The 57,671-nt window shown below is 49.4% G+C and carries 49 protein-coding genes; 32 read left to right on the top strand and 17 right to left on the bottom strand.

Annotated elements, in window-relative coordinates:
- Positions 1–26 precede the first annotated feature (26 nt).
- The 3 genes from DXD65_RS18160 (at position 27) to DXD65_RS18150 (ending at position 3,504) form a co-directional block, all read left to right on the top strand.
- Entirely contained in the window at positions 27–2,072 is a 2,046-nt protein-coding gene (locus DXD65_RS18160; RefSeq protein ID WP_098031894.1) for a helix-hairpin-helix domain-containing protein, read from the top strand.
- 138 nt (positions 2,073–2,210) lie between these two features.
- Positions 2,211–2,984: a radical SAM protein gene (locus DXD65_RS18155; RefSeq protein ID WP_008662280.1), complete on the top strand. Its 774-nt coding sequence runs from the start codon at positions 2,211–2,213 to the stop codon at positions 2,982–2,984.
- A 10-nt stretch (positions 2,985–2,994) separates the two neighbouring features.
- Positions 2,995–3,504, top strand: coding sequence for a flavin reductase family protein (locus tag DXD65_RS18150; protein ID WP_009037517.1), 510 nt, complete (start codon positions 2,995–2,997; stop codon positions 3,502–3,504).
- Between the two features lie 5 nt (positions 3,505–3,509).
- Here DXD65_RS18150 and DXD65_RS18145 read toward each other — a convergent pair whose 3' ends face one another.
- Both DXD65_RS18145 and DXD65_RS18140 read right to left on the bottom strand, forming a co-directional pair.
- Entirely contained in the window at positions 3,510–4,349 is an 840-nt protein-coding gene (locus DXD65_RS18145) for a DNA/RNA non-specific endonuclease (protein ID WP_057256734.1), read from the bottom strand.
- Between the two features lie 7 nt (positions 4,350–4,356).
- The gene (locus DXD65_RS18140) at positions 4,357–6,039 is read right to left on the bottom strand and encodes a SulP family inorganic anion transporter (protein ID WP_005825218.1); all 1,683 of its coding nucleotides are present in this window, start codon (positions 6,037–6,039) and stop codon (positions 4,357–4,359) included.
- Between the two features lie 321 nt (positions 6,040–6,360).
- Here DXD65_RS18140 and rbr point away from each other — a divergent pair, with 321 nt between their 5' ends.
- A complete protein-coding gene (gene rbr / locus DXD65_RS18135) occupies positions 6,361–6,939 on the top strand; it encodes a rubrerythrin (protein ID WP_005825226.1) in 579 nt (192 codons plus the stop codon).
- Between the two features lie 293 nt (positions 6,940–7,232).
- On the opposite strand, the gene DXD65_RS18130 is transcribed toward rbr, so the two are convergent.
- The 4 genes from DXD65_RS18130 to DXD65_RS18115 all read right to left on the bottom strand — a co-directional run bounded on the left by DXD65_RS18130 (position 7,233) and on the right by DXD65_RS18115 (position 14,781).
- On the bottom strand, positions 7,233–9,416 hold the full coding sequence (locus tag DXD65_RS18130) for a DUF3857 domain-containing protein (protein ID WP_057281507.1): 2,184 nt from the start codon (positions 9,414–9,416) through the stop codon (positions 7,233–7,235).
- A 30-nt stretch (positions 9,417–9,446) separates the two neighbouring features.
- Positions 9,447–11,195, bottom strand: a complete 1,749-nt coding sequence (locus tag DXD65_RS18125) for a transglutaminase domain-containing protein (protein ID WP_057089628.1) — start codon at positions 11,193–11,195, stop codon at positions 9,447–9,449.
- A gap of 18 nt (positions 11,196–11,213) precedes the next feature.
- The gene (gene nadB, locus DXD65_RS18120; RefSeq protein ID WP_005825234.1) at positions 11,214–12,785 is read right to left on the bottom strand and encodes an L-aspartate oxidase; all 1,572 of its coding nucleotides are present in this window, start codon (positions 12,783–12,785) and stop codon (positions 11,214–11,216) included.
- A 76-nt stretch (positions 12,786–12,861) separates the two neighbouring features.
- Positions 12,862–14,781, bottom strand: coding sequence for a tetratricopeptide repeat protein (locus tag DXD65_RS18115; protein ID WP_005825236.1), 1,920 nt, complete (start codon positions 14,779–14,781; stop codon positions 12,862–12,864).
- 220 nt (positions 14,782–15,001) lie between these two features.
- Between DXD65_RS18115 and DXD65_RS18110 the strand changes: the two genes are divergently transcribed.
- The gene (locus tag DXD65_RS18110; RefSeq protein ID WP_005833976.1) at positions 15,002–15,376 is read left to right on the top strand and encodes a helix-turn-helix transcriptional regulator; all 375 of its coding nucleotides are present in this window, start codon (positions 15,002–15,004) and stop codon (positions 15,374–15,376) included.
- A gap of 33 nt (positions 15,377–15,409) precedes the next feature.
- On the top strand, positions 15,410–15,802 hold the full coding sequence (locus tag DXD65_RS18105) for a PH domain-containing protein (protein WP_005825240.1): 393 nt from the start codon (positions 15,410–15,412) through the stop codon (positions 15,800–15,802).
- Positions 15,803–15,835: 33 nt separating this feature from the next.
- On the opposite strand, the gene DXD65_RS18100 is transcribed toward DXD65_RS18105, so the two are convergent.
- Positions 15,836–16,441, bottom strand: coding sequence for a hypothetical protein (locus tag DXD65_RS18100; protein WP_005833978.1), 606 nt, complete (start codon positions 16,439–16,441; stop codon positions 15,836–15,838).
- Between the two features lie 202 nt (positions 16,442–16,643).
- On the opposite strand from DXD65_RS18100, the gene DXD65_RS18095 reads away from it, so the two are divergent.
- Complete coding sequence (locus DXD65_RS18095) at positions 16,644–17,390, top strand: LytR/AlgR family response regulator transcription factor (RefSeq protein ID WP_057089632.1); 747 nt, start codon at positions 16,644–16,646, stop codon at positions 17,388–17,390.
- Positions 17,391–17,543: 153 nt separating this feature from the next.
- On the opposite strand, the gene DXD65_RS18090 is transcribed toward DXD65_RS18095, so the two are convergent.
- Both DXD65_RS18090 and DXD65_RS18085 read right to left on the bottom strand, forming a co-directional pair.
- Complete coding sequence (locus tag DXD65_RS18090; protein WP_117887849.1) at positions 17,544–18,755, bottom strand: hypothetical protein; 1,212 nt, start codon at positions 18,753–18,755, stop codon at positions 17,544–17,546.
- Positions 18,752–20,068 carry a DUF4270 family protein gene (locus DXD65_RS18085; RefSeq protein ID WP_117887848.1) on the bottom strand — a complete coding sequence of 439 codons (1,317 nt, stop codon included), beginning with the start codon at positions 20,066–20,068 and terminating at the stop codon, positions 18,752–18,754. The genes DXD65_RS18090 and DXD65_RS18085 overlap by 4 nt, the downstream gene beginning before the upstream one ends.
- Before the next feature lie 242 nt (positions 20,069–20,310).
- Between DXD65_RS18085 and DXD65_RS18080 the strand changes: the two genes are divergently transcribed.
- Complete coding sequence (locus DXD65_RS18080) at positions 20,311–21,390, top strand: Kelch repeat-containing protein (protein WP_005825248.1); 1,080 nt, start codon at positions 20,311–20,313, stop codon at positions 21,388–21,390.
- 25 nt (positions 21,391–21,415) lie between these two features.
- The gene (locus DXD65_RS18075) at positions 21,416–21,748 is read left to right on the top strand and encodes a DUF4907 domain-containing protein (protein ID WP_005825250.1); all 333 of its coding nucleotides are present in this window, start codon (positions 21,416–21,418) and stop codon (positions 21,746–21,748) included.
- On the opposite strand, the gene DXD65_RS18070 is transcribed toward DXD65_RS18075, so the two are convergent.
- Positions 21,745–22,692 carry a hypothetical protein gene (locus DXD65_RS18070; protein WP_061412812.1) on the bottom strand — a complete coding sequence of 316 codons (948 nt, stop codon included), beginning with the start codon at positions 22,690–22,692 and terminating at the stop codon, positions 21,745–21,747. The genes DXD65_RS18075 and DXD65_RS18070 overlap by 4 nt on opposite strands.
- Before the next feature lie 188 nt (positions 22,693–22,880).
- Between DXD65_RS18070 and lpdA the strand changes: the two genes are divergently transcribed.
- A complete protein-coding gene (gene lpdA / locus DXD65_RS18065) occupies positions 22,881–24,239 on the top strand; it encodes a dihydrolipoyl dehydrogenase (protein WP_057256728.1) in 1,359 nt (452 codons plus the stop codon).
- A 34-nt stretch (positions 24,240–24,273) separates the two neighbouring features.
- Positions 24,274–24,696, top strand: coding sequence for a DUF2007 domain-containing protein (locus tag DXD65_RS18060; protein WP_061412806.1), 423 nt, complete (start codon positions 24,274–24,276; stop codon positions 24,694–24,696).
- Between the two features lie 8 nt (positions 24,697–24,704).
- On the opposite strand, the gene DXD65_RS18055 is transcribed toward DXD65_RS18060, so the two are convergent.
- Positions 24,705–25,976 (bottom strand): M1 family aminopeptidase, encoded by a 1,272-nt coding sequence (locus DXD65_RS18055; RefSeq protein WP_057281501.1) that lies wholly within the window; start codon positions 25,974–25,976, stop codon positions 24,705–24,707.
- 177 nt (positions 25,977–26,153) lie between these two features.
- Between DXD65_RS18055 and dacB the strand changes: the two genes are divergently transcribed.
- Positions 26,154–27,593 (top strand): D-alanyl-D-alanine carboxypeptidase/D-alanyl-D-alanine-endopeptidase, encoded by a 1,440-nt coding sequence (gene dacB / locus DXD65_RS18050; protein ID WP_008662297.1) that lies wholly within the window; start codon positions 26,154–26,156, stop codon positions 27,591–27,593.
- Positions 27,594–27,690: 97 nt separating this feature from the next.
- Here dacB and DXD65_RS18045 read toward each other — a convergent pair whose 3' ends face one another.
- Positions 27,691–28,602, bottom strand: a complete 912-nt coding sequence (locus tag DXD65_RS18045) for a helix-turn-helix domain-containing protein (RefSeq protein ID WP_022400615.1) — start codon at positions 28,600–28,602, stop codon at positions 27,691–27,693.
- A gap of 222 nt (positions 28,603–28,824) precedes the next feature.
- Here DXD65_RS18045 and DXD65_RS18035 point away from each other — a divergent pair, with 222 nt between their 5' ends.
- From DXD65_RS18035 to DXD65_RS18025, 3 genes are read left to right on the top strand one after another with little or no spacing between them, the layout of a single operon-like run.
- Positions 28,825–29,931: an efflux RND transporter periplasmic adaptor subunit gene (locus DXD65_RS18035; protein WP_034523281.1), complete on the top strand. Its 1,107-nt coding sequence runs from the start codon at positions 28,825–28,827 to the stop codon at positions 29,929–29,931.
- A 37-nt stretch (positions 29,932–29,968) separates the two neighbouring features.
- A complete protein-coding gene (locus DXD65_RS18030; protein WP_057281500.1) occupies positions 29,969–33,148 on the top strand; it encodes an efflux RND transporter permease subunit in 3,180 nt (1,059 codons plus the stop codon).
- 41 nt (positions 33,149–33,189) lie between these two features.
- Positions 33,190–34,596: an efflux transporter outer membrane subunit gene (locus tag DXD65_RS18025; RefSeq protein ID WP_117887847.1), complete on the top strand. Its 1,407-nt coding sequence runs from the start codon at positions 33,190–33,192 to the stop codon at positions 34,594–34,596.
- A 432-nt stretch (positions 34,597–35,028) separates the two neighbouring features.
- On the opposite strand, the gene DXD65_RS18020 is transcribed toward DXD65_RS18025, so the two are convergent.
- Positions 35,029–36,525 carry an acetyl-CoA hydrolase/transferase family protein gene (locus tag DXD65_RS18020; RefSeq protein ID WP_117588941.1) on the bottom strand — a complete coding sequence of 499 codons (1,497 nt, stop codon included), beginning with the start codon at positions 36,523–36,525 and terminating at the stop codon, positions 35,029–35,031.
- A 73-nt stretch (positions 36,526–36,598) separates the two neighbouring features.
- Entirely contained in the window at positions 36,599–36,979 is a 381-nt protein-coding gene (locus tag DXD65_RS18015; RefSeq protein ID WP_005825277.1) for a hypothetical protein, read from the bottom strand.
- 394 nt (positions 36,980–37,373) lie between these two features.
- Here DXD65_RS18015 and miaB point away from each other — a divergent pair, with 394 nt between their 5' ends.
- Positions 37,374–38,747 carry a tRNA (N6-isopentenyl adenosine(37)-C2)-methylthiotransferase MiaB gene (miaB, locus tag DXD65_RS18010; RefSeq protein ID WP_008662310.1) on the top strand — a complete coding sequence of 458 codons (1,374 nt, stop codon included), beginning with the start codon at positions 37,374–37,376 and terminating at the stop codon, positions 38,745–38,747.
- 102 nt (positions 38,748–38,849) lie between these two features.
- On the opposite strand, the gene DXD65_RS18005 is transcribed toward miaB, so the two are convergent.
- Positions 38,850–39,353 (bottom strand): DUF3836 domain-containing protein, encoded by a 504-nt coding sequence (locus DXD65_RS18005; protein ID WP_005825281.1) that lies wholly within the window; start codon positions 39,351–39,353, stop codon positions 38,850–38,852.
- A 372-nt stretch (positions 39,354–39,725) separates the two neighbouring features.
- Between DXD65_RS18005 and DXD65_RS18000 the strand changes: the two genes are divergently transcribed.
- The 8 genes from DXD65_RS18000 (at position 39,726) to metK (ending at position 46,932) form a co-directional block, all read left to right on the top strand.
- The gene (locus tag DXD65_RS18000; RefSeq protein WP_005833996.1) at positions 39,726–40,625 is read left to right on the top strand and encodes a class I SAM-dependent methyltransferase; all 900 of its coding nucleotides are present in this window, start codon (positions 39,726–39,728) and stop codon (positions 40,623–40,625) included.
- Positions 40,626–40,707: 82 nt separating this feature from the next.
- The gene (locus tag DXD65_RS17995) at positions 40,708–41,583 is read left to right on the top strand and encodes a cell division protein FtsX (RefSeq protein ID WP_005825286.1); all 876 of its coding nucleotides are present in this window, start codon (positions 40,708–40,710) and stop codon (positions 41,581–41,583) included.
- An 83-nt stretch (positions 41,584–41,666) separates the two neighbouring features.
- Positions 41,667–41,906: a DUF3098 domain-containing protein gene (locus DXD65_RS17990; protein WP_005825288.1), complete on the top strand. Its 240-nt coding sequence runs from the start codon at positions 41,667–41,669 to the stop codon at positions 41,904–41,906.
- A gap of 156 nt (positions 41,907–42,062) precedes the next feature.
- On the top strand, positions 42,063–42,854 hold the full coding sequence (locus DXD65_RS17985) for an undecaprenyl-diphosphate phosphatase (RefSeq protein WP_005825291.1): 792 nt from the start codon (positions 42,063–42,065) through the stop codon (positions 42,852–42,854).
- A 115-nt stretch (positions 42,855–42,969) separates the two neighbouring features.
- A complete protein-coding gene (gene truB / locus DXD65_RS17980; protein ID WP_005825294.1) occupies positions 42,970–43,677 on the top strand; it encodes a tRNA pseudouridine(55) synthase TruB in 708 nt (235 codons plus the stop codon).
- Between the two features lie 123 nt (positions 43,678–43,800).
- Positions 43,801–44,859 carry a tRNA preQ1(34) S-adenosylmethionine ribosyltransferase-isomerase QueA gene (gene queA, locus DXD65_RS17975; RefSeq protein WP_005825296.1) on the top strand — a complete coding sequence of 353 codons (1,059 nt, stop codon included), beginning with the start codon at positions 43,801–43,803 and terminating at the stop codon, positions 44,857–44,859.
- A 2-nt stretch (positions 44,860–44,861) separates the two neighbouring features.
- Positions 44,862–45,338, top strand: a complete 477-nt coding sequence (gene folK, locus DXD65_RS17970) for a 2-amino-4-hydroxy-6-hydroxymethyldihydropteridine diphosphokinase (RefSeq protein ID WP_035447415.1) — start codon at positions 44,862–44,864, stop codon at positions 45,336–45,338.
- 301 nt (positions 45,339–45,639) lie between these two features.
- Positions 45,640–46,932: a methionine adenosyltransferase gene (gene metK / locus DXD65_RS17965; RefSeq protein WP_005825299.1), complete on the top strand. Its 1,293-nt coding sequence runs from the start codon at positions 45,640–45,642 to the stop codon at positions 46,930–46,932.
- A 104-nt stretch (positions 46,933–47,036) separates the two neighbouring features.
- Here metK and DXD65_RS17960 read toward each other — a convergent pair whose 3' ends face one another.
- Together DXD65_RS17960 and DXD65_RS17955 are read right to left on the bottom strand one after the other, a co-directional pair.
- A complete protein-coding gene (locus tag DXD65_RS17960) occupies positions 47,037–48,983 on the bottom strand; it encodes an ATP-binding protein (protein WP_034525440.1) in 1,947 nt (648 codons plus the stop codon).
- 155 nt (positions 48,984–49,138) lie between these two features.
- Positions 49,139–49,861, bottom strand: a complete 723-nt coding sequence (locus tag DXD65_RS17955) for a helix-turn-helix domain-containing protein (RefSeq protein ID WP_005825301.1) — start codon at positions 49,859–49,861, stop codon at positions 49,139–49,141.
- 180 nt (positions 49,862–50,041) lie between these two features.
- Between DXD65_RS17955 and DXD65_RS17950 the strand changes: the two genes are divergently transcribed.
- The 8 genes from DXD65_RS17950 to DXD65_RS17920 all read left to right on the top strand — a co-directional run.
- The gene (locus DXD65_RS17950; protein WP_225982629.1) at positions 50,042–50,185 is read left to right on the top strand and encodes a hypothetical protein; all 144 of its coding nucleotides are present in this window, start codon (positions 50,042–50,044) and stop codon (positions 50,183–50,185) included.
- Between the two features lie 100 nt (positions 50,186–50,285).
- Complete coding sequence (locus DXD65_RS17945; RefSeq protein WP_008662326.1) at positions 50,286–50,600, top strand: hypothetical protein; 315 nt, start codon at positions 50,286–50,288, stop codon at positions 50,598–50,600.
- 47 nt (positions 50,601–50,647) lie between these two features.
- Positions 50,648–51,511: a DUF4373 domain-containing protein gene (locus tag DXD65_RS17940; protein WP_005834029.1), complete on the top strand. Its 864-nt coding sequence runs from the start codon at positions 50,648–50,650 to the stop codon at positions 51,509–51,511.
- Positions 51,512–51,697: 186 nt separating this feature from the next.
- On the top strand, positions 51,698–52,186 hold the full coding sequence (locus DXD65_RS17935; protein WP_005825310.1) for an HU family DNA-binding protein: 489 nt from the start codon (positions 51,698–51,700) through the stop codon (positions 52,184–52,186).
- A gap of 158 nt (positions 52,187–52,344) precedes the next feature.
- Complete coding sequence (locus tag DXD65_RS17930) at positions 52,345–52,785, top strand: N-acetylmuramoyl-L-alanine amidase (RefSeq protein WP_005834031.1); 441 nt, start codon at positions 52,345–52,347, stop codon at positions 52,783–52,785.
- Between the two features lie 26 nt (positions 52,786–52,811).
- Positions 52,812–52,913: a smalltalk protein gene (locus tag DXD65_RS21030; protein WP_005825315.1), complete on the top strand. Its 102-nt coding sequence runs from the start codon at positions 52,812–52,814 to the stop codon at positions 52,911–52,913.
- Positions 52,914–53,019: 106 nt separating this feature from the next.
- A complete protein-coding gene (locus tag DXD65_RS17925) occupies positions 53,020–56,280 on the top strand; it encodes a hypothetical protein (protein ID WP_117887846.1) in 3,261 nt (1,086 codons plus the stop codon).
- Positions 56,281–56,294: 14 nt separating this feature from the next.
- On the top strand, positions 56,295–57,671 hold a 1,377-nt coding region (locus DXD65_RS17920; protein WP_233556159.1), incomplete at its 3' end, for a DUF6443 domain-containing protein.

Here is a 57,671-nt window from a genome sequence, read left to right as displayed (position 1 = left end):
CAAAACATGAAAGTGACCTACTATTAATGGAATTACTCAAGATAGGAGTTTTTGTAAGTATGCTGTCAATGACTCCTATGCTTGAAGCTCAAAATATATCCGGCCTTCAGAAAGAACAGCCTTTACTTCTTTTGGAAGAAAATTTGGAACAACTTTCCATCGGGAATGAGGAAGAATACGGTTGGGAAGATGAATTGGAGGAGTTGTCCCGACGTCTGCAAGAGCCTGTCAACCTCAATGCCGCCACTAAACGGCAATTGGAGCAGTTTCCTTTTCTTACGGATATACAGATAGAGAATCTTCTGGCTTATGTCTATATACACGGACAGATGCAGACCATTTATGAATTGCAACTGGTGGAGGAGATGGATAAACGTACCATCGACCTACTGCTGCCCTTTGTCTGTGTGCGGGCAGTGAAAGCGGGTAGGGGGTATCCTGCTTTAAAATCTATACTGAAATACGGGAAACACGAAACATTGGCACGTTTGGATGTACCGTTCTATATCCGTAAAGGATATGAGAAGAATTACCTGGGACCTTCCCTTTACCATTCTTTGCGCTATAATTTTCATTATGGAGATTATTTCCAAATAGGCGTGACAGGAGAGAAGGATGCCGGAGAACCCTTCTTTGCCCTGCACAACAGAAAAGGCTATGATTACTATTCTTTCTATTTTCTGATAAAGAATCTGGGGCGGCTGAAGGCTTTGGCATTGGGCAATTACCGTCTGAGCTTCGGGCAGGGACTGGTACTTAGTACGGATTTTCGTTTAGGAAAAACATTCTCTATGTCTACAACAGAATATCGTACCGGAGGCATCCGTAAGCATAGTTCTACCGATGAGTACAATTATTTCCGGGGAGTGGCGGCAACGGTGGGAGTATTGCCTTACTTGGATATTTCGGCTTTCTATTCGCATCGCTCCATGGACGGTGTGGTGGAGGATGGCGAGATAACTTCCATTTACAAGACAGGGTTGCATCGCACGCAGAAGGAGGCAGATAAAATGAATGCCTTTGCCTTGCAGGTGATAGGTGGAAACATGACCTATGAAAAGAACTCTCTGAAGGTGGGAGTGACGGGGATTTACTATTTTTTCGACCGTCCTTACAAGCCTCGGTTGAACAAGTATGCAAAGTACAATCTTCATGGAAGTGATTTCTATAACGTGGGCATGGATTATAGGTATCGTCTGGGCCGTTTTGTCTGGGTGGGGGAAGCGGCAACCGGCAGTAAAGGCTATGCCTTGCTGAACCGGCTGAAGTATAATCTTTCTTCCGATTATCATCTGCTACTTGTTCACCGGTATTATTCATATGATTATTGGACTTTGTTTGGGCGTTCCTTTGGCGAAAGCAGTATGCCGCAGAATGAGAACGGATGGTATCTGGCAGCAGAGGCCACACCTTTCGCCCATTGGAAGTTTTTCGCTTCACTGGATGTGTTTTCTTTTCCTTGGTGGAAATACCGTATAAGTAAGCCCTCAAAGGGAGTGGATGCCATGTTTCAGGTTACTTATACTCCTCGAAAGAGCCTTTCGATGTATTTTAATTATCGGTACAAACAGAAAGAAAGAGACGTGACGGGTACAAGCGGTGCAGTTATCGAACCTATCTATCACCATAAACTCCGTTATCGGCTGACCTATATGCCGGGAAGATATATCTTTCGTACTACAATAGATTATAACCACTTCCGTCAGCAGGATGGGGAAGGGTATCGCTTTGATAGACGGCAAGGTTATCAGTGTACTCAATTTTGCTCGTACACTTTCCCCTTCCCTCTGTCAGTTTCCGTGCAGGGAACCTGGTTTCATACGGACGATTACGATTCGCGTGTTTACGCCTCCGAGCGTGGATTGTTATATACTTTCTATACCCCTTCCTTCTATGGCAAAGGGTTCCGTTACTCCGCTCATCTGCGATATGATTTGAGTAAGAACTTCATGTTTCTTGCCAAATTCGGACAGACGGTTTATCAGGATAGGGAGACGATTGGTTCGGGCAATGATGAGATACCGGGAAATAGGAAAGCGGACTTGCAGATGCAACTGCGTATCAAGTTTTAGAGGAATGATTGATAGCTTTTTTATTTCTTTCTTTATCTTTGTCCGTATGATAATCCAAGGATGAACTCTGGAGTGCTAAGATTAATAGATACTCGGAGCATTAAATAGTAAATAGTAAATCGTCAAATCGTAAATAGTATGACTGTCATTTATCCGTCTCCCATATTCGGTCCCGTTCATTCTCGCCGTCTGGGAGTATCTTTGGGAATAAATTTATTGCCGGCAGACGGCAAAGTATGCACTTTCGACTGCATTTACTGTGAATGTGGTTTCAATGCCGACCATCGTCCCAAACAGCCGCTGCCCACACGCGAAAAAGTCCGTTCGGCCCTTGAAGCCCGCCTGCGGGACATGCAGCAAAACGGACCTACACCGGATGTTCTGACTTTTGCCGGTAATGGAGAACCGACGGCACATCCCCGTTTCCCCGAAATCATAGAAGATACACTTGCCTTGCGCGACAAGTATTTTCCGAATGCAAAGGTGAGCGTACTGAGCAATTCTACCTTTATTCATCGTCCTGCCGTATTCGAGGCTTTGAACAAGATTGACAACAACATCCTTAAACTGGATACGGTGGATGAAGAGTATATCCGTGTACTTGACCGTCCTACCGGACATTACTCCATCCGGGAGATTATAGAAGGGATGAAAGCGTTCAAAGGGAACTGCATTATCCAGACCATGTTTCTCAAAGGAAGTTATAAAGGACAAGATATGGATAATACATCCGATAAATTTGTTCTTCCCTGGCTGGAAGCTGTCAAGGAGATTGCTCCCCGCCAAGTGATGATTTATACCATCGACCGCGAAACGCCCGACCATGATTTGCAGAAGGCCACTCATGAGGAACTGGATCGCATTGCGGAACGGATACGTGAAACGGGTATACCGGTAAGTGTTTCTTATTAATAATATACTTATGAAATCAATAGCAATTAAAGATTTAAGTGAGAACTTCTTCGAAGTGATAGGCAAAGAGTGGATGCTGGTTACGGCAGGCAGTAAAGAACATTTCAACACCATGACTGCCAGTTGGGGAGGTATTGGCTGGCTTTGGAACAAGCCGGTGGTGTTTGTCTTTATACGTTCCGAGCGCTATACGTATGAGTTTATGGAGGAGAACGAATATTTCACCCTTTCTTTTTTAGGAAAGGAAAATCGGAGCATTTACAATCTTTGTGGCAGTAAATCGGGTAGGGAAGTGGATAAGGTAAAGGAAACTGGGCTGAATCCTATTGTTACCGAACGGGGAAACATTCTCTTTGAGCAGGACCGCCTGGGATTGGAGTGCCGCAAGCTTTTCATTACCGATATGAAAGAAGAACTCTTCCTCGACCATTCCGTCTACGAACGTTGGTATGGCGGTGACCACGGTGGATTGCACCGGGTTTATGTAGCCGAGATTGTAGATGCCTGGGTAAAGGAATAGCTCCTTTACCACAGCTTCAAGTCATATTCGGCTTCCACCTTCTCTTCTATTTCATCCGGAAGGGCGGGGAAAAAGTCGATACCTGTAATACGTTCCACTTCGTCCACTGTATTGACGTAGCTGTCCAACGGATGATTGCCTGATGTATTCTTATAAATGAAGCCGATGGCTTTGGGGGGATTGCTGTCTGCACACAGAACGACCTTGAAGAATGCTTCGGGCACTGTAATTTTGTGCTTCTTACCAATGGTGCGGTGACGTTGGTCATAGAGAATAGGACCGCATACAATGTATATCTTGCCTTCTTCTTGTGCCCAACGGCGGCATGACTCTTCCAGTTCTTTCCAGTCGCCACGGTTTAGATTGTGGTTCTGCGGGCAAATGTTTGTCATGTAGAAGCTCTCTTGCATGGCTTTCCAGTGCCAGCGGTTGTCACCGGCCGGACACATATGTCCGCGGTCCATGCCGGCTCCTTTGTAGTCATCGGTGGTTACTGCCTCGTGCTCAGGCAGGTCGGGGTCGGGCAGGAACTTGTCTGTACGGCTTTCACGCTCCACCAGTTTTTCGGGAGTGAGTTCCCAGGCTACCCAGTTGGGTATCTTTAAATCTTTGTTGTAGGATACTGTGTAGCCTTTCCGCTGGAGAATCTGTTCGGAGACGTTCTTCAGCTTTGCCGGTATTTCAAGGCGTGTGCCTGCCGTGAGTTCTATCTTGGCAGGCGTAGAACTCTTTTGCCTGGCATCCGAAAGTATCTTTGCAACGGGTTCATAGGCAAGGCAGACCGCACATATAAACAATATAAGATAATAGACGCCTTGCGATTGTTTCTTTTTTTTTCGTGCCATGCCGGGATTAGTGTTGGATAATCATTTTGGCCCTTTCCAGTGCCACATTTATGTTCGGACAGATATTTTCTTCGCCCAACAGCTCATAGAAGCCCGATTTTTCCAGTACCTTATGTACCTTTTCATTGACACCGGAGAGCACAATGGTTATTTTTTCCTTTTGGGACATCTCACAAAGGCTTGTCAAGTTGTGGATACCGGTAGAATCGATGAACGGAACTTTACGCATGCGGATGATGCGCACTTTGGGGCGGTCGCCCAGCCGCGCCATGATTTCTTCGAATTTGGTGGCGATGCCGAAGAAGTAAGGACCGTTTATTTCATATACTTCCACATCCTCGGGGATTATCAGATGCTCGTCATTGCTTGCAATGTCCGATTCTGCATTCGGGTCTATTTCATCTTTGATGACGGATATTTCGGTAGTCTCCATGACGCGGCGCATAAACAGCACGCAGGCAATCACCAGACCTACTTCAATGGCAATAGTCAGGTCGAAGATGACGGTCAGGAAGAAAGTAATCAGCAGTACCGTGACATCCGATTTAGGATTCTTCAATAATGCCTTGAACGTACGCCAACCACTCATGTTATAGGATACTATGACCAGTACACCCGCCAGGCAAGCCATTGGGATATACTGTGCCAGCGGCATGAGGAACAGTAGGATAAGCAGCAATACCACTGCATGCACCATGCCTGCTACGGGAGTTTTTCCTCCGTTGTTGATATTTGCCATGGTACGCGCGATGGCTCCGGTGGCAGGGATACCGCCAAACAGCGGGGTAGCCATGTTGGCAACACCTTGTGCTATCAGTTCCGTGTTGGAATCGTGTTTGTCGCCTATCACACCATCGGCCACGGTGGCAGACAGCAAAGATTCGATGGCACCCAGTACAGCGATTGTAATGGCTACGGGGAACAAGTTCTTTATCGCTTCCCAATCCAGGGCAGGCATCACGGCATCCGGCAGTTCGGCACGGATGCTGAAACGGTCGCCGATGGTATCGATACAATCAATGCCTCCATATACTTTCATCAGCCAGACTGCCACTGTCACCACGATGATGGCAATAAGTGACCCCGGTATCTTCTTCGAGAACCGCGGTGTAATGGCAATGATGAAGATACTGACAATACTTACAATCGTGTTCCACCAGTTAACGGTATCGAAATGTCGGAAATAAATCATCCATTTTCCTACAAAGTCTCCCGGAACTTTCTCTCCTCCGAACGTCAGCCCGAAAATGTCGGCAATCTGCGTAGTGAAGATGGTGACGGCAATACCGCTTGTAAAACCTACGATGATGGGATAGGGGATAAACTTAATGACAGCTCCCAGCTTGAAAACTCCCAGCAGGATAAGCAGTACGCCTGCCATCAGTGTGGCGACAATAAGCCCCGATTCACCGTATTGCTGGATGATGCCATAGATAATGACGATGAACGCACCGGTCGGTCCTCCAATCTGTACCTTGCTCCCACCCATCAGGGAGATGATGAAACCAGCTATGATAGCCGTAATGATACCTTTCTCCGGTGATACGCCGGAGGCGATACCGAATGCAATGGCAAGCGGGAGGGCAACGATACCTACAATGATACCTGCCATCAGGTCTGCCATGAACAGTTCTTTAGAGTAATTTTTTAAAGCCGTGTATAGCTTTGGTCTGAATCCGAACGCTTTCATTATAATCTACTTTTTTATACGTTTTTTTATACAGAATGTAATGTATATATTGCAAATTGCCTGCAAAAGTAGATAAAATAATGGATATTAGTGAACACAACTGTGATGTATTTTGTTTTCCTTATCAGATATGTGCTATTAATTATGTCTGAAATGCCTCTTCGGGTTATCGGTGAAGATAGATTCTTTCTATAAGACGATAAATAAATCCGATGGGGCAGAGGTGTGATTATTCCAAACTAAATTCGTAATTTTGTGTTGTTTATAAACAGTACGAACGACATTTATACGTAATTATATTAACTAATAAAAAAAGAGACTATGGCTAAAAGTGTTAAAGGAACTCAGACTGAGAAGAATCTGCTGACTTCATTCGCTGGTGAATCACAAGCAAGAATGCGTTACACTTATTTTGCAAGTGTAGCCAAGAAAGAAGGTTACGAACAAATCGCCGCTATTTTCACAGAAACGGCTGACCAGGAAAAGGAACACGCTAAACGTATGTTCAAGTGGCTGGAAGGCGGTATGGTGGAAATCACCGCTTCTTATCCTGCAGGTGTTATCGGCACTACCCTGGAAAATCTTCAGGAAGCTGCTGCCGGCGAACACGAAGAATGGTCATTGGATTATCCTAAGTTTGCTGATATTGCAGACGAAGAAGGTTTCCCCGAAATCGCTCTTATGTACCGTAACATCGCCATTGCCGAAAAGGGACACGAAGAACGTTATCGCGCTTTTATCCAGAATATAGAGACTGCCAGCGTATTTGCCAAGGAAGGCGAAGTGGTATGGCAGTGCCGCAACTGTGGTTTCATCTACACCGGTAAGGAAGCTCCTCAGGTATGCCCGGCTTGCTTGCATCCGCAGGCTTACTTCGAAGTAAAGAAGTCAAACTATTGATGATAATTTCCTCATAGAGAGAACAAAGTCCCGCAGAGCGAAAGCAAGCTCTGCGGGGCTTTTTGTTTGCTGTGACAGTCATATAGCTTGTAATTGCTGCACATTTGCTGCAGCGTCACTGCAAACAAATTGCAGTGCGACTGCAAAACTGTTGCAGTGCTGTTGCAAATCAATTGCAGTGCTGCTGCAAACCGGTATGCAGTGACGCTGCAAAAAGTATGCAGTCGTTTTGCAGTGGCTGTACAGTACGACAGCAAGCTGTGTATGGCGATGCTGCAGCGGGCAGAGAAGGATTAATAGCCGGTTGTTGGAGATGTAGGGGGATTAATGGTTGCTTGGAACACTATTGAAAGTGCTTCATAACTGTTGGCAGCATCGGTTATTTCAAGCAGTTTCTCCCAGTTGGCTACCGGTTCCGTCTTGTGGTTGATGCGTTTTTCGGCTTTTATTCTTAATGTTCCGTCTTCAGTGGTGGCTTGGACAATGAAAGCGCCGCAGTCGTTTTCTACTTTTACGTTCAGTCTTTCCAGGCCTTCGGGAGAAATTCGATAACCTTCCGGCAGATTGACTGTGATGTCCCATTGGTAACAACGGGGCATCTCCCAATAAATGTCCTCCTTGCGCAGGCGTTGTTCGCCTTTCAGCTCTGGCTGTGACCCTATCAACCGACCTACGGAGAGAACAAAGTTTGTACCCGCTTTCTTTACGTATCCGTCCAGTACATAGTCCACTTGATAGGCAAGTGCCGCACTGTCTGCCCGGTTTCCGATGCTGAAAAGCTGGTAGCCGAGGAGTGTTTCCAGTCCTTCTTCCGAGCCATGATAACCGATGATTTCATTACGGTAACGCTCTTTCTCCTGCTCCCGTTCACGGCGGTAACTTTCGCGCAGGTCGGCATGGAATTTTTCTTTGGTTTCGTCGTAGATGGTGGCTGTAATACCCAGTTGGCGACGAACGGAGTTGTAAAGGTCCTCGTCCATAATGAGGTAGGGTTGGAAGTGTTCTTTCAGTGCACCGCTCATCTCTTCCCGGCGGCTGATGTGGAGAGTGGTGCCGCTTATAGAAGCGTTTATGGTAGCCATATCCCGGTTGTCTTGGGGGGTGGTGGAGGGAAGGGTAAGGCATGTGTTGTCTTCCAGTATGGCTTCTTCGCCTTGCAGGCTGGCAGACACTTCACCGGGAACAGCATAGCAGGCCGGTGGAGTATAGCATTTTCCGTTGGATTCCAGATAGATAAACCAAGTGGTATTGCTGTAGTTGATGAGCTGGTCCAGAGGCTCCCGGGTATCTTTGGTCGTGATTCCTGTCCGGTGGGGAATACCTGCTTTTTCCAGAAGTTCGTGCATCAGCAGGATGAAACTGGCGGGAGTATAGTCTGCACCGTTTTCCATATACCGGTAATAGCAGTATTGGTAGAGATAGTCCATCAGTTTCTTATCGCTCCATCCTTCGGCTTGACGGGCTTTGAGGGCTTTGGATATTTCGCCTTTCCGTCCGCTGCGCAGACCGGACCAGTTGGTGCCGGGAGCCTTCATGGAGGCACGTGTGTCATCTGTCATCAGTTTTGGATTGGGGTTGGCATATAGTCCCGGCTTGCGGGCGCTGGGTGGCATCCAGGCATAGGGTGTCTTGCTGTTGTAGATGTACATCAGAATCATGGGCGTTTGCCGGGCACTGTTGTACCAGAAGTCGGGAATGACACGTCCGGAGTCTCCGGTATGCAAGTCGAGGATATGGTTTCCTTCGGTATCGGTGCTATGGTCGAAGTCCCTTGCTCCGTTCAGGCAACGGTAGAAAGTGCTCAGCTTGGGGTCTATCTCGCAATGGACGGAATAGGCAAGCAGAGGATAGCTGTCCATAAAGTAAAAACCGAAAGGTTCGGGGTTCTGGTTGTTCAGTATGGTGTATCGTACGAAGAACAAGTCGATGATGTCTCCGATTTCCAGTCCGGGTACGGCCAGCTTGTTCCATTTCTCTTGGATGTTGTGGCTACGTGGGTGGCCGCCTTCATCGGTTTCCATGTACTCCTGCGGGGCTGTTTCCTGAATTGTTCCGTCCGGTTTGATGATGCGCACACCCAGTATACGCTGTTGTTCATTGCGGGTGTAGCGTTCTTTTTCCTGGGAAAGGAAGCTGAACTGTGACATCTCTTCCAGTGCACTTTGGCTGTTGATGTATACCATTTGGCGGTAGATGCTGCGGCAGGTTATCTGTTGTTTGGTCAATCCCATTCCCCACCAGTCCAACTTGGTTTTCCGGGTTACCTCCAGACGGCTGTGTGCGGCAAGGATAACGGCGGGTTCGTTTCTGTATTTCTCGGGTACAGTCATATTTTTAAAGTCGGGCAGGTTCAGCGACCATACTTCATTGCGCACTTCGCTTACGAGCGCAGCATATTTGTCTTCTTCCTTTTGGGCATTTAGTCCCGAAGTGGCAAGTAACATCAGCAGCAGTAGGAAAGAACGTGTTGTTTTCATGGTGATGGCGTTTTATGTTCAATTATTTGTTTAAAGGGTGCTTTGCCGGATTACTATCTGTTCGTTGCAGGCTTTTTTCCATTGTCGCAGGGCATCATTCCAAGCAGGGATAAGAGCAAGTGGAATACGTTTTCTGCGTATCTCCATCACTTTTCGGAAGTGGATATATCCTGCTCCGGCGCGGTAGGAGCAACTGAGGATGCCCTGATTCGTTTCAATGTGAAAGTCTGCAGGCAAATAAGACACGGCATATCCTTGTGGAATATCAATCGTTACCTCGCGTATAATACGGCATCTCCACGGCAGTAGGTAATCCTGCTTGCGGCGGGTGGTGTCAATGGGCTGGTGGAAGAAGTCTTCGTGCGGGTCTGCTTCGAGGCAGTACTCTCCATCGGCCGATTGTACGGCAGCGGTATTGTTTATCTGATTGTTTAGCAGGTCTGTCTGCTTCTCCTTGGGGGTGTCATGGTAGAGACTGAGCAGGTATTCCTTGTATTCGCCCGTACTTACGCGGATGGCGGTGCCTTTCAGGGTAGGGGGATTGCTGTCCGTCATCAAGCGATAGTGATAATTGAGACTGTCCGTAGAGGTAGAGGCATCCTGCTGGGGAAGAGTCAGTATCAGGCAGCTGTCTCCGTTTTCTACCAGTGCTTTTCGGCCTTGTATACCTTGGGGGATGTCTTCGGGCGGTAGGTATCGGTAGGTGGCATCCAGGCAATATCTTTTCCCTTGATGGAAAAGAAGGCAGAAGGCATGGTTGATGGCAGCCAGTGTCGGCACTTCGTCGGGAGAACTGGCGATGTCGTCCGTACCGATATAGGCCATTCGGGCATCGAATCCTTGGGCTTTCAGCAATGTGCGCAGCAGGAGTGCCATTCCCTTGCAGTCGCCGTAACGCTTGCGCAGCACTTCGGCAGGCCGGTCGGGCCGATGTCCTGCCAATCCGTTTTCAAAGGCGATGTAGCGTATGTTCTGCTGTACGTAGGCATAGGTGCGGCGTATCTTCTCCAGTTCATCGGTGCATCCGGCAGTAATTTCATCCGTCAGCATTTCGGCTTGGGGGAGAGTGCAGTCCACCTCGGCCAGTCCGTTCAGCCAGCGGTACATGGCCTGTACATCGGCAAAGGGACCGGTCACCAGCAGATGGGGATAAAGGCAGTTGTCTGCGGGAGCAGCTTCTTCCTTTCGGGTGGCAGGCACTCCTTTTAAGGTGTAGACAAAAAGGGAATCCCCTTCCTTATTCACGCTCTTTTCACACCGGATGCCGGGACCGAAGTTCTTCTCCACCAGCCGGAAACGGGACAGTGCGGCAGGAATGGTGACGGTGATACGTTTCTTGCGGATGAAGTATTCCTCCGGAAAGTAGATGTGTGTAAAGTAGCGCAGGTCATGGAAGGTACGGTTGAACTGTACGGCCGCCTTTTTCCCCTGCCGGCTTAGGGAGAGGTTGAAGTAGCAGATACGGGTATCGTCGAAGAATACATTTTCCGGTGTGGCATGGCGGTGGATGGCTTTGGGGGCAAGTACTCCCTTAGCTTTGGCTTCGTCCAGGGAGATGAATTCGCCATAGAACATATGAGGTTGTACGGTAGCTCCCATTCGTGAAGCTTCATATTCGGTCTTTCGGGTGTTTTGTACGATGGGGTTGTTTCCCGGGCCTTCTTTAAAAACATAGCTGTCTTCACAGCAGTTGATGATGATATTGTCGTCCATCGTCTGACTGTAGAGACAGCTTGAGAAAATATACAAAAAAATGAAAGAGAAATATTGTTTCCTCATGATGGAGAGGATTTATGTTTATTTCTTGGCGTGCGGATAGTCTATCGTGTAGTGCAGTCCGCGGCTTTCCTTGCGTTCCATGGCTTGCTTTGTTATCAGGTATCCTACGTTTATCATGTTGCGCAGTTCGCACAGCTCTCGGGTAGCCTTGCTCCGCTTGAAGAGTGCTTCTGTCTCCTCGTAAAGTATGTCCAGTCGGTTCCAGGCACGTGTCAACCGGGTATTGCTGCGGACAATACCTACGTATGCCTCCATAATCTGGTTCACTTCCTTCATGCTTTGTGTGATGAGGACACGTTCTTCGGTGGAAATGGTACCTTCGTCGTTCCATTCGGGAATGTCTTCGTTGAAGTCATAACGTTCCAGTACGCTCAGCGCGTGTTTGGCTGCCGCGTCGGCATAAACCACGGCTTCAATCAGTGAGTTGCTTGCCAGACGGTTGCCACCATGCAGTCCGGTGCACGAACATTCGCCGATGGCGTACAGGCGGCGGATGCTGCTCTGTCCGTCCAAATCCACCTTGATGCCACCGCAGAGATAATGGGCGGCGGGGGCTACCGGTATGTATTCCTTTGTAATGTCTATACCGATGCTGAGGCATTTCTTGTATATGTTAGGGAAGTGCTTCTTGGTTTCTTCGGGGTCTTTGTGGGTGACGTCCAGATACACATGGTCCTCACCGCGCTGTTTCATTTCGTTGTCGATGGCACGCGCCACGATGTCACGCGGGGCCAGCGAGAGTCGCGGGTCGTACTTCTGCATGAATTCTTTTCCGTCTTTGGTACGCAGCACGCCGCCATAACCGCGCATGGCTTCGGTGATGAGGAACGAGGGGCGGTCTCCCGGATGGAAAAGAGCTGTGGGATGGAATTGGATGAATTCCATGTCTTTCACTGCTCCCTTGGCACGGTAGACCATGGCAATGCCGTCTCCCGTGGCCACCAGCGGGTTGGTGGTATGGCGGTAAACGGCTTCGCAACCGCCCGTTGCCATGATGGTGACTTTGGAAAGGAAGGTATCCACCTCGCCCGTCGCTTCGTTCAGCACATAGGCACCGTAGCACTTGATGCCGGGGGTGTGGCGGGTAACGATGATTCCCTGGTGATGCTGGGTAATGATTTCCACAGCGTAATGGTCGGTCAGTACGGTGATGTTGGGGTGTTGCTTCACAGCTTCAATGAGGCTGGTCTGTATCTCTGCACCCGTATTGTCCTTATGGTGGAGGATGCGGAATTCGGAGTGGCCGCCTTCTTTGTGCAGGTCAAACTCTCCGTCCTCCTTTTTGTCGAAGTTCACTCCCCATTTGATAAGCTCCTTGATTTGTTCGGGGGCATTGCGCACCACCTTCTCTACGGCTTCACGGTCGCTTATCCAGTCACCCGCAATCATGGTATCTTCGATATGCTTTTCAAAATTGTCTACGGCCAGATTGGTGACAGAGGCGATACCTCCTTGTGCAAAATAAGTGTTTGCCTCTTCCAAACCTGCCTTACAAATGAGGGCTACTGTTCCTTTATGCGCTACTTTCAGCGCAAAACTCATACCGGCAAGTCCGGAGCCGATAACGAGAAAATCGAACTTTCTTACCATAGGTTTTGTGTATTAAACGCCGCAAAGATAGTGTAAACCAAACGTAGAGCAAAATAAGCGGGCTTATTTTTATTTGTTATGTAAGGTATTGTTTCAATACTTCATCCAGGGATTTTTCTTTGGGCAATTCCATGTTCTTGCGCATGCGCGAACGGACTACGTTTACACTATTCCGGTTGATTCCCATGATAAGGGCTATTTCGTCGGTACTTTGGTTCATGCAGATGAGCATGGCCAGCAATTCTTCGTTGCGGGTCAGTTGAGGATAACTTTCGCGGAGCTTGGGCAGATAAGAAGGATGTATGGTGGCAAACGACCGGCGGAATGTGTTCTCATCTTCCCTGCTGAGCAGGCTTTGCACGGTGAGCTGGCGAATGGAGTTGAGGTTATTGGTAGCCATGGCCCGTTCTATTTCTTCCGTCAGTTGTTCGTTGCGGCGGTTCAGGTCTTGCTGCCGGGTAATGAGGGTCTGTATTTCCCGTTTGTTGTTTTCTATAAGCTGGTGGTTGGCCTTCCTTCGGATGATGAAATAGGCTGTAGTGGTGATAAGTAGCAACAGTAATGTAATGGAGATGCAGATGTTGTAGAACAACTGCTGTTGCTGCCATTGCACTTGTGCCGAGAGCAGTTTGTTTTCTTTCTCTTTTTGGTTGGCATCAAACCGGATGTTGGCTGCTGCCACAGCACGTTTCTTTTCGTTATTGTCCAGAGAATCGGCAAACTGTCGGTTACGGATGTAGCAACGAGCAAAATCGTCGTTCATGCCTTTGGCCAGATAGTAATCCATTAATATCTCGTTGGCATCGCGGCCTTCCATGAACTTCATGTTGATGAGGTCTTGTGCAGCCCGGTCTATCAGGTGTATGCCGTTTTGCTCCTTCCCGGTTTGCAGTAAGGCCCGGCCTAGGTGGAGGTTGAGTTGGTATTTGGCCCATTGGGGCATCCGCACGGTATCGGGACAGATGCTAAGGGCAAGTTGCAGTGCTTTTTCCAAAGAGTCGGGATAGTCCAGATAACTGTTTACCGTTTCTACTTTGTTTACGAATACGCCCTTAAAGCTGTTTTGTATCATTGACAACTTTTCTCCCAGCCTGAGGTAGTGGAATACAGAGTCCTTTTGATTCATGTTACGAAAGATCTGGGCACGGTAGCGGTACAAGTCTCCCAGTCCGAAGCTGTCTTTCAGCATGGAGTAGTATTGGGCTTTTTTGTTCATTTCCAGGGCCTGGTCGTACATACCCAGTTCGGCGTAGAGATTAGCTTGTTCTCCGTAGGCAATCACTACATTTCCAGGTGCTATGCTGTCGTTGTAAGTGGCTATGGCTTCTTGGTTAGTGGCTATAGCTTTCTCGTATTCGCCACTGAGGTGGTAATAGATGCCCAACCGTGACATTATCCGCAGCATGTTCGGGAAGTTTCCACCTTTCCGGTAGACATCTATTGCTTTTTCCAAAATTTGGATAGCTTTGGGTAGATTGTTTCCGGAGTACATGTAGACACCGCTTATGATTTCTGCCTGCCGGATAAAGTCATTGGCACTGGTACAGACCGGTAACTGGAGGTAGTCTTCTGCCAGTCGGACAGCTTCCGGGTTATTGCCATACAGTTGGTTCAGTCCGGCCTTGAAGCTCAGCAGTTCGTGCGGGCAATGTTCGCGGATGAGGGGATGGTTCCCAATGCTGTCCATATAGTCGATGCCGTCTTTGTATTGTTTGGTGTTTATGTAATTGTTCCCGCAGGCATTAAATATCTTGCGGGCATAGTAAATCAGGGTATCTGTAGTTCCGTTTTTTTCTGCCGATTCCAGGATTTCGGGCAAGGTCTGTTTGGCAAGATCCAACGTTTGTCGCGCTTTGTTTTCGAGTAGTAAGGCATTGATTTGTTGAAGGACATTGTTCCAATGCCTCATTTCGTCTTGTTCCGAAGAGGTGGAGCGGTTGGTGCAGGCTACAGCTACGAGAATCAGAAGTAAAAATGAAAGTTTTTTGGCATTCATATTTTGTGGACTGTTTGTTTTGTAAGGCAAAGATATAATTTCTTAATTTAAAATTTACAACAATGGACTTGTTTTTTGTTTCTTGTTAATTATTTGATAATAAATATAATATGAAATTGTATATCAGATTGTATATCGTATTCTTATGGTTAGGTTGTGCATATTTTGCAAATTTGTATCAAAACGATTGTAAATATGTATAATGGTGAAATAAGATACAATGAAAACAAAGAAAACAGTGACACCTTTTAATATGCAGGAGATTGCCAGAGCTTTGCGCGAAATGATTTCGGAAGATTCTCCCAATGCTTCGGAGGCTTTGTTGTCCGGAACTCGTGAGGCTGTATTCCGTGAAATCTTTATTTTTCATTATCCTTCTTTTTTAGAGAAACTTTATCAGTCTATTCCGGAGGTGGATAAGGATGAAGAACTGATATGTATGCTGGTAGCTCTTGGACAGTCTGTAAAGGAGATTGCAGAACTGATTTATTTTTCGCCGGAACGGGTAGAATTGTTATGTGCTTCGGTCTGCCGCAAGCTGAATGTGACGGAAGTTCGAGAAATGGAGATACTAATGAAGAAGTTGTTATCATAAAAATACGTACCTTAGCGGCAAAAATCAGATAAAATGAATCGAATCTTTCATGCGCGCATTGCTATGGGGCAGTATCTGTTTCTCATCCTGATAGGTATTCTCGCCGTCTATATGCTTTGGTACAAGTCTCCGTTCCTGGCTGCTATTTTCATGCTTTGGCTGGTGGTTATTATCGAGAAGCTGATTCATACCACCTATACCGTAACGCCCGACGGGAAGTTGGTGCTGTCCTTCGGCCGTTTCTCCCGGAGTAAGGAAATTCTGATGAAAGACATCACTTCTGTGGAGCGTGCTTCTTCCATGCAGGTAGGGCGGTTTGCGGTGATGCGCTATGTGCTCGTGAAATATGGCGAGGGCAAGTGTGTAGTGCTTCTTCCCGTCAAGGAGGAGGAGTTTATCCGGTTACTGGAGGAACGGAGAGGGTGAGCAATAGGGTGTGCCCACGTATGCGATTCCGTTTTAATCTGCCGTTATCGGTTCCATGGTAATGTCTCCTGTGTAGCTTTCCGGAGTTGTTTGTATGAACTTTCCCTTTATCTGTTTTTCCGTTTTTGTATATTCACCTGCGAATGTCAGCGTATAGGTAGCTACAAGCTTGCTGTAGTGTAGTGTTCCTTTTATGATGAGCCGACAGTGAGGTTGTATGCTGATGGTGGAAGTACTGCTGTTTGGACCTTTGGCTTTTGTTGTTTCGCTGCCATATTTTATGGTTGCCCCACTTAACAATAGTTCATCTCCAAACATGTAAGGGGTATTGACGAACACATCTTCTTCCCCCATCCATACAAATGCTTCGGGGTCGTTGCTCTGAAAGGTGGTTTCCTGCCATGTGTCTTCGAAGGGGGAGTTTGTGGTGGTGATACTATTGTTTAAATTGTTTTCCATGATGAAGGGCAGGAGCTCTACATCATACGTACTGAATCCATCCCCTTCTTCAAAAGAGTATTGAATATCTTTGAACAGATATTTTTCAGCATCTTTAATTTCGTCTTTATCATAACAGCCGGTCGTGCAAACAATCAGCATGGCGGACAATACGAGGTGGAATAGTTTCTGTTGTTTCATAGCCTTTACTTTTTGTGGGGATGTACATGCAAAGATAAGTTTATTTTTTGAAACTGTTCATAATAAGCACTTTATTTTCCTGATAATATAGTCTTTCCGTAGAGGCAGATTGTTTTTGAATCATAAATAAAGCTTAATTTTAGCTCTTCTGTTTGCAGTTTTTTGGATGTGGCAGCGTCCATTATGTAAAAAAGAAACGGATATGAACTTGAATTGTGCCATTTTGCATGCGGACCCGGAGATTACCGGAAGATTGGAAGAGTATATCGGCAAAGTTCCTTTTCTCTCTTTGCACGGAAAGTACGGCAATCCTCTTGAAGCGCTGAAGGATTATTATGAGACAAAAGTGGAAGTTTATTTTGTCGGCATCTATCCGGTGGAAGAAGGTGAAATCAACGGAATGGATTTTTGCAGGCTCTTGTCCTCGTCTACTCGTGTCATTTTCATTACAGACACCGACCGCTATGCTGCCGAATGTTTCCGTCTGGATGCGTTGGACTATCTGATGGACGGGCTCAATTTCTCCACGTTTTTCCAGTCTGTCAGCAAAGCGGCACGCTGGTTCTCTTTGCAGGATGCAGGTACGTCCGCCCCCAAGCAAAGGCAAGGTCCGGAAGAGGTTCCGAAGGTGATTTACATGCGGTGTGACAACCGCATCATGCGGCTCGACCTGGAACGGATAAACTATATAGAAGGTATGGGCGATTATGTGAAGATTTTCTGTAAAGATGCCCCTAAGCCTATCTTGAGCTTGTGTAGCATGAAGTATATGGAAGAAAAACTTCCGGCCGATGAATTTATCCGCGTACACCGTTCTTTTATTGTCCGCATGGACTGCATCAGCGCCATCGGGCGCAGTACACTGCTCATAGAGCAGAAGGATGTCCCCATTGGCGATGCTTACCGCGAAAGGGTGAAAGGGTATGTGTCCAGGCTGGCAGTGTTGTAATACCCTGTTTTCAGATACTATATACTTTGTTTGTTGGATCTATAGTTCCAGCGTGCTGCATCTATATATGCAACGCGTTGCATATATAGATCCAACAAATGATAATCATTCGGTGTAAAATCCGTGTAATCTGTGGTGAACCGGAACCTTGTATTACTTTAGTTTTGCTCTCGAAATCCTTTCCCCGAACGTCAAGTTCAGATTCAGGCTGAATCGGCTTTCCTGCATCAGATTGCTGCGTGTGTTCAGTTGTTTCCGCCAGGTGGCGCCCAGCGAAAGATAGGAGTACCGGATGGGGAAGCTCGCCCCTACACTGGCTTCCAGATACTGCATCTTCCCGCCTTTCAGGTTGATATAGGAGTTGCCGAAACCTATTCCACCCATCAGCTCGGTGGAACGTGCCAGACGTGGCTTGGTAATGTAGCTGCCTCCCAGGTTCACTTTGTGCTGGTTCTCGTATTTCATGGAAGTGTAGGAGGAGGAGTTGCGGCTCCAGTCCAGGTAGTTGTAGTCGGCGGTCAGCACCCAGCGTTCGGTGGTTATGCTGAGGCCGGTGCCGAGGTGCATGGGCAGATATTGTGTACGGCTGTGGTATCCTTTATCGAGGTTCTCGCTGGTAGATGAGTTGCTGTAAGTCAGTGTATTGTCGTGGCTGATGGGAAGGGAGGGAGCAAATACCAGCCCTGCCGCCCACTTCCGTTGTCCGGTCGCACCCCATTCGTAATGTATGCCGAAGTCCGCATAAAAGGCCTGTTTAGAAGATTCGTACTTTACGACGGCGCTTTCCTGCGTTTCGCTTTGCGTCACTGTGCCCGCTATCATCCCCAGATTGATGCCGACCGACAGTTGCCTGCTCAGTGCAAAGGCATTGGTGACGTAGCACCGGTATAGTCCGCCCGTACCCTCAAAGAGCGAGTAGGTGTAGTTGCCGGGCATTCCCTCTATCTCTTCTTCGGTCTGGATGACATAGCCCACACTGCTGTATGGTGCTGCACCTACAAGGGCATACCAGCGCGGCAGGACACGGAAGCCCATGCTGATGCGGTTGGGGTTGCCGGTGAAGTTGGAGCTGTGTTCGCTCAGAAAGGAGTAGCGGGCATATGAGGCAGATGCACCCACATCGAACGTGAAGCAGGCGGTGTCCATGCGGGTGATGGCTGCGGGGTTCAGCGTGTTCAGAAATCCGGTACGGTTCAGGGCGATGCCCGTGTTGCCCATGCCGGCATAACGTCCGCCGTCACCGGCACTCAGTTCGCCCACTCCGTACATGGAGGTGGGCAGGTTGGTGGTGTTTTGTGCCACGGCAGTGAGGCTTGCCGTACACAGACTGCACAGCAGAAGGGGAATCCGGTAATGGCGTTTCATTGCTCGTTGTATATTTTGAATCTTACGTCTAATCTGCATTGGTTTTCTTGTTCGGGGTCGTTGGTGAAGATGACCTGGTTGAAGGTGGTGGTGCTTTCTTCGTCTGTCAGACTCATCAGCAGTTTCTGCCGCTTGATGCCCGAAGTGCCGTAGTTGTTGCGGATGAATTCGGTGAGGTCGAAGGAGTAGTAGGTCTCTTTCCCGTACATCTCGTCGATGGTCAGGTCGCCGGTCTGTACGGTTACGCCGTCACTGCCGTATACGTAGTCCTCCAGCACATTGTTCTCGTCCGTGATATAAAGGCGGATGTCATTGGGAAGCTGGCTCACTTCGTTGTAGCTCCGGGCCAGAGGATAGAGGTAGAGTGTGGCGCTCTCTATGGAGACTATCTGTCCGGCACTTCCGAGGCTGTTGAGGTAGGGGAATTCCAGTTGGTTGTAGTAACCCGTCAATCCCTGCATATAGGCCAGGCAACCCATGTCGCTGGAGTGGACGAGGTTCTCTATTCCGCTTTTCAGGGAAGCAAGGTGGGTGCCGGTGGGGTCGTGCCGGATACCGGTATAGGCATAGTCGGTGTTTACGCTGAAAGTCAGCACTTGTCCGGTCCGCTGGTTGGAGACTTCCTGGTAGTGGAGGTTGATGCTCATGGCAGAGTCGTTCACCATGAATCCGGTGATACACTGCCCGTCGTTTTCGGGAACAAAGGCCAGTCCGGGGAATTTCTTCTTGAACTTGTCTTGGGTATCGAAGTAGTCGTCCTGCGCCACGAGGTCATTCAGCAGTTGTTGTCCCCATGAGTCGGGCAGGCGGACGCTTACTTCCTTCTTCCGCCCCGGGCAGGGGGTGAAGGTAAAGCTGAAGAGCGGGGTATCTTCCGTCGGGAGTACGGTGCTGTTGTAAAGGTCCTCGTCGTTGTCCAGCACGATAGGGTTTTTCAGCCGGTAGATGGAGATGCGCTGTTGCGTCAGGGTATCTCCCCAGAAATGGCCCGAAGGTATCATTCGCAGTACGAGGGAGTCGAGGGTATAGGTATAGTCTGTGTTGGGGGTGAAGTCGGACGTGGAGTATTCGGCATAGTAGGTGGCGGATACTTCTCCCCAGGCGCTGCTCCGGTAATGTCCCAGCTGGCAGATGCTGTCGCCCCGGGTCTCTATGGAGTCCAGCAGGATGGTGCTGATGTCTACCGAGCAGGTGTCTGCGTATACATTATAGAAGGAGCTTTCCACGAGGCTCTTTCCAAGCTGCGAGTTCTCGTCCTGGCAGGCGCAGAAGATAGCGAGGACTGCGAATAAGCTGTACAATGACTTCTTCATTTCTGTTCTTTTAGTTGGCGGCAAAGGAAAGGCAAAACTTTTATATCTTCCTACAAAAATCGGCGTTCGGACGTTTTTTATCGGTAAAGGCGTTTAACGGGAATTTCGGACTGTTCGTCGGTTATTTTTGTCGGTGTGGTTGCGGTGGTTTACTTTTGCGGACAGACAAAAAGGACCTCCCGCAGCTTCTTGTTTTGGAAAGTGGGAAGTATAAAGCTTAATCATTAAAAAAACAATAAACAATGAACAGACTATTGGTAGGAATAATGTTGCTGGCCATCGTGTGCATTGCCGGCAGTTGTACGGACGAGGATGAATACACTCAGGGGCAGTGGATGAAGAAAGCCAGCTATAACGGTGTGTACCGCGCTTATGCCTCCGGCTTCACCATCGGCAATTATGGATATTTGTGTGGCGGCTTCTACGGAGCGAACAAGGATTACCTGAACGACCTTTGGGAGTATGACATGAGCCGGAACAGCTGGACGCAGTGTGCCGACATGCCCGTTGCCGGGCGCAAGGCTGCCGTGGGCTTTGCCGTGAATGGCAAGGGATACATTACGACCGGTTCCGTGAAGGACGGCTCCTCGTCCTACTGTGTAGCAGATACCTGGGAGTATGACCCTGCCACGGATACCTGGACACGGAAAGACGACTTCAAAGGCGGAGTACGCGACGGTGCCCTGGCTTTCAGTATAGGCGGATATGGCTATGTCGGTACGGGCTGCAACAGCGACGCTACCGGCAGCGAGAGTGCCTACAAGATGGACTTCTACCGTTTCAACCCCAATGGCGCCGAAGGTTCGCAATGGGAAGCGGTGAGCGGGTATGGAGGCGAGAAGCGCTACTTCGGTACGGCATTCGTCATCGATGAGGTGGCCTACATCTGTTGCGGGCGAAACAACAGTACCGATCTGGTGGATTTCTGGAAGTTCGACGGAAGCAACTGGACCCAGTTGCGTGACATTGCCGATACGGACTCCGACAATGACTATGACGATGACTACGCCATCACACGGTCCGAAGCCGTATCCTTCGTCATCGGTGGAAGGGGATTTGTGGCTACGGGAATACGTAACAGCACTTCCTTGAGCAGCGACTACTGGCTGTACGACCCTGACAAGGACTTATGGTACGGCGATTCCGATGACGACTTTACCCCCATTACAGATGTACATAATTATCCTTCCGGTGCTTCTTCGCGCAGGGCTGCCGTTGGTTTCTCTACCGGCGAACGTGGTTTTGTGCTGACAGGAACAAGTGGTACCAGCTACTTTGATGATGTGTACGAACTTCTACCCGATGAGGAAGAGGAAGTCTGATTCGCCCCATAACTGAACGGAACTTATGAAGCTGATGTTTATTATGATAAAGATAGGTGTACCGGCTGTGATGGCGGTATGCCTTTCTTGCTGTTCGGGTCATACTGCCGGCGGTGGCAATGAGTTGAAATGCCGGGTGATGGAGGTGGAAGGCGGTTACGGCTACGTGGTGCTGCATGGAGCCGATACCCTGATATATCAACCTTTTATACCTGCTTTGAGCGGTCGCCTGCCATTTGCAACAAAGGTGGAAGCGCTGGCGGCCGGTCGGTTGGTATGCCGCAAGCTTGCCGATGGGCAAGCTCCGGCATTGAGCAGGGAGGAGGTGGAGTCTTGTCTGACAGACACCGGACTCTAATCTTCTAAAGAATCCTTTACTTCGTGATGTATTTCCGAGCAGTCATAAGGGTATCTCTGCATGAATTTACCCTTGAGTACCTTCTTTGTATCGCTACCGGGACGTGAAAGAGTGGCGGTGAATGTCACTTGAAGCCGTTTGTAGTAGATGGTTGAAGTGTATATGTTCCATTTCATACCTACTATGTCTACTTCAAAATGTTTATATCTCAGTTCGTCTTCTTTGTAATACTTGCCTTGGTTGATGAAGAATAACAGTTGTTGTCCCATGATTATTTTTCCGTCTTCTATGTGGTTGGGCAGATAGATGCTACGTTTCTCCGGGTCTATGCTTTTGAAGGTTTCATCAGAGTGCCCATCGGGTATGAATGCGTATTCTGTCCATTTATTGATGAATGGATAGTAGTCATGCTTGTCGGTTGTGTTTCCCAGATTTTCATTTTTATAGGTACTCTTATCAGGTCCTGTTCCGGCTTCTTTCACTCCGTCACCTTCTTCCACGCTGTATTCGATGGACTCTATCTGATAGAAGTTAGTGCACGGTTCTTGGTGTATGATGATTTGTTCCTTGTAGAGTCCCGTTTTCATCTCAAGGTTGATGATGAGGCTACGGGATTCACCTAAGTCAAAGTTGTCTTTAAAGTGCAGGATGAGATGGCTGTCGGTGTCCCGTTCCAAGTCCCACCATTTATAATGCAGGCTTCCCGTACCTTCCAGTTGTGGGAGCTTGTTGCCATCCATCATGAGGTCTCCCCATGGGGTGGTGATGGAGGTTATGCGCCAGTCGCCGCGTGTTAGGTCTATCTGCAGGGTAGAGGCTTCGCCCTTCACGGTAGTTTCCTGAAAGGGCGAGAGGCGGATTTCATCGCTATCATTGCAAGCCGTCAGGCCGCAAAGGAAAAGAGCGAACAAAAGGATGGATTGGAATAAGTCAGTCGTTTTCATGTTGGTTATTATTTGATTATGTCCATTGGACGTGGCATTCTTTGTAAATGCTGCACGACAAAGATAATTATTTCCTCTTTACGCTGTATTCTCCGAAAGAAAGAAGTACTCTTTTTTGCCGGATAATACGGGTTTTATTAACTTGCGCACAAATTATCGCTAATCATTAACCACTAACCATTAATTCCATGAAATACCAAGTTGCCATTATCGGTGGAGGTCCTGCGGGATATACTGCTGCCGAAGCTGCCGGAAAAGCAGGATTGAGTGTCGTACTATTTGAGAAGCAGAGTCTCGGTGGAGTGTGCCTGAATGAAGGGTGTATCCCTACCAAGACCTTGTTGTATTCGGCCAAGACCTATGACGGAGCCCGCCATGCTGCAAAGTATGCGGTCAGTGTGCCCGAAGTATCGTTCGATTTGCCCAAGATTATTGCCCGCAAGCAGAAGGTAGTGCGCAAGCTGGTATTGGGAGTCAAAGGAAAGCTGACTGCCCATGGTGTGACGATTGTCAGCGGAGAGGCCACAGTGACGGACAAGAATCATGTGGAGTGCGGCGGAGAAACCTACGAATGCGAGAACCTGCTGCTCTGCACCGGTTCCGAAACCTTTGTCCCTGCCATTCCCGGCATAGACAAAGTGTCCTATTGGACTCATCGTGATGCACTGGATAACAAGGAACTGCCCGCTTCGCTTGCCATCATCGGCGGCGGTGTCATCGGTATGGAGTTCGCTTCTTTCTTCAACAGCCTGGGAGTGCAGGTAACCGTCGTCGAGATGCTGGACGAGATACTGGGAGGCGGTATGGACCGAGAGCTGGCGGGTATGCTCCGTGCAGAGTACGCCAAGCGGGGAATCAAGTTCATGCTGAGTGCAAAAGTAGTGTCTGTCATGCCGGATACTGCCGAAGCTTCTTCCCTTATCCAGGTGAATTATGAAACAGCCGACGGTCCCGGTTCCGTCGTTGCCGAACGGCTTCTGATGAGTGTCGGGCGCCGTCCGGTAATGAAAGGCTTCGGATTGGAGAATCTGGGCTTGGAAAGAACGGAGCGCGGAAATGTCTTTGTCAACGGACAGATGCAGACTTCAGTTCCCGGAGTATATGCTTGCGGCGACTTGACGGGATATTCCTTGCTGGCGCATACAGCCGTCCGCGAGGCAGAAGTAGCCATACATTCCATCATTGGCAAGAAGGATGCCATGAGCTACCGTGCCATCCCCGGCGTGGTATATACCAATCCCGAAATAGCCGGTGTGGGCGAGACAGAAGAATCCCTGCAGAAGAGAGGCGTTGCCTATCGTGCCGTGAAGCTGCCGATGGCGTACAGTGGTCGCTTTGTAGCAGAGAATGAAGGAGTGAATGGCGTCTGCAAGTTACTGTTGGGCAGTGACGATACCGTATTGGGGGCACATGTCTTGGGTAATCCCGCTTCGGAAATCATCACGCTGGCAGGCATGGCTATTGAACTGAAACTTACTGCCGATGAATGGAAGAAGATTGTCTTTCCGCACCCCACGGTGGGAGAGATATTCAAGGAGGCATTGTAGAACCCATGACTATTGTTTCATATAAACATAAAAGATGAAAACCGTAAAGCTAATCACCTGCGACGATGCCTTTCAGGCACATGTTATTCAGGGTGCCTTGGAGAATGAGGGCATTGCGTCTGTTTTGCATAATGAAAACATGTCTTCCGTGATGCGCGGATATGTCCGTGATGTCACGGGAGTGGATATATTTGTCTATGAGGACGAATATGACAATGCCCTCCGTCTGCTTGAACGGAACCAGATGATTCCGGAACAGTTGAGGTACTGCCCCCATTGCGGTTCGGATGAGATTAAGTTTGTGCTGAAGAAGAGCCATCGGGTGCGTGCTGTGGTGGCTGCTGTTATTGCGGCATTGTCGGCCGCACCTCCGGGCACTGAGCATTGGGAGTATGTATGCAGGAAGTGCGGCACTCATTTTGAGAAGCCGGTGGCGAAAGGAACAGTTGAAGAATAATCAGGTGTTTATTCTTTTAACCGCTTTTCAATCCAGTCCCGGTTTTTACGTCCCAATCGGCTTTCCGCAAAATCCAGGAAAGCCGATGTGTCTGTTATATGGGCTTGGATGACACCTGCCAGAAAGTTGAAGAAAGGTTCTTCACCCACTCGGACAAGCAGGTCGGCGAGTAGTACTGACCCTTTCCTATAGAGGGCAAGATGCGCTTCGCGGTCGTTGCGGTCAATACCCCAGATAGGACGGATATGGCGTGTTTCCTTACGGTAGGCGTCGATGTAAGCGGCATAGGCTTTTTCGCCGCGGGCGTGGCGTATGTATTGCAAAGCACTGAATTCGGCAAAAGATTCGTTCAGCCAGTCGTGCCAAGATTCCACCGGAGCCTTGTTCCACCAGAAGTGGCCGATTTCGTGGGCGGTGTTCTTGAGTACATATTCATTGAATGTTCGGGAACTGAGCATAATGAAATTTTTACGGCTGTACCCTCCTGAGGTGCCGGAAGCTGAAAGCAGGAATTTCATGTAAATATCCTCATCTCCCGCAATTTTATAAAGGCGTCGGAAGAATTTCAAGGCATTGTAGCAACATTGAAGTGCCGAGTCTGCACCGGCATCCGGGAAGTCTGTATAGATAAGTTCAATGGTAGTTCCGTTATCATTGATGCGGCGGCTTTTCAGCATGGGTGAAGCCAGGATAACATTGTCGAAATTCTCCCAAGGTTGCTCCATTTCCCACATCCCTTCTTCTGTATGGGAAATAATACCTGAGCCGCTCACCGTATAACCGTCAGTGATGCCGATTCGTAAGTGCGAATAATCTGCCCGGTTACCGTTGCAGACAGGATACCATCCCGTATAGTAACCAAGTTCAATCCAATGGTCATTGAATGATTTTGCAGGGCCCTGCACTTCCTGCATGTAGAGTGTGTAACGGGTATTTATGCGGCAGCGGTCATCGGCTCCTGCCGGCCGGTAGAGGGTCAAGGTCCGTCCGTCGGGAATGAATTGGGCAGGTGCTGGGGCAAGCGTATCGAAACGGTAGGTTATCTCCCGGCTGCTGTGGCGTAGTGCGTCGATACGGGCATGGCGCCATAGTACCAACGAGATTGAGTCACTGTCATGGAAATCGACTTCAAACGAACCGCCAACTTCGACTTGTCGGTTCGGTACATCAATCTGTACGGTTAAGTCATAACTGACAATGCGCGGAGATTCTTGTGCCCGAAGCATGGGGGAGAAAAGGAGGCATATTGTAAAGCTGGCAATTGTAAGTTGTAGTTTCATGGTACATCAATTTTAGAGTGATAGTAACTGGGAGATTTTGCCTATGCAATCTATGCAAAAGTAGTATTTTTAAAGGAATATTAAGATGGATGGCTGGATATAATTTATGAAAAGACTACCTCGTTGTTGTTCATTTGTAAGATTGTCGTACTTTTGCCTTTAAAGATAAATATATTTATGAAAAGGATATTGTTGCTGTTAATTTTATCCGTCTGCCTGCTCCCATTGTGGTCCCAAGAGACGGTAACTCCGGTGAAGCCGCTCTCTGCGCGGATTGATGCGTTGATAGAACACAAACTTCCCGCAGGCTCTAATGTGGCCATTTCGGTCTATGACCTGACTGCCGGCAAGCCCTTGTACGGCTATCAGGCGGACAAGCTTTCCCGTCCCGCTTCCACTATGAAGCTGCTGACCACCATTACCGCCCTTTCCCGTCCCGAAGCCGACGAGCCGTTCCGTACGGAAGTGTGGTATCAGGGAACCATTGAGCGCGATACCTTGCAGGGGAATATGTATGTGATAGGCGGTTACGACCCGGAGTTTGATGAAGAGGCATTGGATTCCCTGGTGGCTGCCGTGGCCCGTTTCCCCTTCTCTGTCATCAAAGGCAAGGTGTATGGAGATGTCTCCATGAAAGACTCCTTGTACTGGGGCAGCGGCTGGTTGTGGGATGATACTCCCTATTCCTTCCAGCCCTACCTCTCACCGCTGATGCTGAATAAAGGAGTGGTGAAGGTTACCGCCACACCCGGCGAACGGGGCGACAGCGCACGCCTTGAATGCACTCCCGCCTCTTCCTATTATACACTGACGAACAAGACCCAAAGCCGTACCCCTTCTGCCGGACGTTTCCGTGTGTCGCGCGACTGGCTGGTGAACGGGAACAACATCACCGTGACGGGCAACGTCGATGCCCGCCGTGCAGGTACGGTCAATATATTTTCTTCGCAGGACTTCTTCATGCATACCTTTATGGAACGGTTGCAGGCACGGGGCATCCGGTGCATTCCGGCGGCAGAAGCGGAAGTCTCTTACCTCTTCGGTGAGTTCCGGCAAGACAGCCTCTCCGTACGGATGGCTTCCTATGAAACTTCCGTGCAGGATGTGGTGAAACAGATAATGAAGGAGAGCGATAATCTCAATGCCGAAGCCATGCTCTGCCGGTTGGGTGTGCAGAGCAGCGGAAAGAAGCGTGTCTCTGCCGAGGACGGGCTTTCTGCCATCCGCATGCTGATAAAAGAGATGGGATATAACCCCGATAGGTATAATCTGGCAGATGGTTGCGGCCTTTCCAATTACAACTACATTTCACCGGAACTCTTGGTTTCTTTCCTGCGATATGCCTACTCGCGTACGGATGTTTTCCAGAAACTTTATAAGGCTTTGCCCATTGGCGGCGTGGACGGTACACTGGAGTTCCGCATGAAGAAAGGCACCCTTTCCCACAGAAATGTACATGCCAAGACGGGTTCCTTTACCGCCATCAACTGTCTGGCCGGCTACCTTAAAGCCCGCAACGGACACGAGATAGCCTTTGCCATCATGAACCAGAATGCACTGTCGGGCAGGGAAGCACGCGCTTTCCAGGATGCGGTGTGTGATGAAGTGATACGTTGAGGTTTAGCCATCGTAAAGTTGACCTTTAGCGTCGTAAAGTTAAGGTTTAGCTTCCTAATGCAGACCTTTACGGAGTGAGCCCCAAGAGTAGGGGAAATCATTCCTCTTTCGTATTGCGGTAGCGTGCCGGAGACATACCCAGATAAGACTTCACATACTTCCCGAAGAAAGACTGGTTGGGGAAATTAAATTCTTCTGCAATCTCCTTGATGGACTTGTCCGAATGCTTCAGCCGGTACTTGATGTGTTCAATGGCATTCTCGTTTATCAAGTCCAGCGGTGTACGTCCGCATGCCTGCTTGATGACCTTCGAAAAGTGTTTGGGGCTATAGCAGAGTGCATCGGCATAATATCCTACAGAACGGTGTATGCCGTTGTCTTTGGACAACATCTCTATAAACTTACGCAGGATATAGTCGGACTGTTTGATGCTTTCTTTTGTATCGACTGTCATTTCTGAAGGGTTCACTTCTTTGTTGAGGTGTCCCAACATCTCACAGAAAATGGCAGAAAACAAGTATTGCATCACTTCCCTGTGATAGTGATGAGGCTCGTCGTTTATCTTTGCCATAAGCAGTTCTCGGTAGAATTTGAAGATTTCCTTGTCCCCTTCCTCCCCGACAGACTTTATGGGATTGTTGTGGATATGCATAACGGTATTCCATGTATCCTTCTCCATCTTGACCACGCGTTGTAGGAACTGTGTGGAGAATGCGGCAAGCCTTATCTTGTGCTTCGGGCTTACCATCGCGTGGCTGATAATGGTATTGGGAAGGCCGAGCAGTAAGTCGCCTGCTTCCAGTTGGTAGGTTTTGTAGTTGACGTCCAACTGGATGCAGCCTTCTAGACAGATAGCGATAAGGAAGCATCCCAATCTTATTGTATCTTCATTGTAGGGGCTTCCCTCCAGACTGTTGATTATGACAAAGTCATTGTCTACATAGTCAAGGACATGTTCGCTGTTTTTAAAGTCCGCGATTTCTACGATTTTTATGTTCCCTTTCTCCATATTCTTCCTTTTTCGTTTTGCAAAGTTGGTGAATAATGGGAAATATGGGATGTTCCATTATGCGGCTTTCTTGTTCTATATGTCATTTATAGACAATTCATTAGCCTTAAAAAAGATGAATGTCGAAAAAGGAACATCTTTGGAGTGTAATTGGTCATTATGGCGTTGTTCCTTTCTCCTACTTTTGCCACCAGTTTTAACAAAAAGACAATGAGAAAAAGTATGATTACATTGAACAGGAAATGGATACGGCTGATAGGGATTGTCGGTTGTACAATGTGTTTGGCATCTTGCAAGCAGGCATCGGATGCTTCCGGAATGAAACCTTCTTATGCTACCATGAAAGTGGAGGCGACGGACAAAGAGCTTTCCACTTCGTACTCAGCAACGATACGCGGACGGCAGGACATAGATATTTATCCGCAAGTGTCGGGTACCATCGAGAAGTTGTGTGTGACCGAGGGGCAGAAGGTGCGCCGGGGACAACTGCTTTTCATCATCGACCAGGTTCCCTACAAGGCTGCACTCAAAACGGCCGTTGCCAATGTGGAGGCTGCACGTGCCGCACTGGCTACTGCCGAACTGACTTATAACAGCAACAAGGAATTGTATGCGCAGAAAGTGGTTTCGGAATTCAGCCTGAAGACTGCCGAAAACAGCTACCTTACCGCCAAGGCGCAACTCTCGCAGGCCGAGGCCCAGGAGATAAGCGCACGCAACAACCTCTCCTATACGGAAGTGAAGAGTCCCAGCGACGGGGTGGTGGGGGCATTGCCCTACCGTGCAGGGGCATTGGTCAGCCCCAGCTTGCCGCAACCGCTGACAACGGTCAGTGACAACAGCGACATGTACGTTTACTTTTCCATGACCGAGAACCAGTTGCTCGCCCTGACACGCCAGTACGGCAGCATGGACGAGGCGCTGAAGAACATGCCGGCGGCAGAGCTGCGTCTGAACGACAATTCCGTCTACGACAAGAAAGGTACCATCGAGTCCATCAGTGGTGTCATCGACCGCCAGACGGGTACGGTAGTGGCACGCGTGGTCTTCCCCAACGAATCGCGCCTGCTCCATAGCGGGGCATCGGGCACGGTGGTGGTGCCTGCCACGTATAAGAACTGCATTGTGATTCCGCAAGAAGCCACCGTACAGTTGCAGGACAAGACATTGGTATACAAGGTAGTGGATGGCAAGGCCGTCTCTACCCTGATTACCGTGGCAGGAATAAATGACGGACGCGAATACGTGGTGCTGGACGGACTGAAAGTGGGTGACGAGATTGTTTCCACAGGTGCCGGACTGCTGCGCGAAGGAACGCAAGTGAAATGATGATTGCTATTTTATCAACTATCAATGACCCATTAAGATGAAAGGAAATATATTTATAAAACGGCCGGTGATGGCTATCTCCATCTCCGTACTGATTCTGGTGATAGGGCTTATCTCGCTCTTTACGCTGCCGGTGGAACAGTATCCTGATATTGCACCTCCCACGGTGTACGTCAGCGCCAACTACACCGGTGCAGATGCCGAAGCCGTATTGAACAGTGTCATCATGCCGTTGGAGGAGAGCATCAACGGTGTGGAGAACATGATGTACATCAGCTCTACCGCCACCAATGCTGGTTCTGCCACCATACAGGTCTACTTCAAGCAGGGCACGGACCCCGACATGGCTGCGGTGAACGTACAGAACCGCGTATCCAAAGCGCAGGGACTGCTGCCTGCCGAAGTAACGAAAATCGGTGTGACTACCCAGAAGCGACAGACCAGCTTCCTGCAAATCGGTGCTTTGGTAAGCACCGACGGACGCTACGACCAGACCTTCCTTGCCAATTACCTCGACATCAACGTGATTCCGCAAATCAAGCGTATCGAGGGTGTGGGTGATGTAATGGAGCTGGGCGATACTTACAGTATGCGTATCTGGCTGAAACCGGAACGGATGGCGCAGTATGGACTGGTTCCCTCGGATGTGACTGCCGTATTGGGCGAGCAGAACATCGAAGCGCCCACCGGTTCGCTGGGCGAAAATTCAAAGAACGTATTCCAGTTTACGATGAAATATCGCGGACGCCTGAAGAGTGTGGAGGAATTCCAGAACACGGTGGTCCGTTCGCAGAGCGACGGTTCCGTGCTCCGTCTGAAGGACGTGGCGGATGTGGCGTTGGGCACGCTGACTTACAGTTTCCGCAGTGAGATGGACAGCAAGCCGGCTGTACTTTTCATGATGTTCCAGACGGCAGGCTCCAACGCAACCGCCGTCAACAAGCAGATTACCGCACAGATAGACGAGATGAGGAAGAGCTTGCCCGAAGGGACGGAGTTTGTGACGATGATGAGCTCCAACGACTTCCTCTTCGCTTCCATACACAATGTGGTGGAGACGCTGGTCATTGCCATTATCCTGGTGATTCTGGTAGTGTACTTCTTCTTGCAGGACCTCAAGAGTACGCTTATACCGTCCATCTCCATCATCGTGTCGCTGGTCGGTACGTTTGCCTGCCTGGTGGCTGCGGGGTTCAGTCTCAACATCCTGACGCTGTTTGCGCTGGTGCTTGCCATCGGTACGGTGGTGGACGATGCCATCGTGGTGGTGGAGGCTGTGCAGTCCAAGTTCGACGCCGGATATAAGTCTCCCTACCTTGCCACGAAGGATGCGATGGGCGATGTGACGATGGCTATCATCTCTTGTACCTGCGTGTTCATGGCGGTGTTTATCCCCGTGACGTTTATGGGCGGTACTTCGGGTGTGTTCTATACGCAGTTCGGCATTACGATGGCAACGGCAGTGGGCATCTCCATGATTTCGGCATTGACGCTTTGCCCCGCCTTGTGCGCCATCATGATGCGTCCGTCGGACGGTACGAAGAGTGCGAAGAGCATCAACGGACGGGTGCGTGCGGCATACAATGCTTCGTTCAACGCCGTGCTGGGCAAGTATAAGAAAGGTGTCATGTTCTTCATCCGCCACCGTTGGATGGTATGGACTTCATTGGTAGCCGCCATCGTGCTGCTGGTCTACTTGATGAGTACCACCAAGACGGGGCTTGTGCCGCAGGAGGACCAGGGTGTCATCATGGTGAACGTCAGCACCTCGCCGGGCAGCACACTGGAAGAAACCACGAAGGTGATGGACAAGCTGGAGGACATTTTGAAACATACCCCTGAGATAGAGCACTATTCTAAGGTGGCAGGCTACGGGCTGATGTCCGGCCAGGGAACTTCCTACGGTACCATCATCATTCGTCTGAAGGACTGGAGTGAGCGAAAGGGAAGCGAACACACGTCCGATGCTGTGGTGGCACGCCTCAATGCCCAGTTCTACGGTGTGAAGGAGGCACAGATATTCAGCTTCCAGCCGGGTATGATTCCGGGCTACGGTATGGGTAACTCCCTTGAGCTGAACCTGCAGGACAGGACGGGCGGTGACAGAACGGTGTTCTACGAGTCGGTGATGCAGTTCTTGGGTGCCTTGAACCAGCGGCCCGAAGTGGCGATGGCGTATACCTCTTATGCCATGAACTTCCCGCAGGTATCGGTAGATGTGGATGCGGCCAAGTGCAAGCGTGCAGGCATCTCGCCGAGTGCGGTGCTCGATGCGTTGGGCAGTTATTGCGGTGGAGCTTATATCTCCAACTACAACCAGTTCGGTAAGGTGTACCGCGTCATGATGCAGGCATCGCCCGAATATCGTCTGGACGAGCAGGCGTTGAGCAATATGTTTGTACGCAACGGTGCGGAGATGGCTCCGGTCAGTCAGTTTGTGACATTGAACCGGGTGCTTGGTCCGGAGACGGCCAACCGCTTCAATCTGTATAGTGCCATCTCTGCCAACGTGAATCCGGCAGAAGGATATTCCTCCGGCGAAGTGCAGAAAGTGATTGAGGAAGTGGCGGAACAGACATTGCCGTTGGGCTACGGTTACGAGTACGGTGGCATGGCACGCGAGGAAGCCAGCACCGGTGGTGCGCAGACGGTCTTTATCTATGCCGTGTGTATCTTCCTCATCTATCTCATTCTGGCATGTCTCTACGAGAGCTTCCTGGTGCCGTTTGCGGTCATCTTCTCCGTACCGTTCGGGCTGATGGGGTCGTTCCTCTTTGCCAAAGTACTGGGATTGGAAAACAACATCTATCTGCAGACGGGTGTGATTATGTTGATTGGTCTGCTTGCCAAGACAGCCATTCTGATTACGGAGTATGCCATCGAGCGCCGCCGCAAGGGAATGGGCATTGTGGAATCGGCTTACTCGGCTGCCCAGGTCCGCCTGCGTCCTATCCTGATGACGGTACTGACGATGATATTCGGTATGCTTCCGTTGATGTTCTCCAGCGGTGCGGGCGCCAACGGCAACTCTTCGCTGGGTACGGGTGTAGTAGGCGGTATGCTTGTAGGAACATTGGCATTGCTTTTCGTCGTTCCGGTGTTCTACATCATTTTCGAGTATCTGCAGGAGAAAATCCGTCCGCCGATGGAGGAGGAAGCCGATGTGCAGGTATTGCTCGAAAAGCAGAAAAGTGAGGCCGAACGGGCGAAGAATTGAGTTTATGCAGAGGAAACGGAATAAAAAAACAGATTGGAACAATGAAGAAACATATCATCCTATTGTCCGCCGCCGGTTTGCTGTTCAGCAGTTGCGGCGTGTACACCAAATACAAACCCGCTACCGAGGTTCCCGACGGCCTCTACGGGGAAGAAACGGCCGCTTTTACGGAGAGCACCGACGGTTCTCCGGTGGCTACCGAAGACAGCCTGAACCGTGGCTTGGGCGGAATGGACTGGCGCGAGCTTTTCACTGACCCCCACTTGCAGGCGCTTATCGGGCAGGGGTTACAGAACAATACCGACTACCAGTCGGCACAACTCCGCGTGGAGGAAGCCGAAGCCACCTTGCTGTCCGCAAAGCTTGCTTTCCTGCCCTCCTTTGCCCTTGCACCGCAGGGCACGGTGAGCAGCTTTGACAGCCACAAGGCTACGCAGACCTATTCGCTGCCCGTCACTGCCAGTTGGGAACTGGATATTTTCGGCCGTATGCGCAATGCCAAGAAACAGTCGAAGGCGCTCTATGCGCAGAGCCGGGACTATCGCCAAGCGGTGCGCACCCAGCTCATTGCCGGGATAGCCAATACCTACTATACCCTGTTGATGCTGGACGAACAACTTGCCATCTCCAGGCAGACGGAAGAGACTTGGAAGGAAACCGTTGCTTCTACCCGTGCGCTGATGAATGCGGGCATGGCTGATGAGTCGGCAGTTTCGCAGATGGAGGCTGCCTACTATCAGGTGCAGGCTTCCGTGCTCGATTTGGAAGAGCAGATAAACCAAGTGGAGAACAGCCTTGCTTTGTTGCTGGCAGAGACACCCCGCCGTTATGAACGCGGTGTGCTGGCCGAGCAGCAGTTCCCCGCAGACTTTTCCATAGGAATTCCTGTTCAGATGCTTTCCTGCCGTCCTGATGTCCGTTCGGCTGAGCAGACACTGGAAGCGGCGTTCTACGGCACCAATGCGGCGCGCTCTGCCTTCTATCCCTCCATCACGCTGGGCGGGAGTGCGGGCTGGACCAATTCTGCCGGTTCAATGATTGTGAATCCCGGCAAGTTCCTGGCTTCGGCAGTGGGTTCGCTGACGCAGCCGCTCTTTGCCCGCGGGCAGGTCATTGCACAGTACCGCATAGCCCGTGCCCAGCAGGAGGAGGCTTCCCTTGCCTTCCAGCAGACATTGCTGAATGCAGGCAGCGAGGTGAACGATGCCTTGACTGCCTGGCAGACAAGCCTATCCAAAAGCGAACTGCTGGACAAGCAGGTAGCTTCCTTGCAGACAGCTGCCCGCAGCACTTCCCTGCTGATGGAGCATGGCAACACCACCTATCTGGAGGTGCTTACCGCCCGGCAAACATTGCTCAACGCACAACTGGCACAGACGGCAAACCGATTTTCTGAAATACAAAGCCTGATTAACCTCTACAAGGCGTTAGGGGGAGGTCAGGAATAGAGTGTCATCATACTACTCTCTCTGCATCTTCACTTTAAATGTGAAGGAAGGGCTGTCCGGGAAGTGATTCCGGGGCAGTCCGCTTTCAATGAATAGGAGGGATTAAATGGAGGCAAGTATTTCTCTGGACAAATTATTGCAGTTTTTCACTCAATGCGAACGATAAGTGTTGGCTCGGTGAGAGATCGATTGAAGAAACTGAAAAGGAAACTGAAGCAAAAGATAGTGAGTTTACCGGTAAGAAGGAGGTTTTGCCAGGAATTGATACAGGGATGTAGTAGGTACTGAAATAGCTTGTTGTTGGAACTATAGATGCAGCGTGTTCCATCTATATATGCAACGCGTTGCATATATAGATCCAGCAAACCGGAAATATACATGCAACGCGGTATATCTTTCGGGCGGTTTTTCTCCGCCTTTTTAGGGAGCAGTTTATTTATACTGTGCCCAGTCTACATTCTTCATGTCTCCACTTTTGGCCAGCTCAGCGTGCATAGCCAGTGCGGCGCGCAGGGCATGGGGAGTCTGTGACTTGCCGTCGGTCAGTTTCAGGTAATCCCACAGAATGTTCTTGTAGTCCGGATGGACACAGTTTTCGATGATGGCTTGTGCACGTTCTTTCGGACTCTTGCCGCGGAGGTCGGCCACACCTTGTTCGGTGATGATGATGTTGACGTCATGCTCCGTGTGGTCCATGTGCGAAACCATCGGCACGATAGCCGAGATTTTACCTTCCTTGGCAACGGACGGACAAGTGAAGATGGAGATATAGGCATTGCGGGTGAAGTCACCGCTTCCGCCGATGCCGTTCATCATCTTGGTTCCGCCGATGTGCGTGGAGTTCACGTTGCCGTAGATGTCGGCTTCGATGGCGGTGTTGATGGAGATAACACCGAGTCGGCGCACCACTTCCGGGCTGTTGGAGATTTCCGACGGACGGAGCACCAGCTTGTCGCGGAAGAAGTCCATATCCTGGTAGATGCCTTCCAGACAGTCGTTCGTTACGGTCAGTGAGCAGGCGCTGCCGAATTTCACGCGGCCTTCGCGGATAAGTCCGATAACAGAGTTCTGGATGACTTCTGTGTACATTTCAAAAGCGGGGATGGTCTTGTCACGTCCCAAAGCACCCAATACGGCATTGGCAATGTTGCCCACACCGGATTGCAGCGGCAGGAAGGTAGGCGGAATGATTCCGCGTTTCATGTCGGCGGCAAGGAAGTCGGCCACGTTCTGTCCGATTTTGTCGGTCAGCGGGTCGGCGGCGGCAAACGAACGTGCCTCGTCCGGCCAGTTGGTCTCCACTACGCCGACAATCTTTTTCGGGTCTACCTGGATGTAGGGCAGGCCGATACGGTCACTCGGTTTGTAGATGGGGATTTCGCGGCGGTAAGGAGGGTCGAGGGGTTCGTAGACGTCGTGCAGGCCCATGGCGTTCTTGCTGTGGGCGGCATTCAGTTCCACGATAATCTGGTCGGCCAGGCGGCAGACAGTCGGAGCGATACCGCCGGCTGCCGTCAGGTAGATTTTACCGTCGGGAGTAACCTCGCATGCCTCGATGATGGCAACGTTTACTTTTCCCATGAAACCATAGCGTACTTCCTGCGCCATCTGTGAGAGATGGATGTCGTTGTAGGCTATTTCGCCATTGTTCACGGCTTTGCGGAAGTCGGAGTTGGTGGTGTAGGGCGCGCGGTAGCGGATGGCCTTGACGCGCGAGAGCACACCGTCGCAAGAGTCTCCGGTAGAAGCACCGGTGAAGATACCTATCTGAAACGGGTTTCCTTTTGCATGTTCTGCTTCCGCGATTTTTGCTAATTCAGCCGTAACGGCTTTGGCTGTTCCTGCGGGAGTAAATCCGCTCAAGCCGATGTTGTAGCCATGTTTAATCAGGCTCGCAGCTTCTGCTGCCGAAATGTAATTGAGTGCCATAATATAAATAGTTATTTTTTCGTGTAAAGATTCTGAAGGGGCTCGTAATTGGTTCTGCAATTATCGACTGTCTTTAATATTTCCGTTGAAGTATTTCTGACCAGATGATGGCTTTCCTCGCTTCTTCTGCCGAGTGGATGCCGTATTCGGACGTTACTTCATCGGATTCCTGCGGACGGGATGCCGGGGAGGGAGGGGAAGCCTTTATGGAAGTGTGCTTGGATTTGGCAGACGGTTTGGATACCGGCTTGGGCTTTTCTGCCGGCTTGGGGCCTTCGGGAATAAAGCCTCCGTAAGTATCTCCGCCCCAGTATTCGGGCAGTGGGTTGTCAACGTCGGGCATAGGTATGTCGGGACTCTTGTCAGCATTTTTATTTGCTTCTTTCTTAAACTGCTTGACGAGTCCGATTACTATGACAGCCGCAACTAACAGAAACTTGAAGACATCTTCCATATTCTTTTTGATTTTCCACCCAAAGATAGTGCAATTATCTCTTATCTTTGCTTTTGGGCAAAGTTAATTATTTAATCTGATTACAGCCAAGGAATTGGTAATAAAAAAGGGCAGCTTCACAGCTCCCCTTAATTTTTTTAACCTAAACCTTAACTATGAAAAAATCTAATGTTTCTTTCATTCCACAAATTTGTGAATTAATTTGCTCTATGCCAAATTAACACTCGGAAAATGTTTGCTCTCTTAACATAAATTAGCTGATAAGGCGCAGATTGACAACTTGTAATGGCATTTTTCTTTCATTTCATCCGTTTATTGGGAGGGAAGAAGTATCTTTGCGCTCCGGATGACAGATACCAACTTATGATATAAACTGATTTTAAACGAACTGATTATGGAAAAAGTAACGGGAGCAGACTTTAAATCTGCAACTGCTGATGACAACAAGAAGTTGTTTATCGAGACTTACGGCTGCCAGATGAATGTGGCCGACAGTGAAGTGATTGCATCCGTCATGCAGATGGCGGGATATTCGGTGGCCGACACCCTGGAGGAAGCCGATGCAGTGTTTATGAACACCTGCTCCATCCGCGACAATGCGGAGCAGAAGATTCTGAACCGTCTGGAGTTCTTCCACTCGCTCAAGAAGAAGAAACGCGGCCTGATAGTGGGTGTGCTGGGCTGTATGGCAGAGCGTGTGAAGGACGACTTAATCACCAACCATCATGTGGACCTGGTGGTGGGGCCGGATGCCTACCTTACTCTGCCCGAACTGATTGCCTCGGTAGAGGCCGGTGAGAAAGCAATGAACGTGGAGCTCTCCACCACAGAGACCTATCGGGATGTCATCCCCTCGCGCATTTGCGGAAACCACATCTCCGGCTTCGTCTCCATCATGCGTGGGTGCAATAATTTCTGTACTTACTGCATCGTTCCCTACACCCGTGGCCGTGAGCGTAGCCGTGATGTGGAAAGCATCCTCAATGAAGTGGCCGACCTCGTGGCAAAGGGTTATAAGGAAGTCACCCTGCTGGGACAGAACGTCAATTCTTATCGCTTCGAGAAGCCGGACGGAGAGACGATTACTTTTCCAATGCTGCTGCGCACCGTGGCAGAGGCAGCGCCGGGCGTACGTATCCGTTTCACTACCTCGCACCCTAAAGACATGAGCGACGAAACTCTCCAGGTCATTGCCGACATGCCCAACGTATGTAAGCACATCCACCTGCCGGTACAGAGTGGGAGCAGCCGCATCCTGAAGCTGATGAACCGCAAGTACGACCGCGAGTGGTATATGGACCGCGTGGCAGCCATCCGCCGCATCATCCCCGATTGTGGCTTATCTACGGATATATTCTCCGGTTTCCATAGTGAGACGGAGGAGGACCACCAGCTTTCCCTCTCGCTGATGGAGGAGTGCGGATACGATTCCGCCTTTATGTTCAAGTACAGCGAACGCCCCGGTACGCATGCTTCCAAGTACCTGCCGGACGATGTGCCCGAGGAGGTGAAGATTCGCCGTCTGAATGAAATCATCGCCTTACAAAACCGTCTCTCTGCCGAGGCGAATGCCCGTTGCGTGGGCAAGACGTACGAGGTGCTGGTGGAAGGTGTTTCCAAACGTAGTCGTGACCAGTTGTTCGGCCGTACGGAACAAAACCGTGTGGTGGTGTTTGACCGTGGCACGCACCGTGTGGGCGATTTTGTGATGGTGAAGGTTACCGAATCCAGTTCGGCTACGCTGAAAGGAGAAGAGGTAGCCGGCTGACGGGATAGAAAAGTCTCGATGACATCAGTATGATGACACCGGTATATAGAATAAAAGCACGAGCCGTGAGGCTCGTGCTTTTCATATTATAAACTTTAAATTTTATTCTGCCATGGCCAGAATATTCGCTACGTAGTCGGTCTTGTTGTAGCTTACCAGGGTCAATTCGGACTTTGGCGCGTCCTGATTGTAGAGTTTGTAAGCTACCGGCATGTTTTCATCGTTCAATTCATACACACTTTTCTTCATGTCTTTGTCATAAGCCTTGTGAGACTCGTTCCAACGTGCGTAGGACATGGTGATTTCATCATTGCCATATTGGTATGTCATCTTAAAGTAAGGTGTCCATTCGTCTTTTGTACCGTCCCACTTGGAGGCTTCCTTGCAGGTCAGGCGTTTCTGGTCGTCATAAGAGTATTCATAACGGATGTGCCGGTAAAGTTGTGCACCGTCTTGCTTAAAGATGGTCTTGGCAACTACTAATTCGTTTTTCACTTCTTCATTGGTGATGAAGTTGTTTTCCTGAGCTTTCACTTCTGTATTCATAACGCTTACGATAGTCATTGCTACGAATGCGACTGCCTTGAATAAATTTGTAGTTTTCATAATCTTTATTTTTAATTGTTGTTACTTACTCTGTTTCTTTTAGACGTTGTTCCCGATTAAAAAGTTGCATTCCAACTAATCTTTTTCTCAAACGCCTTCGCCTAATTATAGTCAATTCCCATGCCAAAGATTTAAGTTGTTGATAATCAATGAATAGATGCTTTCGAAAACTGTTCATTATCGGACAGTTGTCCGCTTAATATCGAACAGTTGGTCATTCGTTCCGCCAGCTGGCCGGAGCAAGCGTTTGTTTTCTTAAATCTCCTTAATGGAAACCCTATAAATCACTTTTTATTTGTTATTTTGCACCAAATTTAGGTATGGTGTGGTCTGTTTCATTCGGGCTGCACTTCCTTATTGGCAGAACGTTCGATGAATAAACTCACTATAAAAGCTTGTCCGTTATGTGGTGGAACGCATTTGGAGCGTGCCCTGACATGTGTAGACCATTATGCCTCGGGCGAAATGTTCCACTTATGCCGCTGCCGGGATTGCGGTTTCCTTTTCACGCAAGACTTTCCCGTGGAGGCTGAAATCGGTCGTTACTACGAAACTCCTGATTACATTTCACATACCGATACCCGCAAGGGGGCGATGAACTCCGTGTACCACTGGGTGCGCAACTATATGCTGGGACGCAAGGCACGTCTTGTGGTCCGTGAAGCACACCGCAAGGAGGGCCGTCTGCTGGATTTGGGTACGGGGACCGGTTACTTTGCCGATGCCATGCAGCGTCGCGGCTGGCAGGTGGAAGCTGTGGAAAAGAGTGCGCAGGCGCGTGCCTTTGCCAAAGAACACTTCAATCTGGATGTGAAACCCCATACGGCATTGAAAGATTTTGCACCGGGCAGTTTCGACGTCATCACCCTATGGCATGTCATGGAACATCTGGAACCCCTTAACGAAACGTGGGAAACCCTGCACTCCCTGCTGACTGAAAAGGGGGTGCTGATTGTAGCTGTGCCCAACTGCTCCTCCTTCGACGCAAAGAAATACGGGGCTTACTGGGCTGCCTACGATGTGCCCCGCCATTTGTGGCACTTCACACCGGGCACCATCCAGCAATTCGGTTCCAAGCATGGCTTCATCATGGCAGAGCGGCATCCCATGCCGTTCGATGCCTTCTACGTCTCCATGCTGACGGAAAAGCACATGAGGCACTCGTGTACTTTCCTGCGGGGAATGGTGACCGGTACACTGGCCTGGTTCAGCGCGTTGGTGAAGAAGGAACGCAGCAGTTCCATGATTTACGTGTTCAGGAAGAAAGGGTGAGAAAAGGGATTAGGGATTAATGATTAATAGCGACTGATTTACATAACTTGTAGCTTGTAACTCGTAACTTATAATTGGTATAATGAAAGCAAAGAATAACTCGGTATCCTATTTTGACATGCAGTTCATTACGTCCAGCATCAGTACGACGCTGGTGTTACTGCTGTTGGGGCTGGTCGTATTCTTTGTGCTCGCGGCTCATAATCTTTCCGTGTACGTCAAGGAGAACATCAGTTTCTCCGTGCTTGTCAGTGACGACATGAAGGAGAGCGACATCCTGAAGCTTCAGAAGAGGCTGGACAAGGAGGCTTTTGTGAAGCAGACGGAATACATTTCCAAGAAGCAGGCACTCCGCGAGCAGACTGAGGCGATGGGTACGGACCCGCAAGAGTTCCTCGGCTACAATCCTTTCACTGCCTCCATCGAAATCAAGCTGCATTCCGACTATGCCAATTCGGACAGCATCGCCAAAATAGAGAAACTGATTAAAAAGAATACCAATATCCAGGAAGTGCTCTACCAGAAAGACTTGATAGATGCCGTGAACGATAATATAAGGAATATCAGCTTGATGCTGCTGGGGCTGGCTGTGATACTGACGTTTATCTCCTTTGCGCTGATAAACAACACCATCCGTCTGGCTATATATTCCAAGCGTTTCCTTATCCACACCATGAAGCTGGTGGGAGCAAGCTGGGCATTCATCCGTCGTCCGTTTCTGCGGCGCAATTTCTGGATAGGTGTGCTGGCCGCTTTCATAGCCGACAGCATTCTGTGGGGAGCCGCCTATTGGCTGGTGTCCTACGAACCGGAGTTGGTCAAGGTGATTACGCCCGAGGTGATGGTGCTGGTGTCGGGTGCCGTGCTGGTGTTCGGTGTACTTATTACGTGGCTGTGCGCTTTGCTTTCCATCAACAAATATCTGAGGATGAAGGCAAGCACACTGTATTATATTTAACGCCTTGAAGTGCATAGAGAGAAAGCACTGTTATCGCAGCCTCCAAATAGTAAATTGTAAATAGTAAAATAGTAAATGTATAGATGAGTAAAGAGAAATTCGCTTTTGATAAGACCAATTTTATCCTGCTTGGCATCGGAATGGCGGTGGTTATCATTGGTTTTCTTCTGATGACCGGTCCCGCGTCTACCCCGACGACCTTTGAGCCGGACATTTTTAGTGTGAGACGCATCAAGGTGGCTCCGGTAGTTTGCCTGCTGGGGTTTGTGTTCATGATATATGCCGTGCTGCGCAAGCCTAAAAGCTGTCGTGCAGAGGAGTAAACTTTCAGACGCGGATTACACAGATGACGCAGATTGGAATATTAGAAATCCGTGTCATCTGCGTTATCTGCGTCTGAAAAATAATCAGAAAGAAAGTAGTAACAGAGCTTCCGGACAGCCCCTCCGGCAACTCAAGAACTTAAAAACTTAAACAAATTGGAATGGTTTGAAGCGCTTATCCTTGGGCTTATTCAAGGACTGACCGAATATCTGCCGGTGAGCAGTAGCGGACACCTCGCCATAGGTTCGGCATTGTTCGGTATTGAGGGAGAGGAGAATCTTGCTTTTACGATAGTGGTACATGTGGCTACGGTGTTCAGTACGCTGGTGATACTCTGGAAAGAGATTGACTGGATTTTCAAGGGACTGTTCAAGTGGCAGATGAACGAGGAGACACGTTACGTCATCAATATACTGGTATCCATGATACCTATCGGCATTGTGGGGGTATTTTTCAAGGACGAAGTAGAGGCCATTTTCGGTTCGGGACTGGTCGTTGTGGGCTGCTGCCTGCTGCTGACAGCTCTGCTGCTGTCTTTCTCCTATTATTATAAGCCGAAGCAGAAGGAGAACATCAGCATGAAGGATGCCTTTATCATCGGTCTGGCACAAGCATGCGCGGTGCTTCCGGGGCTTTCCCGTTCGGGCAGTACCATTGCAACCGGTCTGTTGCTGGGCGACAACAAGGCGAAGCTGGCACAGTTCTCTTTCCTGATGGTGATGCCTCCCATCCTGGGCGAGGCACTGCTGGATGGAATGAAGATGATGAAAGGTGAGGCGGTTGCAGGGGATATTCCGACGCTTTCGCTGGTGGTAGGTTTCCTGGCTGCTTTTGTTTCGGGCTGCCTGGCCTGCAAGTGGATGATAAATATTGTGAAGAAGGGCAAGCTGATTTATTTTGCCATCTATTGCGCGATAGCCGGTGTCATAACGCTCATATTAAGCTAAAGTCCCCTCCTTGTGTGGGGGAAAGACTGATTACTCCGGAAATCAATAAGAGAAAAATATTAAGTTGTACCATTTTATCCCCCTCCCTACCGGGGAGGGGTTAGGGGAGAGGCCAATGAATTTTAAAGAAGGAGAAGTCCTCTATTTCAATAAACCGCTGGGATGGACATCGTTCAAGGTTGTGGGACATGCGCGTTACCACATCTGCCGGCGGATAAAGGAGAAGAAGTTGAAAGTAGGCCATGCCGGTACCCTCGACCCGCTTGCTACGGGGGTGATGATAGTCTGTACGGGCAAGGCCACGAAACGGATTGAGGAATTCCAGTATCACACGAAGGAGTACGTTGCCACCATCCGGTTGGGTGCCACCACTCCCTCTTACGACCTGGAACATGAGATAGATGCCACCTATCCCACGGAGCACATCACCCGCGGACTGGTGGAGGAGACGCTGAAGAAGTTCATCGGCGAGATACAGCAAGTGCCTCCCGCCTTCTCGGCATGTATGGTGAACGGGAAACGTGCCTACGACCTTGCCCGCAAGGGAGAGGAGGTAGAGCTGAAACCCAAGTTGCTCGTCATCGACGAGATAGAGCTGCTGGACGACGGGCTGGATATTGCCGAACCGTGGATAAAGGTACGCGTAGTATGCAGCAAAGGAACCTATATCCGCGCCCTGGCACGTGACATCGGCGAAGCCCTGCAGAGCGGCGCTCACCTCACCGCCCTGGAGCGTACCCGCGTAGGCGACGTCCGGCTGGCAGACTGCCTCAATCCCCTCGATTTCAAAGAGTGGATAGAGGCGCAGGAGATAGATATTTAGTTATAAGTTATGGGTTATAAGTTATTTGCTATGAAGTGTAGCATACTGCCGGATAACTCATACCCTCTTATGACTAAAACAGACTGATATAAATAATAAATAACTCATAACTTATAACTAATTATGAAACTGTCGCAATTCAAATTCAAGCTTCCCGAAGAGAAGATAGCTTTGCACCCCACGAAGTACAGAGACGAGTCACGTCTGTTGGTGTTGCACCGTAAGACGGGTGAGATTGAGCACAAGATGTTCAAGGATGTTCTGGACTATTTTGATGACAAAGATGTGTTTATCTTCAACGACACCAAGGTTTTCCCTGCCCGCTTGTACGGTAACAAGGAAAAGACCGGTGCGCGTATTGAAGTGTTCTTGTTGCGTGAGTTGAACGAAGAGCTCCGGTTGTGGGATGTACTGGTGGATCCTGCCCGTAAAATACGTATCGGCAATAAGCTCTACTTCGGTGACGACGACTCCATGGTGGCTGAGGTTATCGACAACACCACTTCGCGTGGGCGTACGCTTCGTTTCCTTTACGATGGTCCGCACGATGAGTTCAAGAAGGCGCTCTATGCGCTGGGCGAAACGCCGCTGCCCCACAGTATCATCAACCGTCCCGTAGAGCCGGACGATGCCGAACGTTTCCAGTCTATTTTTGCACGCAACGAAGGAGCTGTTACGGCGCCTACCGCCAGCCTGCACTTCAGCCGCGAGCTGATGAAGCGTATGGAAATCAAGGGTATTGACTTTGCCTACATCACCCTGCATGCCGGCTTGGGTAACTTCCGCGACATTGATGTGGAAGACCTCACCAAGCACAAGACAGACTCCGAGCAGATGATTGTGAACGAGGAAGCCGTACGGATTGTGAACCATGCCAAAGACCTGAACCGCCAAGTCTGTGCCGTAGGTACCACCGTGATGCGTGCCATCGAGAGCACCGTCAGCACCGACGGACATTTGAAGGAATACGAGGGTTGGACCAACAAGTTCATCTTCCCGCCGTACGACTTTACCGTGGCCAATGCCATGATATCCAACTTCCACATGCCGCTCAGTACCCTGCTGATGATTGTTGCCGCTTTCGGCGGTTACGAGCAGGTGATGGAGGCATACAATGTGGCATTGAAGGAAGAGTACCGCTTTGGTACGTATGGAGATGCGATGCTGATTACAGACCGGTAATTATGGTTGTTTATTTCAGTCTTGGTACCAATCTCGGCGATAAGGAGCAGAACCTCCGCATGGCCGTCCAAAAGATAAGAAAGCAGATAGGGGAAGTGATTTCCCTATCTGCTTTTTATGCTACTGCCCCGTGGGGCTTTTCTTCCGATAATACTTTTCTGAATGCCGCACTCTGCGTAGGCACTGCTTTGGCACCTTTGGAGGTGTTGCAAACGACGCAGGAAATCGAGCGGGAGATGGGGCGTACGCATAAGTCTGTCAATGCAGTGTATAGCGACCGTGTGATAGACATCGACCTGCTGCTCTGTTTTGCCGATGACGGTACTCCCGTTTTGCTGGATACGCCTGAACTGAAACTTCCTCATCCGCTGATGCAGGAACGCCGTTTCGTGATGGAGCCGTTGGCGGAGATTGCTTCAGGCGTGGTGCATCCGGTATTGGGAAAGACAATCGGGGAATTGTTGCAAAATCAGTGTTAATCTCTGCTATCTGTAGCGCAGATACAAGATTTCTTTTTTATCTTTGCCTCCGAAAAGCGAAGATAGGCTGCACCTCAGCATAAAAAATGAACAAGTTCATTTTGTTCTGCGTTCGGTTTGCACTATCTTTGCCTCCGAAAAACGATATGTGGAGAGATTTGAGTAGCTTGCAACCACAGAAAAAAATGCTAAAACACATCCTTTTCTGACGGCATGTTTGTGTGCCGGATGCATCTACTCCACACACCTCCTTCCGCCATTCGTTGAATTATCAATTATCAACTATCAATTCTCAACTGAAATGGGATATTTATTCACATCCGAATCGGTGTCTGAAGGACACCCCGACAAAGTAGCCGATCAAATATCGGACGCTGTGCTTGACAAACTGTTGGCCTATGACCCCAGTTCGAAAGTAGCTTGCGAAACTCTGGTTACTACCGGTCAGGTAGTGCTGGCTGGAGAAGTGAAAACCAAAGCGTACGTTGACATGCCTCTCATCGCACGCGAAGTAATCAAGAAAATCGGCTATACCAAAGGCGAGTATATGTTCGAGAGCAATTCGTGCGGCGTGCTGAGCGCCATCCACGAGCAGAGCCCCGACATCAACCGCGGCGTGGAGCGACAGGACCCCATGGAACAAGGTGCCGGAGACCAGGGGATGATGTTCGGCTACGCCACCAACGAAACGGAGAATTACATGCCGCTTTCACTGGACCTTGCACACCGCATCCTGCAAGTGCTGGCAGATGTCCGTCGCGAAGGCAAGGTGATGACCTACCTCCGTCCCGACGCCAAGAGCCAGGTGACCATCGAATATGATGACAACGGCACACCCGTACGCATCGATACCATCGTAGTTTCCACCCAGCACGACGACTTCGTACAGCCTGCCGACGACAGCGATGCCGCCCAGCTGAAGGCCGACGAGGAAATGCTCGCCCAAATCCGCCGGGATGTAATCGAGATTCTGATGCCGCGTGTCATTGCTTCCATCCATCATGAAAAGGTGCTGGCACTGTTCAACGACCGTATCACATACCACGTCAACCCCACGGGCAAGTTCGTAATCGGTGGTCCTCACGGTGACACCGGGCTGACGGGACGCAAGATTATCGTAGATACCTACGGCGGCAAGGGTGCCCATGGCGGCGGCGCTTTCTCCGGAAAGGACCCCTCTAAGGTAGACCGCAGCGCAGCTTATGCAGCCCGCCACATTGCCAAGAATCTGGTAGCTGCCGGCGTTGCCGACGAAATGCTGGTGCAGGTAAGTTACGCCATCGGTGTGGCACGCCCCATCAATATTTTCGTAGATACTTATGGCCGCAGCCACGTCAATATGAGCGACGGTGAGATTGCCCGTAAGATTGACGAGCTGTTCGACCTTCGCCCCAAGGCAATAGAAGACCGCCTGAAACTGCGCAACCCCATCTATCAGGAGACTGCCGCCTACGGACACATGGGCCGCGAGCCGCAGACCATCGTCAAGCATTTCAAGAGCCGCTACGAAGGCAACAAGGACATTGAAGTGGAACTCTTCACCTGGGAGAAGCTGGATTATGTGGACAAGGTGAAAGCCGCATTCGGTTTATAATCAGCATAGCTTTACGGCTATTTATATAGAAGGCTGCCCTTCTGCAGATACCGATGTTTCGGAGGATGCAGAAGAGGCAGCCTTTGTTGTTTTGGTCTTGCTCTTCAAATGGATTTTTTCACCGGCAGTACAAACACGAACCTTGCCCCCTCCTTGTACTCCTTGTCCAGCAGCACTTTCCCTTTCAGCCGTTCGGCGATGAGGCGGCAGATATTGAGTCCCAGACCGGTGCCTTGCCCGAAGTTGTCGGCCTTTTCAAAGCGTTCGAAGATGGTTTCCGAGTATTCCGGGGGAATGCCGGTACCGGTATCGGTGACGGAGAAGGTGACGTATCCGGGATGCTCTGTGAGGGAGCAGTGCAGGCGGATTTCGCCTTGTGTGGTGTGTTTCTCTGCATTGGTAAGGAAGTTGATGAGTATCTGGCACACACGTTGCCCGTCGGTGCTCAGTTCGTAGCAGTCGTCCACTTCGGAGGTGTAGTAGAGCTTCACGCCTTCGGGCTTGCGGTGTTCAACGGTGGTTATGGCTTCCCGGCAGAGCTTGTTGCAACTGTGCGGCGCTATCTTCATGGTGTATCTGTTGCTTTCCAACTCGGCTGCGCTGAGGATGTCCCCCACCAGTGTAAGGAGGAGGTCGGAATTGTGCTGTATGAGATGGCAGAAATCCTGCCTTTCCTCTTGGGAAAGGTTCGCGTCGGGGGAAGTGATGAGTTGTGAGAAGCCCACGATAGAGTTGAGCGGTGTCCGTATTTCGTGACTCATGTTCTGCAGGAAGATGCTCTTTGCCTTGTTGGCTGCTTCGGCTTGGTCGCGCGCTTCGGAAAGTTCCTCGTTCTTGTGGCATAGTTCGAGGTTGACTTTACGTTTGCGGTGGAGGTAGAGCATCAGGAAAAGCAGGGATAACAGCAAAAAGCCGGTGACAATGCTGAAAAGAGTGATGCGGTAGCGCGAGGTGGCCTGTATGTTTTCCATTTTCAGACGTTCGGCGCCTATCTGGGTGTTCAGTTCGGCGATGTCCGACAGTTGCAGGAGATTGTTCGTCGAATCCAACTGCTGGTGGTATTTTTTCAGATATTTGATGGCATTGGGATAGTCTTTGGCGCATTCGTAAATGTAGGCATGTTGTTGCAAGCCTTTCTCGGACAATTGGTCAGCGTGGGCATGGGCCTGCTCATACTGTTTGTCCAGTATGTTCTTGCTGATGTGGGCTATCAGTAGGGAAACGCTGGCAGAGAGCTTGCAACGGTCCGCCATTTGTACGGCTTCTTTATAGCAGTCGTTGAATTCATCTATACGTCCCTGCCGGAATAGTACCAGGCATTTCTCTATCATGGCTTGGGCTATGTTCCGTTCTGTTTTGGCGCTCTTCAAGGCTTTTTCGCAATAGTCCAGTGCGGTGGCGTAATCTTTTTGGGTGTTACGGTAATATTCGGCAAGGCTTGAGTATAGTTGGCTGGGATCTTGGTCGGGCATATTCTTCAGCATATAGTCCAAGGCTTCCTGATAGTATTGGGCGGAGAGGTCGAAGTTTCCGCGTGATTTGTAGATATGGCCCATGGTTCGGATACAGCTGAAGATACCGTAAGGGTATCTGTCGGCAAAAGCTTGCTTTTTCATTTTTTCCGCTTTCTGCAAGGCGAGCAATGAGCGTTGTTGGTTCAGGAAGTAGATGATTTCGCTGCTCCAAGCGTGATAATAATATTGCAGATAGTTATTGGCACGTGAAATCTCTTTCAGGTCAGTGGATGCCTTTTCTATTTTGCTATCATCTTTTTGGGATATATAGAACTGCAGGGGGATGATGTATGCCAGGCATTGTGCTTTTTTGTCACCGAGCTTCAGAGCCTGTTGATACAAAGTGTCGGCCACCAGCAACCCCTCCTGCTGGCGTGCCTGCTTGGAAGCCCGCTGGTAGATGGGGTAGAGTGCATCGTCTATCTTGTAGGGATTGTTCTGTGCTGCGGAAGGTAGGAACACCCATACTGAAAGCACTAGAAAACATAACCTTGAAAGAATGCACTCCCTCTTTGTTCTATTGGATGGAATAAGCATGTTTTTTTCCGGATACTTATTATTATGCCTATGGCATCGCAAAAATAAGATAAAAGAATAAATTACAAGCTTTTTTTGTATAATTTCTCTGTTTGCTTGTTGAATGATCCTTGCCAGGAGCTTTCTTACGAAATTTCCGGTGATAATGCCGCCCTCTACATCATCATATTCTTCCTTATCGAGAACTTCACGATGGCCATTGCATTGACTGCCGCCAGCGGCAGGTCCATGGGGTCGTGGTGGTTGTTGTAGCTCACCAGACGGATGCAGTCCGGCCGTTCCGAGTGGTTGACGTATTTCACTGCCAGGTATTCGTCGCCGCCCCGTTCGAAGGAGACGAGATACATTTCACCGTAGATGACGTCGGTGAAGTCGCGGATGGACTTAAAGCCTACGATGTCACCGGACTTGAGGATGGGATACATCGAGTCGCCCGAGACGTAGACGGCACCGTCGCACACAGGGATATTGGGAATTACAATCCGCCCCAAGGCGTACTGCGGGCGGTCAGCCAGCAGTGTCTTCAGGTTGGCGGCGGCAGAGATGTCATAGAGGGTCACGCTACGGTCGTCCATAGGGTCGGCTGTTTTCGGTGTGTGAAGTATTTCCACTTCACCTTGTACCAAGTCATTGTCACAGAATTTTGAATGATGTGCAGGCGAGCCCTTTCCCGTCAGCAGCCAGTTGTAGTCCACGTCGTCCAGGCTGCCCAGCAGCAGGGGGAAGTCGATGCTGTTGCGGGCGTTCCAGTTGCTCAGTGTGGAGCGTGATATACCCAGAAAGGCGGCAAGTTCGCTGTCTGTCTTGAATTCTTTCGCCAGTTTGGCACGTTTTATGATGTCTGCCGCACAAAATACCGGGTCTTTGTCATTCGCCATATTCTTCAGTTTTTACGTGTAAATTATTCAGAAACTATTATCTCCTCATTTATACTGTCTTACGTCTTATTTAAGAATTTAATTCCCGATTTGTTTGTTTTGTAAATGAAAACAGCATTATCTTTGTTGGGACAAAAATACATATCATGTTTTATAAATGCAAATAAAAGGGAGGGATTTATGGAAAATACACATCTGGTCTTTTATCCGGAAGCATCCGAATTTAGCAAAAATACTTACGAATTTGAAAAAATGGGCATCCGCCTTGCCGGATGTATAGATGAGGTGCGTTGGAAGTATAGATGCAACGCGCTGGATGTATAGATAGAATACGCTGGATATATACTTCCAGCAAACAGCCCCTACAAGCATCTTTGGCAGGGGCGTGCCGAAAAAATATTATTGTACTAATTCTTAACAAAAAATGGTTATGGAACAGATTATTGAAAAAAATGTTCGTTTCTGTGGATGTTGCCACAGAGAACTGCCCGTTGATTCTTTTTATGTAGACAAGCGTACGCTTGCCCCCGACAATTATTGCAAGGAATGCCGTAGGGCGATGAGCAACGCCCGCTACCGTCGCTCACTTCCAGCAAGCAATCCCCTCCGTTATCCGGTCATCACTGAAATTTCGGACTGTACCCTTCGTATGTATCTTATTCTGAATGCTTTGAAGGTAGTGCGCGAAAGCGTGCTCCGCAAGCGGAAACGCCTATGCGAAGCAGGTGATATAGAATGATACAAGCCGCTCTCTCCCCCTAATCACTAACCCCTAATCATCAAACCATGTCCAGAATCAAAAAACGGGGACTTGACTATTTCCCCTTGAACACAGACTTCATGCACGACCGTCTGGTGCGCCGCATCATGAAACGTGAGGGTGACGGCTCCTTTGCCATTCTGCTGGGCGCCCTCTCCTGCATTTATGCCGACGAAGGCTATTACGTGTGTGCCGACGAGCTTTTCTACGAAGACCTTTCCGCCTGCCTCTATGAAAAGACGGCTGCCGACGTGAAGCGCATTCTTGCCCTGGCTGTGGAGTACGGCATTTTCAATGCCGCCCTTTTCGGCAAATACGCCATCTTGACTTCTGCTGAGATACAGCGGCAGTATCTGTTCAGTACCAAGCGCCGGAAATCTTCCGCCATAGACACACGTTATTGTCTGGTGGATGATTCTCAGAGCGATGACGAGGCCGCGCCGACTGCCGCCGGGAGAGTGCCGTCTGCCAATGGAAGCGTGCCGTCCGCTGCCGAAAGTGCAGCATTTAAGCCCGAAAATGCGACATCGGGTACATATAGCACAGCAGAGCATAGCACATCACAACACAGCAAAGAAAATCCCCTCCTCCATAGTTCCCCCGGAACCGGGGGCACTGAGGGCGCGGATGTGCCATCCGCGGAGGGGGAATATCTTCGGAAAATAGAGCAACTGCAACCGCCGCAGGATGGCACGGACCGCAACCTGGACGGGTTGCTTTTCAATCTGAAGCAGTTCCATATTCCTCCGCAAGAGCAGTATGCCATTATCCTCAAAAGTAATTTCGGTGCTATCGGCCACCCTTTGTGGAAGGGCTTCTATGCCTTGCGCGAGAGTCATGGCAAGATACGGCAACCGGGACGATACCTGCTGAGCCTGTGCTGTAAGTAAAGTTTTCGATTTGTGAATAATTTCATGAAGAAAAACGGTTTTTTTAATTTGCACACTTTTCCGGATAGCGTTATCTTTGCAATGTGGTTAAGCTTAATACACGAAAATAAAACAATGTTGTTTCATTTGAAAAAAACGAATCCTTGAATTTCAAGACAAACTATTAATTTTTAAAACAAAACTACTATGCCAGTAATTTACAAATCATTTCAGTCGGTTCTTGCCAACAAAGAGGGCAAGAAGCTTTTCTATCCCCGCGTGGTGCTGACGGGGAATGTGGACACCGAGCAGGTGGCTAAGGAGATTGCGGAGTTGTCTTCCCTCTCTACGGGTGACTCGAAGAATGTCATCGACAACCTGGTGACCGTGATGACTCGCCACCTGCAGTCTTCCGAGAGCGTGACGCTGGACGGTCTGGGTACTTTCCGCCTTACGATGAAGTCCACCATGAACGGTGTGGAAGACCCTCTGAAGGTGTCGGCTACCCAGTCCACACTACGAGTGCGTTTTCTGCCCACCTCCAAGCGTAATCTGGACCATACGGTGTCTACCCGTTCGCTGGTGACCGGGGTGAAGTGCGTGCGCTTCGACCTTCAGGACACGGCAGGTTCGGGCGGCAACGACGGTGGCTCGGGCGGTAACGACGGTGACCAAGGTGAAAATCCGTTGGGATAAGGCCATTTACGATTTGACGATTTACGATGTACGATTGAAATTCGTACTGCTAAATAACCGCGCCTATGCAGGCATTTATGATACGAAAAGTAATCGTACATCGTAAATCGTCAAATCATAAATTACTAATCTTCAATCATTAATCACTAACTAATCTTATGCGAAAAATCAACTACATCGTGGTGCATTGCAGCGCCACGCGGGAGGGCTGTACGCTTACTTCCGAGGTTCTGGAGGCAGAGCACCGCCGCCGTGGCTTCCGCACGACGGGCTATCACTACTATATCCGGAGAGACGGTACTGTGCTCGGAACCCGTTCCTTGGAACTGCCCGGTGCGCATTGCCGCGGTCACAACAAGTATTCGATAGGTATCTGCTACGAAGGCGGGCTGGATGCCCGGGGAAATCCGAAGGATACCCGTACGCCGGAGCAGCGTTCGGCCCTGCACCTGCTGGTGTACCAGCTGCTACAACAGTTCCGGAACGCCCGTGTATGCGGCCACCGCGACCTCAGTCCCGATTTGGACGGAGATGGGACGGTGGAGCCGTGGGAGTGGGTGAAGCAGTGTCCGTGCTTCGAGGTAAGTAAAGAATTTTAAAACAATCATCCTTAAAACATGGAATTATGAAAATAAGCAAAGAAACCTGGAAAGATATCTTGAAAATTGTGGGCACCATCATTGCCACCATAGCCAGTGTGCTGGGCGTGCAGGCGATGCCACTGTAGGAGGCTGAAAAGCCAGCAAGGGAATGGGAGAGGCTTGGAAAACAGCTCCCCCATCCCTTATCCCGCAAAACATATTGAATAATTTTTCTAATAACAACGATTTATCATGAAAAGAATATCCTTGTTTTTATTACTGTTCCTTTTACTGAAGGCAACGGTTATGTATTCGCAGGATGGCCATCCTGAAACCAACTTCCGGATTGTTCCGGTATCTCCCAATGCAGCTTCATTGGGAACTTTCGGCATGATACCTACCGACAATTATGTGGGGCAAGCCAATCTGACTATCCCGATCTACGAGATTGACCTTGACGGAAAGAAGTTCCCCATTGCACTATCGTACCATACGGACGGAACACGTGTTGCACAAGAAGCTACTTGGATCGGCCTTGGATGGACCCTCCAGGCAGGAGGGTGCGTCGTCAGACAAGTGCAGGGTACGGACGACTTTGCAGCACGTGGGTGCTATAACCTTACTGATGCTCCGTGGCTGACCAATCCCAGATTTGAAGTGACCGACCAGAATTTGGAGAAGTATATGGGTTATTTCAAAGGTGACTATGATGCCGAACCTGATATGTTTTACTTCAATGCAGGCGGACATTCGGGCTCCATGTATTTCGACGTATTGAAGAACAACCGACAACTGAATGCCGTCCCTACCATCCAAACACAAGAAAAAGTGGTAAAGATGGTATACAATACAAGTAACAAAACATGGACCATGACGGACTTGGAAGGATATGTCTATTCCTTCTCGACAAAAGAAATCACATACTATTTCTTAAATACCATTGATTTTTTTCAAACAGATATAACTAGAAGTCATATATTTCCATACTATAACGAACCGCAGATTGTAACAGCCTGGATGCTTGACTCTGTGACATCTCCCAACGGTGGAAAGATTACGTTTAGTTACAAAAAAGAAAGTATTTTTACTCCCATTTCTACTACAGAAGACGTTATATCTTTGTCTAAAATAGTGAATGGCCAATTGTCTTCACAATCTCCGCAGTATTTCACCAATAAGTTCAACTACAATTACTCATACTCCAAGATAGAGCAATGGACATTGTCGGCTATTACTTTTGAAGGGGGTAAAGTAGAATTCGGTACAACTGATCGTGAGGATATAGAGAGTGCGGAAACCGGAAAAAAGGTACAGAAGCTGTCGAGTATCAAGGTGAGTGATACTGCCGGTAACCTTATCAAGACCACCATGCTGGAGTATAAATATCTGCTTAGCGGAATGGCTGCCACTACCAATGGTTATGATGACCGTTTGTTATTGTCGAAGGTATATGATGTGGCTGGTTCGAAGAAGAACAATGTATATACCATGGATTACAATATGGGGAAATTGCCGCCCAAACGCTCTCTGTCTGTAGATGCCTGGGGATTCTACAACGGTGCGTCACCAATGACTGCTTCTTTAAAGATTAGCCCCAGCATTTATTGGTCGGAGTCGATAAAGCCGAGCAGTAAGACGAGTTTGTTTAAAGAAGGTATGGACCGTTCATTCAATGAGGCGTTGTGCAAGATAGGGACGCTGCGCACTATCACCTATCCTACGGGTGGCACAACTACCTTTGAGTATGAAGGACATCGTTTTGAAACTTTGCCTATGATGCCCCCCTTGCGCGAAGGAACCCTTAACCTGGTAGACAACGGTATGCCGCCCGTGGCACCCGGAGCTCCTGTCCTTATGTATATTGGCGAGCCTTTTGAAGTGGACGATGCCAATCCCAAGATTATCATCCGCAGAAGACATGACGAACCTCATCCCAGTGAACATCTTGCTTCGTCGCTTACTTACACAACACAACTCGAAAAGAAAGAGGGTAATGGTTATAGAACCTTGTTCTCTTCTCCCGATTATGATGTGATGGAGCCCTGGCCTGATGACACTGAAAAGCAACTGGACAGAGGTACGTATCGTGTGACATTGGCAGTGCAGAATGTAAGGTTGGAGTATCCTATCAATATTTCGGTAGAGATAGTAGGCAAAACGAATGCTCCCTTGGATAAGGATTACCTGGGTGCCGGGCTGCGCATCAAGTCCATCACGAATACGGACGGCAACGGTAACCAGAGTTGGCGTAAGTTTGAATATCAGGATGCAAAGCTGATGGTGAAGCCGGTATTCAACGCACCGGTCTATGTAGAACAAATGCAAAGTTGGGCGGGAAACTGGATGAATGCTTACTATGAACTGATTCAATCTGCTCCTTATATCCCTTTGACGAATCTTTCCAGAGGAAACCTTGTGGGATATACGGCGGTCAGTGAATCATATGGCGACATGGATACTCAGGGATATACCACTTACAGATACCATAACGTTCCGGATGAGGTTACTGATATATACCTGGCCGGCATTCCTACGGTGCCTGACTATGAGAACGGTAAACTTTCGTCGGTAGAATATAGGGATAAAAATCATAAACTGCTGAAGAGAGAGGAGTACACCTACTCACCTTCTTCTTCGGAAGAGGTTTGGGCACCGAAAATACGCAACTATTATTTCAATCCGGATTATTCCCATCCTACCCGTACCATGCAGCCTTACAATCTGTGGGCACAATCGTACTATCTCAGCAAGAAAGTGACTACCGACTATCGCGCTGAAGGCAATATAGTGGACGAAGAGAGATATGCCTATACTGACTATGGGGTACTTTCTTCCTTGAAGAGCAACAAGCACGGGGTGGAGAAAGAAAAGCAGTTTAAATATGCAAACAGCTTTACGGATGCCGTTTCCGTCAAGATGAAAGGGAAATATATGGTGGGCATACCCATAGAACGCGTCGAACTCTCTGCCGGCAAAGTGGTGAATGCGTCGAAGACGGAATATAAAGACACGCTCAACATGATATTGCCCAAACGTACGTTGAAATTCAGCTCTACTACTCCCAAGACACTGGCCGATTATGCGGGAGCCTATGTGCAGGATATTTGGTTTGGCAAGTACACTTCAAGAGGCCGGCTGCTGGGTTATATACGCAACAATTTGCCGGTGAGCTTCCTATGGGCCTATAACAATCTTTATCCGGTGGCCAAGATAGAAGGAAAGACGTATGAGGCTGTAGAGAAAATCTCGTCGGCGAGCATCAGCCAACTGCCGGCCAATGCGAATACTGCGTCTATTACAGCTGTCCTGAACACAGTGCGAAACGGGCTTGCCAACGACAATGCTTTGGTTACTACCTATCTCTATCGCCCGCTTGTGGGTGTTACGGAAATTGTAGAACCGAATAAAGAGAAAGCGACCTTTACCTATGATGACTTCAACCGCTTGTTCCAGGTTAAGGAGCATAATGGAAAGGTAGTGAATGAATATCAGTATAATTACAAACCCCAATGAAACGAAAGAACTGTATGAAACGAAAATATATGTTTATGGCGTTGTTGTGTTATGCATTGACAACAGCGGCGCAGGATGCCAGCCATAATTATGTGCGTACCCGTAGCATGCTGGATGAAACGGGAGGTAAATATCTGGACAAGGTGGAGTATTTTGATGGCCTGGGACGTCCGTTCCAGACGGTATTGAAGAAGGTGACGGCAAGCAGCAGCAATCTGGTGACGTTGCAGGAGTATGACGTTGCAGGACGTGCCGCGAATTCCTGGCTGCCGATAGTCTCGTCTGCCGAGTATGTGGCGCCTGCTTCTTTCAAGAGCAGTGCGCCCGGCAACTATGGCAACGACTCGCGTCCTTACGGCCAGCCGGTGTACGAGGCTTCTCCGCTGAACCGTACCGTCAAGGAATACGGACCGGGAGCCGCATGGCATGGCGGGCATTCCGTCAATACGGACTATCTGGCCAACAGTACGGCTAACGCGCAGTTGAACTGCATCAACTATAGCGTAAGCAGTGCAGGCGCACTGACGAGCAACGGCAGCTATGCTTCCGGCCAGCTTTCGGTCGTCAAGACCACCGATGAAGACCTGAACGTGAGCTACACCTTCACCGACAAGATGGGACATGTTGTATTGTCCCGTCAGATGAAGGGCAGCGAAACGCACGACACTTACTATGTGTATGACGACAAAAGCAATCTTTGTTTCGTGCTCCAGCCTATGTACCAGAGCTCGGCCAATCTCGACCAGTATGCCTTCCAGTACAAATACGACGGACGTAACCGTTGTATCTGGAAGAAGCTTCCCGGTGCGGGATATATGGAAATGGTGTATGACAATGCCGACCGCCTGGTATTCTCGCAGGACGGCAACCAGCGTGCCCTTACATCCGGTAACTGGACGTACTACAAGTACGACGGCTTGAACCGTCTGACGGAGCAAGGTGTATGCACCAACAAAGTGACTACTTCGGGCACCACTGTGCACATCAGGAATTACTATGACAACTACGCTTTCCGTGCGCAAGCAGGTTTCAATAACAGCAATTTCCCTGATGATGCTTCGGGCAACGGGAAAGGGGCACTGACGGCAAGTGTGGCAACGGTACTCGGTAGCAGCAACAAGATTTATACGGCACACTACTACGACATCAAGGGACGTGTGGTGAAGACTGTGCAAAGTAATCCTTTGGGTGGTTATGATGTAGCAGCTACCGTCTATACTTTTACAAACAAGCCTGCTACAGTGACCCATACCCACACGGCAAGCGGAAAAACAACCCGCACGGAAGTGTATACTTACAGCTACAACCATGCGGACAGACTCTTGAAAGTAGAGCATACATTAGGCGGCACCAAGATAACCCTTGCCGACTATGCGTATGACAACTTGGGC

This window comes from Bacteroides sp. 4_1_36, from assembly GCF_003466325.1.
GTDB classification, from domain to species: Bacteria; Bacteroidota; Bacteroidia; order Bacteroidales; family Bacteroidaceae; genus Bacteroides; species Bacteroides uniformis.
Note: the sequence above shows the minus strand (reverse complement) of the source record. Positions and strands in the feature narration are given on the sequence as shown.

What these genes read in the sequence shown, in the direction of transcription:
- folK (WP_035447415.1), top strand. Translation starts at nt 44,862, where the DNA reads ATGGTTGTTTATTTCAGTCTTGGTACCAATCTCGGCGATAAGGAGCAG.
- DXD65_RS17940 (WP_005834029.1), top strand. Translation starts at nt 50,648, where the DNA reads ATGTCCAGAATCAAAAAACGGGGACTTGACTATTTCCCCTTGAACACA.
- dacB (WP_008662297.1), top strand. Translation starts at nt 26,154, where the DNA reads ATGAAAAGGATATTGTTGCTGTTAATTTTATCCGTCTGCCTGCTCCCA.
- DXD65_RS17945 (WP_008662326.1), top strand. Translation starts at nt 50,286, where the DNA reads ATGGTTATGGAACAGATTATTGAAAAAAATGTTCGTTTCTGTGGATGT.
- DXD65_RS17960 (WP_034525440.1), bottom strand. Translation starts at nt 48,983, where the DNA reads ATGCTTATTCCATCCAATAGAACAAAGAGGGAGTGCATTCTTTCAAGG.
- nadB (WP_005825234.1), bottom strand. Translation starts at nt 12,785, where the DNA reads ATGGTAAGAAAGTTCGATTTTCTCGTTATCGGCTCCGGACTTGCCGGT.
- DXD65_RS18115 (WP_005825236.1), bottom strand. Translation starts at nt 14,781, where the DNA reads ATGAATGCCAAAAAACTTTCATTTTTACTTCTGATTCTCGTAGCTGTA.
- DXD65_RS17930 (WP_005834031.1), top strand. Translation starts at nt 52,345, where the DNA reads ATGCGAAAAATCAACTACATCGTGGTGCATTGCAGCGCCACGCGGGAG.
- DXD65_RS18130 (WP_057281507.1), bottom strand. Translation starts at nt 9,416, where the DNA reads ATGAAAACAACACGTTCTTTCCTACTGCTGCTGATGTTACTTGCCACT.
- DXD65_RS17925 (WP_117887846.1), top strand. Translation starts at nt 53,020, where the DNA reads ATGAAAAGAATATCCTTGTTTTTATTACTGTTCCTTTTACTGAAGGCA.
- DXD65_RS18060 (WP_061412806.1), top strand. Translation starts at nt 24,274, where the DNA reads ATGAAAACCGTAAAGCTAATCACCTGCGACGATGCCTTTCAGGCACAT.
- DXD65_RS18045 (WP_022400615.1), bottom strand. Translation starts at nt 28,602, where the DNA reads ATGGAGAAAGGGAACATAAAAATCGTAGAAATCGCGGACTTTAAAAAC.
- DXD65_RS18155 (WP_008662280.1), top strand. Translation starts at nt 2,211, where the DNA reads ATGACTGTCATTTATCCGTCTCCCATATTCGGTCCCGTTCATTCTCGC.
- DXD65_RS18150 (WP_009037517.1), top strand. Translation starts at nt 2,995, where the DNA reads ATGAAATCAATAGCAATTAAAGATTTAAGTGAGAACTTCTTCGAAGTG.
- DXD65_RS18080 (WP_005825248.1), top strand. Translation starts at nt 20,311, where the DNA reads ATGAACAGACTATTGGTAGGAATAATGTTGCTGGCCATCGTGTGCATT.
- DXD65_RS17995 (WP_005825286.1), top strand. Translation starts at nt 40,708, where the DNA reads ATGAAAGCAAAGAATAACTCGGTATCCTATTTTGACATGCAGTTCATT.
- DXD65_RS18085 (WP_117887848.1), bottom strand. Translation starts at nt 20,068, where the DNA reads ATGAAGAAGTCATTGTACAGCTTATTCGCAGTCCTCGCTATCTTCTGC.
- DXD65_RS21030 (WP_005825315.1), top strand. Translation starts at nt 52,812, where the DNA reads ATGAAAATAAGCAAAGAAACCTGGAAAGATATCTTGAAAATTGTGGGC.
- DXD65_RS18110 (WP_005833976.1), top strand. Translation starts at nt 15,002, where the DNA reads ATGAAAACAAAGAAAACAGTGACACCTTTTAATATGCAGGAGATTGCC.
- DXD65_RS18070 (WP_061412812.1), bottom strand. Translation starts at nt 22,692, where the DNA reads ATGAAAACGACTGACTTATTCCAATCCATCCTTTTGTTCGCTCTTTTC.
- DXD65_RS18035 (WP_034523281.1), top strand. Translation starts at nt 28,825, where the DNA reads ATGATTACATTGAACAGGAAATGGATACGGCTGATAGGGATTGTCGGT.
- DXD65_RS18000 (WP_005833996.1), top strand. Translation starts at nt 39,726, where the DNA reads ATGAATAAACTCACTATAAAAGCTTGTCCGTTATGTGGTGGAACGCAT.
- rbr (WP_005825226.1), top strand. Translation starts at nt 6,361, where the DNA reads ATGGCTAAAAGTGTTAAAGGAACTCAGACTGAGAAGAATCTGCTGACT.
- DXD65_RS18055 (WP_057281501.1), bottom strand. Translation starts at nt 25,976, where the DNA reads ATGAAACTACAACTTACAATTGCCAGCTTTACAATATGCCTCCTTTTC.
- DXD65_RS18105 (WP_005825240.1), top strand. Translation starts at nt 15,410, where the DNA reads ATGAATCGAATCTTTCATGCGCGCATTGCTATGGGGCAGTATCTGTTT.
- metK (WP_005825299.1), top strand. Translation starts at nt 45,640, where the DNA reads ATGGGATATTTATTCACATCCGAATCGGTGTCTGAAGGACACCCCGAC.
- DXD65_RS17955 (WP_005825301.1), bottom strand. Translation starts at nt 49,861, where the DNA reads ATGGCGAATGACAAAGACCCGGTATTTTGTGCGGCAGACATCATAAAA.
- DXD65_RS18005 (WP_005825281.1), bottom strand. Translation starts at nt 39,353, where the DNA reads ATGAAAACTACAAATTTATTCAAGGCAGTCGCATTCGTAGCAATGACT.
- miaB (WP_008662310.1), top strand. Translation starts at nt 37,374, where the DNA reads ATGGAAAAAGTAACGGGAGCAGACTTTAAATCTGCAACTGCTGATGAC.
- DXD65_RS18095 (WP_057089632.1), top strand. Translation starts at nt 16,644, where the DNA reads ATGAACTTGAATTGTGCCATTTTGCATGCGGACCCGGAGATTACCGGA.
- DXD65_RS18145 (WP_057256734.1), bottom strand. Translation starts at nt 4,349, where the DNA reads ATGGCACGAAAAAAAAAGAAACAATCGCAAGGCGTCTATTATCTTATA.
- DXD65_RS17935 (WP_005825310.1), top strand. Translation starts at nt 51,698, where the DNA reads ATGCCAGTAATTTACAAATCATTTCAGTCGGTTCTTGCCAACAAAGAG.
- DXD65_RS17990 (WP_005825288.1), top strand. Translation starts at nt 41,667, where the DNA reads ATGAGTAAAGAGAAATTCGCTTTTGATAAGACCAATTTTATCCTGCTT.
- queA (WP_005825296.1), top strand. Translation starts at nt 43,801, where the DNA reads ATGAAACTGTCGCAATTCAAATTCAAGCTTCCCGAAGAGAAGATAGCT.
- DXD65_RS18090 (WP_117887849.1), bottom strand. Translation starts at nt 18,755, where the DNA reads ATGAAACGCCATTACCGGATTCCCCTTCTGCTGTGCAGTCTGTGTACG.
- truB (WP_005825294.1), top strand. Translation starts at nt 42,970, where the DNA reads ATGAATTTTAAAGAAGGAGAAGTCCTCTATTTCAATAAACCGCTGGGA.
- DXD65_RS18140 (WP_005825218.1), bottom strand. Translation starts at nt 6,039, where the DNA reads ATGAAAGCGTTCGGATTCAGACCAAAGCTATACACGGCTTTAAAAAAT.
- DXD65_RS18020 (WP_117588941.1), bottom strand. Translation starts at nt 36,525, where the DNA reads ATGGCACTCAATTACATTTCGGCAGCAGAAGCTGCGAGCCTGATTAAA.
- lpdA (WP_057256728.1), top strand. Translation starts at nt 22,881, where the DNA reads ATGAAATACCAAGTTGCCATTATCGGTGGAGGTCCTGCGGGATATACT.
- DXD65_RS18100 (WP_005833978.1), bottom strand. Translation starts at nt 16,441, where the DNA reads ATGAAACAACAGAAACTATTCCACCTCGTATTGTCCGCCATGCTGATT.
- DXD65_RS18025 (WP_117887847.1), top strand. Translation starts at nt 33,190, where the DNA reads ATGAAGAAACATATCATCCTATTGTCCGCCGCCGGTTTGCTGTTCAGC.
- DXD65_RS18125 (WP_057089628.1), bottom strand. Translation starts at nt 11,195, where the DNA reads ATGAGGAAACAATATTTCTCTTTCATTTTTTTGTATATTTTCTCAAGC.
- DXD65_RS18160 (WP_098031894.1), top strand. Translation starts at nt 27, where the DNA reads ATGGAATTACTCAAGATAGGAGTTTTTGTAAGTATGCTGTCAATGACT.
- DXD65_RS18015 (WP_005825277.1), bottom strand. Translation starts at nt 36,979, where the DNA reads ATGGAAGATGTCTTCAAGTTTCTGTTAGTTGCGGCTGTCATAGTAATC.
- DXD65_RS18030 (WP_057281500.1), top strand. Translation starts at nt 29,969, where the DNA reads ATGAAAGGAAATATATTTATAAAACGGCCGGTGATGGCTATCTCCATC.
- DXD65_RS18075 (WP_005825250.1), top strand. Translation starts at nt 21,416, where the DNA reads ATGAAGCTGATGTTTATTATGATAAAGATAGGTGTACCGGCTGTGATG.
- DXD65_RS17950 (WP_225982629.1), top strand. Translation starts at nt 50,042, where the DNA reads ATGGAAAATACACATCTGGTCTTTTATCCGGAAGCATCCGAATTTAGC.